The following is a 44,963-nucleotide window of genomic DNA, read 5'->3' as shown; positions in this document are numbered from 1 at the left end:
CCTGAACCCTGAACCCTGAACCCTGAACCCTGAACCCTGAACCCTGAACCCTGAACCCTGAACCCTGAACCCTGAACCCTGAACCCTGAACCCTAAATATGTGGTATCGCTTTATTTTCATCAGCTTCTTTTTTGTCGTATTTGTCACTGCTATCGGCTGCAATCAAACTGCGCCGTCACCAAAACTCCCACCTGTCTCAGCTCCGCCACCAGCCGGGAAAACTGAAACCTTCTCACATGCTGAATTTGACACGCTCCTCAAAAAATATGTCGTCGGTGGTCGTGTGAAATACAGTGAATGGGTCGCCAATGCGGCTGACAAAGCTGCCCTGGCCGCGTATGTCAAACGGCTGGCGACAGCCCATCCTGAATACCTCCCTGAAACTGACCAGAAAGCCTTTTGGATCAATGCCTATAATGCCATCACGCTCAATGCGGTGCTTGAGAAGTATCCACTGAAAAGCGTGAATTTTGACGCTTTGAAAGATCCCAAAGCCAAAAACTTCTGGCAAACCCCCTATCCGGTTGCCAACACTGAGCTTTCGCTCGATCAAATCGAAAATAAAGTTCTCAGACCGCGCTACAAAGATCCCCGCATCCACTTTGCGATCAATTGTGCTTCGGTTGGCTGTCCAAACCTGCAGCCACGTGCTTTTGAAGGCAAAGACCTCAATGAATTTCTTGATACCGTCACGCGTGAATTTCTGGCCGATGCGACCAAAGGCGCTGCCTGGGATGCTGCATCCGGGAGCCTTTCTGTCTCTTCAATTTTTGACTGGTATAAGGACGATTTTGGAAATGTCCCGTCTTTTGTCGCAAAATACCGGTCAGACGTAGCGGCTGCAAATGCTAAAGTTACTTTTCTAACCTACGATTGGAATCTCAATCATCCAAATTAACCTGGTGGGAAAAGTTAAGAGTTCCGCCTTTAGGCGGGGGTTTGATTGGACTGTATCTCAAGTTCTTTTCCAGAAATGGTCTAAATCTGTTTTTATCTAATGACTTACGTGAGAGGGTTACAGTATGAATTTGAAAAAAATGTCGCTTTCAGGATTATCCGCACTGCTTGGTTTGACACTGCTGGCTGGGCCCGCCCTGGCATCTGGCGGCGGCGGTGGCGCCATCAGTCCACCGCGCCCAGGTGCAACTGATGCCTTTGCTCCAACCAAAGCTGTGCGCGCCACCGTGCTGAGTGTTGATACTGCAAAAAACATGGTCACCATCAAAGACCAGAAAAATCGTGAACTCACCCTCACCCTGACCAAAAAGACAAAATTCAAGGCTGAAGACTCAGCCGCTTTCGGTGGTCGCAAAAATTTGACTGTCGAAGATCTGGTGGCCAATGCCAGCGTCAAGGTGATGTACCAGGAAGTTGATAAAATGGCCGTCGAAATCAAAGTGTTGAAACAGTAACAGGCATCGCTCCTGATGCCTGGTTTGGGAGGAGAGGGAGGCGAAATCCGGAATAGCTGTTTCTTTCCGCTCCTTCCTTCAAGTGTATTGACTCAATCGAAGGAAATGGTATGCCGCTTCTAAAATATTCTATTCGAAACAGATATCGTTCAATATTTCAACTTTTCGGTTTTTATCTTGTGATTTTTGGAATGTCAGTCGCTGCTGTTGCCCAATCTTCAGGGCCGGCAATTTCAAATGTTTCAATTTCTAAAAATGCCAATGGTCAGGTTCGGGCCAACGTCACCGGTTCCGGTTTTGTGAAAGGCGGGAGCACCGTTGAAATCAATGGGGTTGCCGCCCAAAAAACCAAAGCGCTAAAAAACGGAACGGCCAGTGATGGCAGCCCAACCCGACTGCGGGCCACTGATGACCGGCTGGCCGCAATCAATTCCAGCGGTGACCAGACGGTTTTTCAGGTGTTGAACACGGCTTCAAATCAGCGCTCCGAAGTCTTTGTTGCCAATGCCGCAGCCCGTCCCCAGTTGACACGCATTCAAGAAGCCGCTGGAAAAGCCGGCACCACCGTCACCACAGTCATTGAAGGCCGCAACCTGTATGGCGGTACTGTCACCGTCAGTGCTGAAGGGGTTACGGTTTCAACCACGAGTTCAGTGAATCCGACGCAACTCCCGGTGACTTTTGTGATTGCTCAGGATGCAGTGGTTGGAAAACACAGCATTACGGTGACGACTGCCGCCGGAACAGCTCAAACTGAAACCGTGAGTTTTACCGTCACGGCGCCGGATGAAACCAAACCTGTGGTGAGCGGGATTGACCCGGCCAGCGGAATCCAGGGAGAAACCGTCAATGCGGTGATTAGTGGTTTTCGACTCGGTGGCGCCAGTGCTGTTTCACTGAGTGGAAGCGGTGCCACGGTTGCCGTTTTGCCCGGTGGTACGGAAACCAGTTTTCCAGTGGCGATTACGATTCAAGATGCGGCGGCGCCTGGGGCTCGAACACTGAGCGTGACCACACCCAATGGTGTTTCCTCGGAAAATGTGACCTTCACCGTCGAAGAAAAACCGGCACCGGGCCGCACGGTCGAACTGATCCAGTTTGGGAAAAGTCCGGATACGGGTCCCGACATTTATCACATGACCGAAGTTCCTGATGGCTCGTATGTCGTGACCCAGTATTCAACCCGGTCACTGGTGTTGCTCAATTCCACGGGTGGAGTTCGTCAGGTGCAGCGCAATTCCTTCCTGCTGGTTTCCTCGATTGCCTTTTATAGCACTGAAGTCGCCTACACGACCTGTGTGCCCACAATTCTGGCATCGCGTTCCTTCCGATCTTCCGATTTCGGTGCCGAAGGCATTGCCCCAGGGAATCTCGGTGGCGTTTCAAATCCACGGTATATGCTCGGTGTGGATGGGTTGGTCTCGCGTACATTCTTTTTGTCGAATGGCGGCACGGGGGAAATCCGATTTATTGATCCTGACACCCGCTCCACTGGTCGGGTTATTGCGCGAGGATTTGGTCTCTCGACCACCGATGCCAACACCCGAGGACTGGAACAACTGGCCTATAACAAAGCGTCCCGGACGATTTTCGCCCTTGATTCCTCTCGCGGCGTGCTGGTGGCCGTTGACGAGACGAACGGCAATCAGCGGGTGTTGCGCAATGGATTTCAATATCCATTTGGACTGGTTCTGATGCCAAACGGCAACTTGCTGGTTTCAGATCGTGGAAATGGAATGTTGACCGAAGTCACCCAAACCGGCCAACTGGTTGCGACTTATGACACCAAACAGGGCGCCGATGCGCTGAGAGGGCTGTTTGTCAATTCACGTGGTGAAATTTTCCTTCTCGTTGATAAAACACAGACCATCTTTCGGGTTCGATTCAACTAATTGACCACCGCACCCAGGGAATTCGAATTTCCTGGGTGCGGTTTTCTTTTTCAGGAAAGGCACTATGTCACTTCATCAGCTCGCAAAGGCACTTTTTACACTTCTGACCGTGGTGATAGTAAGCGGCATCATCGGAACTGATTCGGTGTGGGCCCAGGCTGAAACCTTGCCAAAGGGAAGGGGGATTTTCTCAGTTTTCTACACCAGATCCGATACGGAGAAGCGCTTTGATTTTCTTGGGGACCGGGTGCGGGTGATTCCTCCCGCCGGACCCGATTTTCGCGGTACCACCAAAACCAATTTGCTTTCATTTGACGTGGCCTATGGCATCACTGACCGTCTCGAAGCCCACGTCACGATTCCTTATGCCAACAGCGAACTGGCCAGCATTGGCCGTGATGGACGCGTGATCAAAGATCCACCAGAGTTTTCACCCTCGGCCAGCGCGCTGAGCAACGTGCGGTTTGGCGTGCGCTATAACCTGGTCAACGAACCGTTTTATTTGACGGCCAAATTTGATGTGAAACTTCCAGCCAACTCAACTGACTTGCAGCGTGGTTTTGCCGGAACCACCTTGCCGATTGATGAAGGCCAGACCGACTTTGACATCACAGGTCAGATCAGCAAGAGCTTTATCGTCAAAGATCGCACGCTCCGGATTGGCGGCGAAGCGGGGATTCGATTAAGAAAAGCCCAAAAAGACGGGGCGATTGACGCCTTTACCAACGAAGTGCTCCCGATTGATCCAGCCAATGAATTTATCTACAACTTTCAGGTCAATTATTCATTGTTCAGTCGGTTGTCGCTCACACTGGCCGGAAATGGTATCGAGCAAGGCAACTTTGACGTTCCGTTCCGCACGATTCGAGTTGGCAACGACGGGATTGTGAAAACGGTTGGCACGCAGGGAGCACTCCCACCAGGGTTCAAACCTGATTTTGACAAGCAAACTGGACGCCGAATTTTTGCACTTGGTCCACTGGCGAATTTTTCAATTACTCCACGCACGATTGTGACTGGTGGCGTGCTATTTGCGGTTGATGGTCGGAATTATCCGGCTGGTCAGTTCTGGATTTTAGGAGTGAGTCGAGTGTTTTGAACATTTTACCTTTGACATTCGTACCCGCGATTTCCACCACAACATGTCAAAGGTATCTCCTCACCCTCCCGGGGCTCGATACCTGATTCCTCCAGGCACAAAAGGACCACATTCATGATCGCCGCTTCTGTTCGGGTACGAGCCCTGCTGGCTCTTTGCATCGTTTTTTGTCTGTCTACTGGATTTCACGCCCTGGCCCAGACGCCACCGCCAGTTCCCGCCACGCTTTCACCAGCCAAAATTGAGCAAATTGACGCCTTGTTTGCCCAGTGGAACAAGCCTGATTCGCCAGGGTGTGCGCTGGCGGTGATCAAGGATGGTCAAATTGTCTACAAGCGCGGCTATGGCATTGCTGACCTGGAACACAATGTTCCAATTTCACCACAGACGGTGTTTGATGTCGGCTCGATGTCAAAACAGTTTACTGCCGCCTGTATTTTGATTTTGGAACAGCAGGGAAAGCTTTCAGTCAACGATGACATTCGAAAGTACCTCCCCGAACTCCCCAAATACGACCCACCTGTTACGATCCGGCATCTCCTGCATCACACCAGCGGAATTCAAGATTACCTCCAACTTATGATTCAGGCTGGAGTTCGACTTGAAAATATTGCCACTGAAGAAGACGTGATCAAGTTCATTCAATCGGTGCCAAAAACCGAATTCACTCCGGGCGACCAGCACAAATACAGCAATTCAGGGTATTTCTTACTGTCGGAAATCGTCGAACGTGTCAGTGGAACCCGGCTGAGTGAATTTGCCGAACAGCAAATTTTCAAACCCTTGGGAATGACACAAACCCACATTCATGACGACTTTACCCGGATTGTCAAAAACCGGGCGATTGGGTATGCTCCGATTCGGTCTGGAGGATTTCGACTTGAAATGTCATTACTGGATACCGTTGGTGATGGTGGCGTGATGACAACGGTGGAAGATTTATTTCTCTGGGATCAGAGTTTTTATCAGAATAAACTGGTGAGTGGTCAGGATCTGATTACGCGTCTGACTACACCAGGTGTTTTGAACTCAGGCCGAAAGTTAGAGTATGCTTGTGGGCTGATGGTTGGTAACTGGAATGGCCACCAGATCATTCATCACAACGGCGCCTGGGCCGGGTATCGAGCGGAAATGATTCGATTTCCCGCTGATCGGCTCTCGGTGATCTGTCTGGCAAATCTTGGGTCAATCAATCCATCCCGGCTGACACGTCAGGTGGCAGACCTTTTGCTTCCAAACCAGGGACAAAAGTAAGTTTCGAGGCGCATGAGGATAGTGAACTTGAACAAAGAAGCACTTGGTTGGAATGAATCTTTTGAAAACAGCTTTCAGCCCTATGCCCAGCAAGGGATGATCGTTGGTCGAGTCTATTCCCAGGACCGACTTGGCTCGCTCATTTATACTGACACTGGTGAAGTTCACGCCGAAGTCAGTGGCCGTTTGCGATATCTGGCCGAAAGCCGGGCCGATTACCCGGCGGTTGGTGATTGGGTGGCCCTGACGCCGCCAACTCCAACCTCACAGGCCCTCATCGAAGCCGTCCTCCCGCGCAAAAGCAAATTTTCCCGCAAGGTCGCCGGTGCCAAAACCGAAGAACAGATCGTCGTCGCCAATGTTGACTGGATTTTTCTCGTTTCAGGATTGGACCAGGATTTCAACGTGCGCCGAATTGAACGATTTCTGACACTGGTTCGGGAAAGCGGCGCTCAGCCAGTGATTGTTCTCAACAAAGCTGATAAGTGTGCCGACCGTGACCAGCGATTGCGTGAAGTTGGTGCCGTGGCCATCTGTGTTCCGATTGTATGTATTTCCGCCAAACATGGCGCTGGACTCGGTGCGCTTGAGCCCTTTCTGAAGAAAGGCGAAACGATTTCGGTGTTAGGGTCCTCTGGCGTCGGCAAATCTACCCTGGTCAACCGCCTGCTTGGACAAAATACTCAAAAGACCCAGGAGGTCCGCGACGGGGACGACCGTGGCAAGCATACCACCCGCCGCCGTGAATTGATGATGCTTCCGTCGGGGGCGATTATGATTGACACGCCTGGCATGCGCGAACTGCAGTTGTGGGCCACGGGTGAAGGGATCCGCGAGACCTTCGAAGATATCCAGACGATTGCCGAAGACTGCTATTTCCGAGATTGTCGCCACGAAAGCGAACCTTCCTGTGCCGTGCTGAACGCCCTCCAAAATGGAACCCTTGATCCAAGCCGTTACTCAAGCTATCGCCAGCTCCAAAGTGAAATTCAGCTCCTCGAAGTTCGCCAAACCCACCGGGCGCAGGCGGTCGAACGCCAGCGCGTCAAACGGCTGACCCAAATTCCAAAACAAAAGCGCAAAGGCTGGTAAGACCTTCAGGGTTCAGGGGTTAGGGTTCAGGGTTCAGGGAAATACAAAAGCATTCCACTGGTTCGCACATCACTCTATCTTCAATTCCATTTTTTCGGAGAATTTTATGTCAACACAGGCCCCAGCCGGTGCCCCGTCGCCGGCCTTATTTTTTGAAACCGTAAACAGCTACCAAAAAACAGCGGCGATCAAAACCGCGATTGAACTTGATGTTTTCACTGCGATTGCCGATGGCAATTCCACCGCCCAGGCCATTGCTGCCTTTTGCGAGGCTTCAGAACGTGGCACTCGGATTTTGTGCGATTACCTCTGTGTGATTGGATTTCTGACCAAAACGGGAAGTGAATATCACCTGACCCAGGATTCGGCAGTGTTTCTAAGCCGAAAATCACCGGCTTATCTGGGAAGTATCCTGGAATTTATGCTGTCACCCATGTTGATAGATGGTTTCCAGGAACTGACGAAAACCGTACAAACCGGCACTACGTCCTTGCCAGAGGGTGGGTCGGTGGCACCGGATCATCCAGTCTGGGTCCGATTTGCACGTGGTATGGCACCGATGATGGCGATGCCAGCCCAAATTCTGGCGAAGTTGATCGAATTGCCGTCTGATCGGCCTTCCAAAGTGCTCGACATTGCCGCCGGGCATGGTTTGTATGGAATTGCCTTTGCCCAAACGTACCCACAAGCCCAGGTTACCGCCGTTGACTGGGCCAGCGTGCTTGAAGTTGCCAAAGAAAATGCCGGAAAAGCTGGTGTTTCGGATCGCCATCACACGTTGCCAGGGAGCGCCTTTGAGGTTGATTTTGGAACTGGGTACGACATCGTGCTGCTGACCAATTTTCTGCATCATTTTGATATTCCGACCTGTGAAAAGCTGCTGGAAAAAATCCATGCTTCGCTGGCTGACGGAGGCCGCGTCGTGACGCTTGAATTTGTCCCGAACGAAGACCGCGTGACACCTCCGATGGCGGCCATGTTCAGTTTGACCATGCTCAATGGAACGCCCGCCGGAGATGCCTACACCTTTGCCCAGTATGACGAAATGTTTACCAAAACCGGCTATAGCCGAAGCGAACTCCACGAACTCCCGCCGACGATTCAGCGAGTGGTAGTGTCCTTTAAATAAAACCGTTGAGGGTTCGGGGTTCAGGGTTCGGGATTCAGGGAAAGACAATTCCTTCAATGATTTAACTTTCTCCTATTTTCAGGACCTGATTCCGAAAAGGCATAAACTCAAAAGCTGATAAACAAAAACCGGTTGAACTTCTTCTGTGAGTTCAACCGGTTTGCTTTTTATGGGTTGGAATTGAGTGGGGTTAAGGAACGATCTCTTGTCTTCTCATTTCATAAGCGATGAATGGCGAATATCTTTCTAATGCTTGAAGGTTATTCTTGAACTCGGTATACCATTCAGCTCTCATTTCAACATAGTCTTGATGGTTCAAATCCAAACGCTGGATAGTTTCTCTTATTTGGCCCATTTGAACTTCAGTCAAATTGTTGTTTGGGTGAACCATAAAGGTTGAAAAATCCAGCACAAACCAGTCATCGCCAATTGTGAATGGATCCAGGACTGTAAATTCACCTTTTTTGGAGTTGATGCGATGTCGGGCAAGACGAAAATTACTCCACTCATACGCCAGGTGTGGATGTGTCTTCCTTGGAACAAAATGATCCACCGTTGCTACTTCTATTGGAAGAATTCTCAAAGACGAATAAGCACAAATTCCTCTGTAAGCTATTCTTAAATCAGGTATTGCTCTTCTCCAGTGTTCTTTCCCGTCCCAATCATCTTGTTTGGGAGACGGGTTTGTCATCAGAAAATCTTGACCTGGAACTCTGACGCGTTGATGAAATTCTGGTGGTTCGGGCTGTGGTTGGACTGGTATCAAAGCTCAACTCCATGTTTTTCGGCAAATTTCACCCATCGCGGCCAAAAGGTATCCAAATCAGACAGGTACCGCTCCAATTTGCCGCTCACCTCTTTGATCCTTTCCTGATCGGGGTTTTCGCTTTGTTGCAATGACCTGGCTTCCTCAATGGCCCGCTCGGCTTCGACAGGGCCGTAATCCTGCTGTAAATCGAAGATTTCTGACGTTAACCACGAACCGATTCTGCCGTAGCGGACGAAATCCACTTCTCGAATGGCCGCTTCTTTGCCAAACAGGTTGGTCTCCACCAGATCAAGATGAAACAGCTTGTCTCGTTCAGAGTTGAAATGCGGTTCGGTAGAGGCAACCACAATCGGTGAGTGGGTGGCGATAAACAACTGAGTCGTCAATTTCGATGAAAGGGCATTCGTAACTGTCAACAGGGCTGGAAGGATGCTCCGTTGCCATTGTGGGTGGAGATGAGATTCCAGTTCATCAATCAAAACAACGAGTTTGCGTTCTGGGGTTTTCCGAATGGCTTTTGAATTGACCTGATGTTCCTGCCAGATCCAGACCAGCAAATAGGCAAGTGTGATGATTCGTTGGACACCCGCCGAAGTGTAAATTACTGGAACAGTGCCATACGGGTGTTCCACCGTAGGAATATCGCGGCTGTCACCTGCGATTCGGATTGGTCTTCCTGGTTTGAGCGTGCCGAGGTCTCCGACATCAGGCGGAGAGAGGTGGCGAAGGACTTCAGTGAGCATTTGAAAGGCATGCTGGTCAGGACTGTATTGCCAGGTTACCCAATCTCGAATCAGTCCATTGATTTCTGTTCCTCGCCCATCGCGCACATCTTCTTTTGAGAAAACAGAGGTTTGCGATTGTTTTCGGCGCGCCGGATCAAACACGGCGAAAGATCCATCAACTCGCACATACAGCGACAGACCTGGGATAACTGGAAGTTTTGGAGTTGCCCATTTATTTTCACCGGTCGCATTCCAATCATAGGCGACTTCAATTTCTTCACTCAGGTTATTTACAGGTGTTGCAATCTTGAAAATGATTTTGGGACTTTTGGCGTCAGTTCTTGGATAGGCAGGTTGCCCAGCCCATTCTCCGGTGAGTACCCACCACGCACAGTCGAGCAAAAACGATTTCCCAAGACCATTGTCACCGGTCAGAAGGTTCAGTCGGTCAGCCAGCTCAACCGTCAGGTTTCGGGCCGGGCCGATTTCAACCAGTTTAAGATAGCCTAATGCTCCACCTTGTTTAGAAGGATCTTCATCAGGAGGTGAACCAATGAGTTGTCTCAATTCTCCCCAGGCAACTGGATTTTCTTGCAAGCAAGGAACATTCACGTTTTCTGGAATAGACACATCACACAGGTTTTCAAGTTCTTCAGATGTCAGGTGAAATTCCTCGACAAAACGATTGATGATGGTTTGCGGTGTGGCATCAGCCGGAAAGTCCCGCTCACGATACAACCAGACAGCAAGGAAAAGGATAGGTATCCTCTGATTTTGCAGATGGTTACTTAAATTTTGTACATAATTTAGCGACCAACCCCAATGGCTGTACTGCCGCTCAGGACGGAGAGCTTCTGAGATATGAGGGGTTTCGGCACGGATGCTGATGAGCCTGGATTTAAATGAAAGAGCGTCTATCCATCTATCCTCTTCTGGTTTCAGGTTTAGGAAGAGCTGATAAAAATATTCTGAGTCTATGGCTGGGTGAAAATACTCTTTGAGAAATGCTTCTTCTCGTGTGGTCTTTAAAAATGGTTTCACTTGTCCAACTGGTAGCTTGTTCAATTTGCAGACCAGAAAGGTAATCCCATAAAAGGGATGCAGGGATTTGAGCTGGTCGAGCGCCAGTTGAATGTATTCAAGGCTGATATACATGGCAGTGCTTATTCAGAAGCTTTTCTTGAATTGAATGAGTATCTGATTCTCTGAGAAGGGCTTGTGAGCGATAGACTTTTGCCAATTTAGCATCACGGAAACTGGAAAAACAAGCAATTCGTCAATCTCAGGGATATTCTGGTTCTCTTCGTCAGGTGGTCTCGTTTTTTTCTTTGCTCCATCTGAAATCCAGCCTCATCCTCTGCCATTGAACATTCCAGCAAAGCAGTCCATGCTTTGGCACACCTGATCTCAAAATATCCAAAACAACAAAAAATGCTCTGGACTTGATTCAGAGCCGCCTGTCACGCGGGCAGCATTGTGGTGAAACCCGATTCTTGTTGGAGAGACTTCCTGGTTCCCGAGAAGTTGTGCGCAAGCATTGTCTGAATCAAGGCACTTAATGAACCGAAGGAGAAAAACTTATGGGCCGGAGTTTGACACTTTTAGACCGGGTGCAGGTGAAATCACCCTGCACCGAAGATTGGACCGAAATGGTCGGCAACGACGAAGTGCGCTTTTGTAGCCACTGCAGCAAACACGTTCACAACCTGTCGGCGATGACCCGCCGCGAAGCCGAAGCGCTGGTTTTGAAGTCGAACGGGAATCTTTGCATCCGGTATCGTCGCAACCCTGAACCCCAAATGGTGGTGACACTTCCGGTTCGGTTGGGGAATGCATTTGCCCAGCGATTGTCGCTCCCGATTGCCGCCGGAGTGATGGTCGTGGCGTTAAACACTGCACCAGCTTTGGGTCAGGATCTTCAACCCACGGGACAGCAAACGATTACGGTTGAAAGTACAGATAGGAAGTCTCCTGAATTTGTAATCGATCATGATGGTGGGTCGAAGGTGTCTGGCGTCGTGAAGGACCAAACCGATGCTGTGATTGCAGATGCATCCGTGAAGTTGACCAATCTGACAACAGGTGAAGAGAGAACCTGTACTACAACTGAAAAAGGACAATTTGAGTTGCCAACGGGGATTGATGGACGGTATTCGCTGGAAATTGAATCTCCAGGGTTTGCCAAATTCCAACAGGAAGTTGATATCAAAGCAGGGGATAGCCTCGAATTTAGAGCCATCACTTTGGATATTGATGAAACCGATGTTGTCAGAATGGGGATAATTGTTGAATTCTCGCAAGTTGAAAAATGGGTATACCACAAGGACGAACAGGCAGAACTTGAATGGCCTGACCTGGAGCCAGATGTTCAAGAATTTTGGGATAAATTCAATAACTGCTCTGATTCTGAAGAATTAGAGGAACTCTTAGTGGGAGAAGGGTATGTTCCAGATATTCGCGGACAATTTGATGGAACACCGCTTATGGGAGCCGCAAAAAGTGATAAAAACCTCACCAAAGTTTTGTTGAAACACGGTGCGAATTCCAATGCCCGTGATCACTTTGGCGTGACGCCGTTGATGTACGCGATGTTGTCAGAGAGCACGGCTATTCCAAAAATGCTGATCCAGGCTGGAGCCGACGTCAACATGGCGGATAAAGATGGGCGAACGGCCCTGATGTTGGCGGCTTTTGATGGGAAAACGAAAGTCGTCAAGTTGCTGATCAAAGCAGGAGCTGATGTCAACGCAAAGGACAAGCTGGGAAAAACCGTGCTGGATTATGCGATTGATGCCAATCAATCAGCGGTTATCAAAGTTCTCAAAGCTGCCGGAGCGAAACCGTCCGCTTCGTCACAATCTACCCCAAAAAAAGAAACCTGCACCACTCGCTAACCCTGCACTGAGGAGAAAGTTATGAAACGAAACCTGAGAATTATTGACCACGTGCAGGTGAAATCGCCCTGCACCGAAGACTGGAATGAAATGGTCGGCAACGATGAAGTGCGTTTCTGCAGCCACTGCAGCAAGCACGTTCACAACCTGTCGGCGATGACCCGCCGCGAAGCCGAAGCATTGGTTTTGAAATCAAATGGGAATTTGTGTATCCGGTATCGCCGCAACCCGGTGGATCAAACTGTGGTGACACTTCCGGTTCGGTTGGGAAATGCGCTCACCCGCCGATTGTCGCTCCCGATTGCCGCCGGAGTGATGGCGGTGGCGTTAAATACCGCGCCAGCTTTGGGTCAGGATCTTCAACCCACGGGGCAGCAAACGATTACGGTTGAAAGTACAGATGGAAAATCTCCTGAAGTTATCACCAATCACGGTGGTGGGTCGAAGGTATCTGGCGTCGTGAAGGACCAAACCGATGCTGTGATTGCAGATGCATCTGTGAAGTTGACCAATCTGACAACAGGTGAAGAGAGAACCTGTACTACAACTGAAAAAGGACAATTTGAGTTGCCAACAGGGATTGATGGACGGTATTCGCTGGAAATTGAATCTCCAGGGTTTGCCAAATTCCAACAGGAAGTTGATATCAAGGCAGGGGATAGCCTCGAATTTCAGGCGATCACCTTGGAAATTGCGCTGGATGTTGAAACCTTTACAGTTGGGATAATTGTTGAATTCTCGCAAGTTGAAAAATGGGTTTACCACAAGGACGAACAGGCAGAACTCGAATGGCCGGAGCTGGAACCAAAAGCTCAAGAATTTTGGGATGACTTCTATCCATGCACTGAACCTGAGGAAGTGGAGGCGTTGTTCCTGGAAAAAGGGTATGCGCCCGATATTCGCGGTCAATTTGATAGGACCGCTCTGATGGAAATTGCTAAAGATTACAAAAAACTCGCCCAGGCCTTGTTGAAGTATGGAGCAAACCCCAATGCCCAGAATTACTTCGGCGTGACGCCGTTGATGTACGGGATGTTGTCAGAGGGCACGGCTATTCCAAAAATGCTGATCCAGGCAGGTGCAGATGTAAATGCAGCGGATAAAGATGGGCGAACGGCCCTGATGTTGGCGGCTTTTGATGGCAAAACCAAAGTCGTCAAGTTGCTGATCAAAGCAGGAGCTGATGTCAACGCAAAGGACAAGCTGGGAAAAACGGTGCTGGATTATGCGATTGATGCCAATCAATCAGCGGTTATCAAAGTTCTCAAAGCTGCCGGCGCGAAACCGTCTGTTTCGTCCAAATCTACCCTCAAAAAAGAAACCTGCACCACTCGCTAAACCTGCACCGGAGAGAAAGTTATGAAACGAAACCTGAGAATTATTGACCACGTGCAGGTGAAATCCCCCTGCACCGAAGACTGGAATGAAATGGTCGGCAACGACGAAGTGCGCTTCTGTAGCCACTGCAGCAAGCACGTTCATAACCTGTCGGCCATGACCCGCCACGAAGCTGAAAAACTGGTACTGGAATCAAATGGGAATCTGTGTATCCGTTACCTTCGGCGACCGGAAGACCAGCAGATTGTGACACTTCCAGACTGGATGGATCGTCCGGCGCTCCGACGGCTGGTGTTACCGGTGGCGGCTGGGGTAATGGCGGTGGCGCTTAATACGGCGCCTTCAATGGCACAAAAGGCTGGTTCTTCAAAACCAGTGATCAAGGTACAGGATCCACCTTCGCCAGGTAAGAAGACAATGGGTCCAATGCATTCCAATCGTGCGAGTTCAGGACAGGTGACCCAAACAACTCAAACTCCAGGTTCAGCCTCATCCGGTGGTGATACTCAAAGTCCTTCTGTTTTGATTGAGCCGGTGCCAGCTCTTGATCAAACCCTGTGTCCTCGGCCCATCACGGAACTTCCTATTCACGGGGGTGACGTCTTGGTGGGATTGACTATAGGCATGCCAAGTAATTTGATGAGCACGAATCCTGGGATTTCCTCCCGCCGTCCTGCTGGAAGTGAACTGTTACGCGCGGTTGAAAATAGAAATGCCCCTACCGTACTTAGTTTTCTGAAACAGGGAATACAACCAAATGGACGTAATGAGCACGGCGAAACCGCGTTGATGTTAGTCGGGAACTCCAAGACGATTGCGAAATATCTGGTACGGTATGGTGCTGACGTCAACGCCCGAAATCAGGTGGGCACCACGCCGCTGATGTATGCGATGCTCCAGGACAAAACCTTCATTCCAAAGCTCTTGATCGCTGGTGGAGCGGATGTCAACGCCGCCGACCAGTGGGGACGAACAGCATTGATGATTGCAGCCTTTGAGGGCAAACCCAAATTTATCAAGCTGCTGATCAAGACTGGTGCCAAAGTTGAGTTCAAAGACCAGTTTGGAAAAACAGCGCTGGACTATGCCAGTGATGCTGAGTCCAAGAGTGTCATACTGCTCCTCAAGGCGGCTGGAGCCAAAGTTTCAACCAGGTACTAACCCTTTCCCGGAGAAAGAAAATCATGAACCGAAGTCTACGCATTCTTGACCGGGTGCAGGTGAAATCCCCCTGCACCGAAGACTGGAATGAAATGGTCGGCAACGACGAAGTGCGCTTTTGCAGCCACTGCAGCAAGCACGTTCACAACCTGTCCGCCATGACCCGCCGTGAAGCCGAAGAACTCGTCTTGAAATCAAATGGGAATCTGTGCATCCGCTATCTTCGACGACCGGAAGATCAGCAGATTGTGACGCTTCCAGACTGGATGGACCGACCTTCACTCCGGCGGTTGGTGTTGCCGGTGGCGGCTGGAGTGATGGCCGTGGCGCTCAATACGGCACCTTCGCTGGCTCAACGACCACAACTACCAAAACAAGAGCATTCCAGGCCAGCAAAACAACCTGATCAAAAGCCAGCAAAGCTGGGAGATGGTTCTGGTAACACAACATTGAAAGGTACGGTTCAATATGAACAAAAAGAAGCTATCCAGGATGCAGAAATAACATTGATTAACCTGAAAACTGAAACCACGCAGATCGCAATTTCTGACGAGGATGGACACTATCAATTCACGAACCTTGCCGAAGGGACCTACAAAATTGAAGTTTCTGCCGAGGGTTTCCAACGGTTCATCGTGGATGAATTAAGGATTCGAAGTGGGCAACAGCTCCAGTTTAACCCGCAGTTAGAAGTTGGTGCGTTCATGGGGATACTCACTTTTTCATTTTCTCTTGAAGAGATGGTCAAACATCGTGACGACCGCATTGAGTGCGCTTTCGACAACCCGGATTCACAGGCATTTTTTGAAGATCTTGAAGAAGGGAATCAAACTGGAGTGCTTCGAAGGTTAAAACAGGGAATTTCCCCAAACCTCCGAAATGGTTGTGGCGAAACAGCGCTCATGGTTGCCTGTGAGGATAAGGGTTTGATTTTGTTGCTTTTACAATATGGGGCCGATGTAAAGGCACAAAGTATGTTTGGGGCGACTCCGCTGATGTTCTCTATGGTGCAGAATGACCCAGCGATTCCAAAGGTATTGATTCAGCGTGGAGCCGAGGTAAATGCTGCTGACCAGGATGGACGAACGGCTTTGATGATTGCCGCTGCCGCTGGAAAAATCAAATACCTCAAGCTTTTGCTTACGGCTGGAGCAGATCTCAATGCAAAAGACAAGATTGGTCAGACAGCGCTTAATTACGCCATTGCTCATGATGAGGAAAAGGCAATTGCTTTTCTCAAGTTGATTGGAGCCAAAGCCTCACCACCCATTGTTGAAGCAGAGGAAGATGAATAGCCCTATACCAGAAAAAATGAAGGGAAGTATATGAGGCAATCTCTCAATATTTTAAGTCAGATACAGGTGAAATCGCCCTGTACCGAAGACTGGAATGAAATGGTCGGCAACGATGAAGTGCGTTTCTGCAGCCACTGCAGTAAGCACGTTCACAACCTGTCGGCGATGACCCGCCGCGAAGCCGAAGAACTCGTCCTGAGATCAAGTGGGAATCTGTGCATCCGCTACATTCGGCGACCGGAAGACCAGCAAATCGTGACACTTCCAGACTGGATGGACCGTCCGGCACTCCGAGGGCTGGTGTTGCCGGTGGCGGCTGGAGTGATGGCCGTGGCGCTCAATACGGCGCCATCGCTGGCCCAAAACTCGCCTTCGGCAAAACCAGCCATTCAGGTTACTGATCCAGCCAGGGGAAAATCTTCCTTTCAAGCGGCTGAAGTGAAAGCCGAACTGTCTTTAGAAGGAATCGTCAAGGATACGACTGGTGCTGTTCTGGCTGGTGCAACAGTGAAATGTACAAACCCGATGACTGGAGAATCGTTGACAACCACCGCCAACGAACAAGGAGTATTTCGGCTCGGCATTGTGATTGAAGGAGATTTTATCCTTGATGTCGAAGCCGCCGGGTTCATTGCTGGTCAGTTGCCACGAATCAGGGTCGCCAGGGGAGAGAATCAAAGAGTGGAAGTTGTGCTTCAACCGGATGAAAATGCAAATACTGTAATAGGAGTAGTATCTGGTGAAGTCTTGATACAAAAAACTGACAATCTGGTGCTTCCAGAGGTTTGCGATAATGTGACACTTGATCCCACCATTGATCTCAAGCCACTCCGTCCCAAGACATCTACTCAACTCAATCTAACAAAATGTAGTCAACCAGGAACTCAACCCCGAGCACGTGCTCAACGTGGTTTTCCGATCCTGCAGTTTGGTTCAAGTTCAAGCATAGCCGTTTCAAAAACAGGTATTTATGGGACGGTTTGTGATGAGACCAAAGTTGTTGTTCCGAAAGCTGAATTAAGGTTAACCAACCTTGAAACCGGGCAGGCAATCTCGTTGGACTCTGATGAATACGGTCAGTTTCAGTTCGAGAAAATTCCTGCTGGGAAGTATCGGTTGAGCGCCGAGGCTGAGGGGCTAAGGCGAACCGAGATTGATAAAATAGAAATTGATTCAGGTGGGCGAAAAGAAATCAATCCAATTCTAGAATTTCCAGATATGACAGGTGATATGGTTTTGGTTACTAATTCACTTGTTGATACCCGAGCCCAGACGGAACTTCAAAGTGAGATGGCTTTGGATGAAACAAAGACTGAATCAATCCTTTTACAGCAAGTCGAAACTGGTGATAAATCAGCCGTGCTTGCTCTCTTGAAACAAGGTGTTAAGCCCGATACCCGAAACGAATTTGGCGAAACGGCGCTGATGCTAGTGGGGAACTCCAAGACGATTGCGAAATATCTGGTGCGGTACGGCGCTGATGTCAACGCCCGAAATCAGGTCGGCGCTACACCGTTGATGTATGCGATGCTCCAGGAGAAAACCTTCATTCCAAAGCTGTTGATTGCTGGTGGAGCGGATGTCAACGCCGCCGACCAGTGGGGACGCATAGCCTTGATGATTGCAGCCTTTGAGGGCAAAACCAGATTCATCAAGCTGCTGATCAAAGCTGGGGCCGATGTTGGGATGAAAGACCAGTTCGGGAAGACAGCGTTGGACTATGCTCTTGATGCCGACCAGTCAGGGGTCGTCAAATTGCTCAAAGCCGCCAATGCTGAGCTTTCTCCAACCTTCAATCGGTGAACTGGCAGAAAGGTTTGTTTCCAAAGCCAGTCGCATTCTGGACAATGGGTTGAAATGGACGTAGAAACAATCAACCCCTTATCCACACCTTGAACCGGGAGCAGCATACAATATGAGCCTTGTTATTCCAGATGAGATTCTGCAAACAGCCCACATGACCGAACACGAACTCCGCCAGGAAATAGCTGTCATGCTGTTCCAAAAGGAAAAGTTAACATTGGGACAAGCCAGCCGATTGGCGGATTTAAGTCAGATCCAGTTCCAACACGTGCTGGCAAGTCGTCACATTCCGGTGCATTACGACATCCGTGAATTTGAAGCTGATCTCAATACTTTAAAGCAGTTGGGGCGATGATGAAGGTTGTCAGCAACACGTCTCCAATCATCAATTTAGCCGCCATCAATCATCTGGATGTCTTGCGCCAGGTGTTCGGAACGATTCTGATTCCACAGGCGGTGTATCACGAAATCGTGGTTGTAGGGAGTGGGCAACCCGGTGCGGATGAAGTTCAGGGGGCAAATTGGATTCAAGTCCACGCGATAACCAATCAACCACTGATTACTGTGCTTACCCTGAGTTTGGACCAGGGAGAGGCGGAAGCCATTGCACTTGCCGTTGAGACTCAGGCTGATTTGGTACTTCTGGACGAACGGATGGGTCGTTCCGTCGCCAGCCATTTTGGACTCAAATGTATTGGGCTCCTGGGCATTTTGATCGAAGCCAAACGAACCGGAGTTCTGCCAGCCGTCAAACCAGTGTTGGATGACCTGAGATCAAAGGCAGGTTTTTGGGTAAGCCCAGCGCTTTATCATCAGGTACTTCAAACAGTTGATGAGTGAATCCAAAAGGAACAGATCATGAATCGAACCAAAGGTATTTTGGACTGCATACAGGTGAAATCACCCTGTACCGAAGACTGGACCGAAATGGTCGGTAACGATGAAGTGCGTTTCTGCAGCCACTGCCGCAAACACGTTCACAACCTGTCGGCGATGACCCGCCGCGAAGCCGAAGAACTCGTCCTGAGATCAAGTGGGAATCTGTGCATCCGCTATCTTCGACGACCGGAAGACCAGCAAATCGTGACACTTCCAGACTGGATGGACCGTCCGGCGCTCCGACGGATTGCCTTACCGATTGCCGCCGGAGTGATGGCAGTTGTTTTAAATACTTCACCTGTTTTTGCGCAGGAACCAGCCCAAACATCATTTCAGATCGTTCAGCCGCAGTCAGATTCATCGGCTCCCAGGAAGTTTTCAACCAAATTGGAAGGTGAACGGGTCGTTCGAGGAACAGTTCAGGATACGTCTGGGGCGACGATTACCGGTGCTGAAGTTCGGTTGATCAATATCAATTCAGGTGAAATCCAGCTTTCTCAATCTGATAAGCTTGGCCGATTTCAGTTTGATACTGTGACCGAAGGACACTATCTCTTGAAGGTAAGTGCTGTGGGTTTTATGGGACTTGAAGTTGAAGGTTTGGAAGTTACCTCAACTCAAGGAATTGAGGTAAATCCAGCCCTGGAAGTGGGAGAAATGGGTGGGTTCATCATCACAACTGATACCCTCGTTGACACCGAAACCCAGGCAGAACTCCAAACTGAGATGGCTTTGGATGAAACAAAGACTGAATCAATCCTTGTACAGCAAGTCGAAACGGGTGATAAATCTGCTGTGCTGGGGTTACTCAAGCAAGGGGTGAACCCAGATGCCCGGAATGAATTCGGCGAAACGGCGCTGATGCTGGTCGGGAACTCCAAGACGATTGCGAAATATCTGGTGCGATACGGTGCTGACGTCAACGCCCGAAATCAGGTGGGAGCAACGCCGCTGATGTATGCGATGCTCCAGGACAAAGCCTTCATTCCAAAGCTGTTGATTGCTGGTGGAGCGGATGTGAATGCCGCCGACCAGTCGGGACGCACAGCGTTGATGATTGCAGCCTTTGAGGGCAAAACCAGATTTATCGAGCTGCTGATCAAAGCTGGAGCAGATATTGAAGCAAAAGACCAGTTTGGAAAAACAGCGCTGGACTACGCCATGGATGCTGAGCAGAAAGAAGCTGCCAAAATACTGACATTTGCAAAATGGTTGAGCAGCGATGTTTCATTCATAATTCCCGCGAAAAATCCATAACACCCAAAACACAGGGGGAATACATCTATATTCTTCATATACAAAGGCTTACTCTTTAAACTGAGTTTTGCAATGTGTTTGATTGAATGCTATTGAATTTCCAGGATGACAAAGGCAAAGCCAAGCCTTACCAGGTCTGTCAGTTACTGAAAGCAATCGAGAGGTTAGACGATGAATAAATATAGTTTCAAGATTGTATGGAGCGATGAAGATGAAGCTTATATCGTGACATGCCATGAGTTTCCTGGTTTATCTGCATTTGGAGATACCCAGGAATCTGCCCTGGCCGAAGCCCAAACAGCATTAAACCTGATGATTGAAACCTATAAAGGCAGTGGTATCGAACTTCCTCAGCCGAAAGTTGAGGAAGAATTCAGCGGTCAATCCTCTAAAAAGGCAAACCTGTTGCCTGCTGCGGTCACAACATCGCATCTCGGGCCTGCATCTGGCGGAGTTCGAGTTCCTGATAGCGGCGAAACAGCGTCCGGTAATTCAAGCCAAAGACCAGTCCGCTGATCGTACCGCACAGCAGCAATGGATAATAGATTCCATAAGGCTGACCGGTTGCCAGGGCGGCCAGTCCTGCCACCAGCAGCACAATTCCCACCACAAATCCTCCCTGGCACAACCACAAGACAAGTTGACGTGCTTTGCCAAGGCTGGAAAGAATTCCCACCATCGCTCCGACACAACCCAAACTGACGCCCAGAATGGCGCCAAGCCAGGCGCCGCTGGGATCATTCCACCACCCCGCCGAGCCAAATCCTTCGTGCAGTTCAACTGGTCCGATGAAGACCACGCCTTTTCCGGGAAGGACCAGGTTGAGTTCCAGTCTCGTCAGTTTCAATTGGGCATTCCCAGTTGAAGCATCAAACGGCAACACAAAATCGCGCCATTCTGACGAACCACTGATTTTTCCCATTGGTCCTGAATCAGCCAGGGAACGGGTAAAGTATGAGCCCTGATTGAAATGATTCCACAGCTCAAGGTAGCCCGCACCTTCCACATTTTGATACCGAATGCGCCCTGTCAGCCGCCACTTTGACTGGCTCAACTTTGGAGCTTCCAGCGTGGCCAGTTTGATCGTCACTGGTTGGTTCGTGGTGTTTTCAATTCGGAGGGCCTCAAGTTTGTCTGGGGTTTCTCCTGATGCCAGTGTTCCAGGAAGTTGTGTTCCGGCAGCTTTCATTTTTGACCAGTCAATGCGATGAACGGATGTTTGCGCCGCACCCACAAGGAAAAACAAGCCAGTGATGAGTAACCCTTTGAGAATGAATGGTTTCATGATTGATTTCCTCCTTGGTTTTCCAGTTCCAGTTTATGAGCCGCCAGCAAGGTTCGCAGGGTTTCCATTTCGATTTTGCCTTCAGCATACAGAGCCCGCAGTGTGCGTTCAAAGTGACTGGTTGACTGGTGCGCCTCGGCAATTTTGATTTTTTCAATCAACCGATCCAGCCGAAGCCGCAACGTGGGGTAGGATACTCCATAGACCAGCGCCAGTTCTTTGAGCGACCCCGAAGCCAGGATAAAATTGCGGATAAATGCCAGATCTTCCTCCGAAAGAAAATTCAACCAGGCTTTAGAGGGATTAGGTGAAAGGTCAGACATCTGAATTTGCTCTTTCTTTAATAATATTAAAGTTAACTTGAATTATATTATTTAATTTTATTAAGTCAACTTTAATTTTATTAAGATTCTGATGTTCCTGGCGAAGATCTCACTCAAGGAATAGTCCTGCTTCTACCGGATTTTGTGTTGGAGACAAATCAGAACAACCAATCAGTCAGTACCCCCCGCGTCAGTGGGTGAGCCGGCTTGCTTCTAACCCCACCCGCTCACGCGGGTGGTACTGACAAGTTCTTTATTTCCAACGTTGACCTGGCATAACACAAAATCCGGTAGAAGTAGGAATAGCCACCTTTTTGCTATGAAATAGGAAACAATTTGAAAAAAGAAAAAGCCTCCTGCACTGCTGGTTCAGTAGTGCAGGAGGCTTTTGAACGGGAGAGAGCTGATCACTCGCTCAATAATTTGGGTTATTCAGGGCGTTGCGCACCTTCTGGCACCACATAGACGTTGATGCGGCGATCACCGGCTGCCGCGTCTGGACGCTGGTTGTCAAAGCTGCGGACTTCGATCCGGTTTGGATCAATGCCCTTCGACACCAGGTAATCCTTGGCTTTCTGAGCGCGTTGGAGCGCTGTTCCGGCTTTTTCACCCGCTTCGGAGTGTCCATCAATGATACAGACGGCGGTGGCGTCGCTCTGCAACCGGGTAGCCACTTCGTCCAGGATTCCCTTGCACTGGTTATCAATGCGGGAAATGTTCTTCTTGAACGGTGGGTTGGCGCAGCGGATGCCGTCGCACGCTGTTTCAAAGCGTTGCGGTGGCGGAGGCGGTTCGGTGATGCGGAACGAAGCACTGTCTGAACCATCGCAGATGCCATCGCTGACGCGAACCGATACCGTCACATTGCCTGGGCCCATGCCCTTGGTGTCAACGGTCACGGTGTCTCCAGTGCCCTGAACTGAACCGCTGGTGCTGGTCCAGGTGTAGGTCAGGTTCTGACCATCTGGATCATTGGCGCGGGCAGTAAAGGTCACCACGGCATCCGAACCGGCACGCAGTGATGATTCTGAAGCTGAAACCGTCACGGTTGGGCAGGTGTTGCCCTTCTTGACGTTGACTGAAGCTGAGGCGCTGGCTTCGTGGTTGCAGGTGTCACGGACAGTGACGCGGACTTCAACCGGGCCCGGCGCCGACGTGCCTGGATTCCAGGTGACGGTTGAGCCGTTGCCATCAATTGAACCGCTGCTGGCGGACCACATATAGGTCAAGGTGGTATCGGCTGGGTCAACGTCTTTGCCAACCGCCGTAAACGTCACGGTTTCAGCCGTCTTTTCGGTGACTTCAAGTTTGTCAGCCGAGACCGAGACAGTTGGCGCGACGTTCTTCAAGCACGGATCCGGCGGGGTGACCTTGCGGTAGCCGAGCGCCAGTTCCGCGATGTAGCCGTGGAAATCGCCTTTGAGATTTTCCGGGCGGCGTTCATTTGAATTGTTGAGCATGTAGCGATAGGCACCGCCCAGGCTCATAAAGAATTTGCGGTCTTTGCCAAGTGGCGTGAACCGGGCGCCGACCGTGACATCCACCGGGTTCACCGGGTTCACGTTTGGTGTGCCGCTGCCAACATAAATGTCCGAGGTCAATTCAGAAATGAACTGGACATACTGGTTGTAAGCATAGTCAAACCCAATAGCCGCCACGACTTTATCCCGACGATCAACCAGTTTGATGTCGTTGACTTTGGGGTCGCCGGTTTTGACATAGCCAACGTTCATATTGAAGCTGGCCAACCCAACACGTGGGGTGACGGCCAACATCACGCCATAATCGGTGGCGCCAGCGCCAGCGCCATCAATCAAGCCGCTGCCATTGCCCGGAAATTCGGTGCTGGGGCGGAATGATGAGATTTGAGCAAATCCGAGTAAGGCCACGCCAAGCCAGGAATCCTGGCTGGTGAACCGATACTTGGCACCCACCGTGGTATTGCCGACTTTGACAAAGCTCCGGCCAAAAAATGGGTGATCGTTGAGATAGCCACCTGGAAGTGTGGCAAAGTTAAACGCTGGGCCGGAACCGGCCAGGCGTGGGACGATGGTAATGCTACCAGGGCCGAGCGCGTTAAACCCTTTCAGTTCATCGGGTGAACCTGATACCAGTTGCTGCCGAAAAACTGAAGCGGCAAAAACTTCCAACCGATCCGTGACCCCGAATCCGACATTCAAGATGCCCTGGGTGATGTCAACATCACCCGGCTCACGGTCATAGTTGTTGACGAAAAACCCGAAATTGTATTCTCCCTTTTTCAAGGTTGATGCGTCATAGACCGTAAAGAGCCCCGTTCCACCCGTGACAGTCGGATTGGTATGGCGGTTCTTCTCGCGCTGTGTTTCTTGTGCCAGGCCAAGTACACTTGATAGCAAAAACACCGATAGAAGGATGATGCTTTTGATCGCTAGTTTTCTCATTGTTGATTCTCCTGCGTTAGATTCTCGGTTCTCTGTTTCCACCCTGTCCGGGCCGATGACGGTTGCCATTGGTGTCGCGTGACAGCGTGTCAGTCACAGTGAGTTGCTTACTTGGTCACGCCTTCTGACTCTTGGAGGGTGAGCTGAGCAGGAGGCAACACAATGGTTCCATCTCCCTCTTTGACGTTCATCCAGTCAATTTCAGTCCCATTGACCACGGTGCGTGCTGATTGCCGTGGAGCAACGATTCTTGGATTGCCCTGACCGTCAGAAAGAGTGATTTCAATGTTTTGTGTATTGGCGGAGAACGCAGTTGAGTCAAAGGTCTGGATCACGAGGAACGATTGTCCCTTCACCAGCCGTCGTTCAGCCACGCTGCGGTTGATTTCGCTCCGCAACCGCTGTGTTTCCGCTGTAATTTGGTGACCGATTTGATTTCCTGTGAAATCAAAGAACCGGTAGCAGAGGTCGTAGTTGGCCGTGTTGAGATCTGAGTCCCAAACCTGGTAAATGATGCGGATCAGCCGACCATCCGTCACCCAAAAGGCATTGGGGAACAGTCGAAGATCGGTTTCAACCCGCACGGTGATTGGGATTTCATTAACCCCGGATACTGGTTGTCCGTTGGGACCGAGCACAATCAAGCGCGTGCGAACCAGATTGGGCAGGCAGTCTCCGGCTGTCGGAGCATTGGTGATCCGATCTGGAATAAACGGGCTAAATCGGACGGCATACCCATTGGGGACGCGGTCAACCGTAAAGTAAGCAGCATCGTTGGTATCTGACAACCGCTTGGTGTATTTGCTGTCATCGCGTTCAAAGCGGAACGCCAGATTGCTGCACGGATCAATATTGGTAATTCCTGGAATTGGCGCCGTAACTGAATCAATCACGTTAAAGCCGACCCGAACCGTCCCACGGATATTGATCTTGCTGCCCGGTTGAATTGAAACGGTAAACGATGGGGTAACATTAATCGTGATTGAAGTTTGGGTGGTGTTGGTCAACAGACCATCAGTCACGGTGACTTCATACACATAGGTTCCGACGGTTGTGCTGCAGGTCGCTTCAAGCGTCGCTGAAACGGTCTTATCCGCATTCGGGGTTGGATTCCCGATTAACGACGCATTCTGCCCTCCTGGAGGGCCAGAGAGTAATCTGACGACGGTCACGCCCAAGGCTTGTGGTTGTTGTTCGGCATCATTGACGCTCCCGATGATCACCGCTTTCCGCTCACCTTGACGAACTGTCAGTGGTGGACCTGGTGTAAAGGTGGGAGGTGTATTGGTGCCTTGAAACGCCATCTCAAAAGGAGTTGGTGTCACCACACTTGAAGCCTGTGTTGTGCCTGAGGTCGCAGTAAATGGGAGTATGTTGACCAGCGAAAATCCGAGAAGGGCGACCGCAAACGTCAGGAACGGCCGCTTCTTTACCAAACTCCGATTGGTGCGAGAAAACATGAGTTTGTTCTCCTTTCTGGGGTTCTTGTAATAGGCCGATTCAAACACGGATCTATGTTCGAGAATCAGTGAAGTAAGTCGAATGTTGGATTTCTCGGATAAAAACTTGAGAAATTGGGACGAGATGTGCCGTCAAGGGAATTTTGTATCCCCCCGATGATGAACAACTCTGAGTGTTTGTCAACCCTAACCGGCCTCAATTTGATGGGAAAAAGTTCCCAGTAAAAGTGGTTAAATCAGGTGCTGCAAATACCGTGCACGAAAGCCAGCTCACGACCTTCGGGACAGTGTCACGAATGAGTTTCTTTCAGCTCTGAAATGAAAAGTGCCATTGAGTTGAATGGTGAGAGGGAACTATGTTCGGATTGAAGTAGTTGTCAATCGAGACACTTGCCCATTCGGTGGCACAGATGGATGCAAAAAACGAAGTTGATTGGCAGAGAGTCGTTAGGTATTAAACCACAAGACAATGGATTTTTCTTGTGAAAAAAACACCAATTGATCGAAAAAAAAGAAACCATTTCCAAACGGTTTCTGGAAAACATGGGAACCAATTACTCAGGTATCGGCACCAGGTTTTTCCATTTTCTGAAGGCACTATCAGCGACCTGAACTTTGAGTCCTGCTGATCTATCATAGGTAGGCCCAGGATGGGGTTCTGTTCCATTCTGAACCTTTTTGAAGGCGTGAGCCGGGTTTATCTGAAATTGCCTGGGGGTTAGTGTTTCAAAAGGCTGATAATTTTCCGGTGACCCATCTCTTCAGCCAGAGTGAGCGCGGTATCTCCATTTTCATTGGCGAGGCTAAGGGTACTTCCGGCTTTCACCAGGCATTCGACCAGCGCGGCGTGACCAAGGGCGGCAGCCTTCATCAACGCCGTTTCGCCTTCGCTTTCGCACAGATCAACGCTGGCACCCTGTGAGATCAAATAGTTAACCGTTGGCAGGTGGCCATTATCGGTGGCAAACAGGAGTGCTGTCCAGCCGGAAAAGGGTGAAAATTCATCCTGAACCTGATAATTGATATTCGCTCCGCCTTCAACCAGGGCCCGAACCGCATCCACCGACCCATCTTCAGCCGCAAACATCAGTGCCGTCATTCCCTGGCGGTCACCCTGGTCAGGTGCGGCACCGTGATGGAGCAATGCTGTCACCACCTCTGCCTGGCCGGAATGGGCCGCGGCCATCAGCGGGGTGTATCCGTCACTGAACCCTCCATTGACCGCCGCGCCCCTGGACAAAAGGTCAGTCACGGCTGGCACATTGCCTTTTCCAGCGGCTTCAATTAAGAGCCCAAGCAACTGGTCGCCGGAAAATTCAGTGGAAGGTTGAAGCAGGGATGGTTCGTTGGGTGTCATAAGGTTGCCAGTTCTTCCTCCAGGAGTTGTTTTTCATAGAGAGCCGCGTATGGACCATCTTGTTTTAAGAGCGATTCATGCGTTCCCTGTTCAGCAATCCGGCCATCGTGGAGCACAATGATGTGATCGGCTTCTTTCACGGTGGAAATTCGGTGTGAGACCAAAATCGTGGTGCGGCCCTTCATCATTTCCCGCAGGTGCTCCAGGATTTTTTCCTCAGTGTAGGTATCAACCGCTGATAGCGAATCATCCAAAATGAGAATTTTTGGATTCCGCAAGAGTGCCCGGGCAATTGCGGTTCGCTGTTTCTGCCCTCCCGACAGGGTAATGCCACGTTCACCCACAATCGTTTCAAACCCTTTGGGAAACGTCACAATATCATTGCGGAGGGCGGATTGTTCAGCAACGCGTTCAATTGCTTCGCGAGGGGCATCGGGAACGCCAAAGGCGATGTTGGCGGCCACGGTATCGCCAAACAGGAATGTTTCCTGGGGCACATACCCGATGTTTTGGCGCAGTACCTGGAGCGGGATTTCGCGAATCGGTCGCCCATCAATCAACACCTGACCGGGGGCGGCATCCAGCAACCGCGGGATCAGGTTGATCAGGGTTGATTTCCCGGAACCAGTGTGGCCGACAATCGCAAGTGTCTTTCCCTGTGGAATCGTGAGCGAAATATCTTTTAACACGACCTGCCCTGGCCCGCTGGAGGTGGTTGGATAGGCAAAGTTCAGGTTGTGGAATTCAATCGTGCCGTTGATTTCAGTCACGGCGGCTGGCTGGACCTCATCCCGGATCGTCGGTTCCTGATTGAGCACCGTTGTCAGGCGCTTCATCCCGGCCATTCCACGTTGAAACAGGCTGACCACATATCCAAGCGCAATCATGGGCCAGATCAGCATCATCAAATACAAATTGAATTCAACAAACTGACCAATCGTAATATGTTGATCCAGAACGAGATGGCCGCCATACCACAGGACCAGTGCCGGGCCGAAGCCAATCAGGGCGTGCAGCGTGGGGCTAAACAAGGCCGTCAGTTTGATCAGTCGCAGATTGCGTGACACAAACTCGCGATTGAGGTCTTTAAAGGATTCTTTTTCGGCGTCTTCCTGAGCATAGGCCCGAACCACCCGCACCCCGGCGAAGTTCTCCTGGGCCTTGGCGGTAATGATGCCGAAATATTCCTGAATTTCCTCGGAACGCTTGTGGATGCGACTTCCAAAAAAATTGGTTGCCACCGACGCCAGCGGCAAAGTGGCCAGTGCCAGAAAGGTGAGCTTCCAGCTAATGTGACCCATGGCCGGCAAGGCAAAACAGGTGACAAAAACCGTGTTCAAGCCATACATAATCGCCGGGCCCAGCAGCATTCGCACATTGCCGATGTCGTTGGTGGCGCGGGACATCAAATCGCCAGTTCGATTTTCGTGGTAAAAGGCCATCGGCAGACGCTGCAGATGGGCATAGAAATCATTTCGGAGGTCAAATTCGATATCGCGTGACAGCGCAACCAGAATCTGCCGCTGCCAGAACAAAAAGATGCCTTTTCCAAGCGAAACGCCCACAATCAGCAGGGCATAGAGCCCGATCTTTTCACGGGTGATGCTCTGTTGCAGATCATCAATCGCGTTTCGGATCACCCGTGGGCCATAAAGTCCGATGTAGGCCGACAGCAAAACGCACAAACAGCCAATGGCCAATTTATAAGGATACCGACGCAGGTACCCCACCATGCGTTCAAAGGGTTTGGCCGTTTGAAACGAGTGCGGACCGGTCTGATGGTTGTGAGCTACGCCTGGCATGCATACTCCTCAGTGGTTGGCGAGTCAGAGTCGGCGGCAGCTTCTTCCGGCGTTGAAACCAGATTACCGGCGGCTTCCCGTTCCGCCATTAATGTGAAGTAGTAGTCAATTTTGTCAATCAGTTCCTGCCGTGATTGAGAGTGAAAGACCTGTTGCCGGAACGCCGCGCCACCGGGCAGCCCTTTCGTAAACTGACCGCAGAGTTGTTTGACTTTTCCCATCGCCGCCAGTTCGGACGGCAATTCTTTCAACATCACATCAAAGTAGCCAAACAACAGATTTCGCTTATCAATCAAGGTGGGCTGAAATGGAGACTTGCCCTGCATCACGTCGTCAATTTGTCGGAAAATCCACGGGTTGGCCATTGCGCCGCGACCAATCATCACGCCGTCAACGCCGGTTTCGCGAAATCGGGTGAGTGCCTGGTCAATCGTGGTGACATCTCCAGAACCCATCACTGGAATATTGACTGCCTCTTTGACCTGGGCGATGACATTCCAATCAGCCTGGCCTGAATAGCCCTGAACTCGGGTTCGTCCATGAATGGCCAGGGCTTCAACGCCGCAATCCTGAGCCAGTTTTCCGACTTCGACGGCGACAATCGAGTTGTCATCCCAGCCAATGCGAATTTTGAGGGTCAGAGGAATTTTGATGGCCTTGCGCATGCCCTTCAGGATTTTTTCCAGGTGGGGCAGGTCTTTGAGCAAGGATGAACCCGCGCCACGATGCACCACTTTGCGAGCCGGGCAACCGCAATTGACATCCACAATGTCAGCACCGGCAGCTTCGCCCACTTCGGCGGCGACCGCCATTCGCTCCGGGTCATACCCGAAGAACTGAATCGAAATCGGGCGCTCAAATTCCTCAAAGTGCATCATGCGGTGGGTTTTGAGGTTTCCTCGGGTGAGACCTTCCACGCTGATGAATTCGGTCACAATCAACCCGACACCACCGAGGTTTTTAATCAGCCCACGAAACGCGGAGTCAGTAACGCCTGCCATCGGTGCCAGTGCCAGCCGTGGGCGAATTGGAAGATCGCGAATGAAAAACTCCTGCCGGTCCATAAATATCAAAGTCTGAAGTCTGAAGTCTGAAGTACTGCTGAGATGCTCCCTGGGACCCTGACGGATGGGGAATCTCAGAGCTTGGAAAGAGGTGTTTATACCACAACAGTCAGAAATGGCACTGTAATTTGCCGAGCGATTGATGGTCTGTCTGTCAGCAGCCAGGCTTTCGCTCAAAGGGAATGGCGCCTTCACTATTTTGCTCTTCAAGATAAATTCTCCAGACTTTTTTGAACCGATCTGGTTCTAACCGTGCAATTCAAGATCTCAATTACATTCGACCTTTTTTGAGGAGAACCTTTATGAAAAACTTATTGATGGTATTGGGTTTAGTGTGTGTAATCAGTGCTTTGACCAGTTTGGTGCAAGCCCAGAGTACCTATCTGATTGATGCAAAAATTGAGCGGGATAATGGAAAACTGATCGTCAAATGTGGCGATGGTGCGGACCGGGTGGCCTTGCGACAACTGCCCTCGGGCAGAATCGAACTGCTGGTGAATGGCAGCCGAATGACATTTTCACAGGCTGAAGCGTTCGGAATCGAGATTCGTGGGAATGACGGCAACGATGACCTGACTGTGGACAATTCAATTCCGTTTGGTGTCACGCTCAAAGGTGGTGATGGAAACGACACTTTGAAAGGCGGGCGTGGGAATGACACCCTCGAAGGCAATGACGACAATGATTTTATTTCAGGTGGTGGTGGCAACGATACGATCCGTGGTGGAGATGGAAATGATCGGATCCAAAGCGGAAGCGGCCTCGATGACGTCAATGGCAATAGCGGCAATGATACCTTTGTGAATAGCAATCACGCCGTCAGAGAACAGGAAGTGACCCGTGTGAGAAACACGCCTGTCGTGGTCAACCCTCGTTATCCTCATCGCCGTGCCACAGTGATTGTGCGTCGGCCATAGCCTCGAATCTGAACTGATTCCAACCGGAATCAATGAATCTTTCAATTTGACCGTGCTGTACGTGCAAGCTGAAGCTGCTTTTGTCTGGACCACAAAAGCAGCTCTTTTTTTGCCGGGGTCAGTAGATTACCCAGTTTGAGTTGTTTCATAAGCGAGCGTTAAAAAATAAGTTCCTGGGAGCGCGGGCGTCCCGCCCGCCATAAGTCGGAAGACGCGGGCAAGATGCCCGCGCTCCCAAATGAAAACAGGAAGTTAATTTTTTACAGTCCCTAAGTCATCATTCATCCTTGCTTTAGAGCTTTCCAGTCAATGCGCTGAAAGATGCGCCAGTGCTCAAAGAGCAGGATTTCCACGCTCAGCAGCGTCAGAAACGCCGATACCAGGAAGTGAACCGGACTCACCAGTCGGAGCAGGGAATTGGTCCAGCCAAAAAAGACCAGGTACCCGACTGCCAGAACCAGTGGCACAGCGAGAAAGGCCAGTCGCTCAGACTTTTGAATCGCAACCCAGAACCCGAACAAGATCAGCGGAATAGTCCAAAAATTGAGCCAGAAACCAAACTGTTTCGCAAATTGCCCAAGCCGAAGGTAGAAATTGCGCCCAAAGAGCCAGGGATTTTCCTTCAGGCACTGCACATACTGAGCGGTCAGAAAGCGGTCGGCTTCAAAACTGGTATATTCGATGCCACGCTGATTTAAGTATTTTTCCAGCCACTGGTCGTTGTACTCGATGCCCCAGGGGTTGGGAAACTGGCCAATCGGTTCAAAAAGATTTTGTCCGGAACGCATCCGCAATGGGACAAAGTGACCGAACTGCTGCTGGTTGAAGGCACCGTACCCGACAGGGAGCATCAGAAAACACAGTCCGGCCAGAACCAGTCCTTTCCAGGAAAATGCAGGTTGTTTCCACACCAGGAGTGCCAGCAGACCGAAGGTAAGTCCGCCCACGAACAAAAATTCGCCGCGAATCTGGGTGACAAAACTCAGAAACAGCCCGGCGCCGATCACGGCACCCCGCTGTTTCCAGGTTTCAAGCCGGCTATGGCTGAGCACCAGCCAGAATGCCGCAACGCTGAACATCGCCAGGGCATTGGCCAGGGCACTGTCAATCAAGCCATCAGTCAGGAACTTGCTTTTATTTGGGCGCAGCAACAGGACAAACAGGTATCCGATAAAAAATGTGCTGAACGTCAGCGGAGTGCGATAATTGGGATGAAGGCGAGAGAACACGACTGGCAGCAGGCAGATTCCCAGCACCAGAAGCCAGTGTTGAAGCCGAATCATCAGAGCGAAATCAAACACCAGATCAGTTGAAAACAGGCTGCGCAAGGCGGTGACCCAGCCAAGAAAGGCATCATAGCCAAGGCTGCGTTCAGGCAAGACAGGTTCCGGTGTCGTTTGAATCTGGGTTCGGGGAATGCGCACCAGCGGAATGATGCCGCCGGAGGGAGCCGTTTGGATGGCTTCAGGAAGGTGACGTTTCCACCACGGACGACCAGTGGCAAACGCGGTAATCGTGCTACTCGAAGGGGTGCCGGCACCCCAGGCCATAACCGAAAGGGCTTCGGTCACGGATTGGAACTGGGTGCCCACAAGAGTGAGCAGGCCAATCAGTCCCAGGCTGACCACGATGGTTGATCTGGGAAAAGCCAGAAGGTGTTGCCGGAAGTGCCGCATGACCAGCTTACCGTCCCGACAGGAAATCTGGCGGTCCACTCATTGAGCCGGTCCCAATTTTGCTGGGATCCAGCGCACTGGTGCCGCCGCGTGAACGAGCTTCAAATTTCCGGAAGGCACGATCAATGTGCGGTGAAATCGTTTCAAATCGAATCGTGTTGGCAAATTCAATCACCACCAGCACCGTTCCTTGATCAAAGACCATGACTTCTTTGGTGCCGTACCGGATGTCCATTTGCTTCACTTTTCCAAAGCGCCCTTGCCCAGTGGCCATTGCCTGATTCAGGTAAATCAGGAGTGAAGTCATCATTCCAACTTTATCTGAGAGATTGACGCCAATGCAGGCGTTGAGTGTCCCGTCGCGGGTTGCCGCCAGGGCACCATCAATCCCTTTAATTTTGGTCAGATCCGAAACCAGAATTTGAAACGGATTTTGGACTCGCGAGGCCCCAGTGGTTGTCGTATTGACCTGTTCCGCCGATAAGGGGGCACTGCCGGGAATCAGCCCGGCCCGAGCTTCGTCGAGCAGGCGCAACCCTTCCATTAAAATATTGCTCCAGTTGTCATTGATGGTTCGTGTCGGCGCCCGGATTCCGCTATCCACCCGGAAGGAGCCCTGATCATATTCCAGGGCCTTATAGACAGCCTCCACACCGGTCAGTTTTCCCAACTTGGCATCCACCACGTCGCCATCCGCAAAGTAGAAGACCCCATCGCCAATCGGGTAATGAACTGTGAGTCGAGCGGTATTTCGGCCAATACAATTGATTTGAATGATGTCGGCAAGACTGAGATATTGGAGATCTCCGACCAATCCCATAACACGACCTCTTTTTTAGGGTTCAGGGTTCAGGGTTCAGGGTTCAGGATTTGAAGCCATAAAAACCAGGGCTTGGGGCTGAAAAAACCAGGGCTTGGGGCTGAGGGCTTGGGGTTGAAGAAAATGGGTTCAATACCCCGAGCCCTCAGCCCCGAGCCCTCAGCCCGAAGTCTTCAGCCCGATAGTTTTCAAGCTGATTGGGCCTGACGAAACACCTGACCACGGTGTTTCAGCGCTTCGACCAGGAAATTCTCAAACAGCTTCCGGCCATCCCGGCTTTCGTTTGGATGTTCCCACCGACTCGGGGTTTTACGCCAGTCCTCAAAGGATTTTTCGATGTGAAACTGCACGGTATATATTAACTGACCGTCTCCGCGTTTGACCATCATTTGGTTCTGACAGACATAGCCTTTGGCCAAAAGTTCGAATCCATCCGGCATGCCATCAACCATCAATCCGTGGTTTTGCCAGACCCAAATTGTATTGCCCCGGCTGCGACGTTGTTCGTCATGATCGGTGAGCACATTGCGGAAAATGGGGTCCTCCGGCTCAATGACTTTGACAAAGCGATATTCATATTCGCGCAACCGGTTATGCCGTCGTTGATGTGGCAACTGGTGATCCAGGGTCACAATCGGTAACCCAAATGCCTGACCAACGAGTTGATGTCCGCCACAAATGCCCAGTACCGGTACCGTTGTCGTTGCGAGCACGGAACTGACGTTCTGTAAGATTGACGACTGGTACATGTCAAAATCCCGCAGGGTTCCGCTGAGGATAATCGCATCCGGGTCAAAATCTTTGATAATTTGTGGTGAAATCTTGGCGAGACTGACCACCTGAACTTCAGGTGTCTCAACCAGTTTTTTCACATTTTGGACAATATTTCCGATAGCGAACCCGGCGATGGTGCGTTCTTCCTTGACCCATTCTTCAGCGTTGAAATCGGGTTCTTGCGCTGCCACGTCAGACAGGTCGTTGGTGGAATAAATCAAACTATCAACCACAATGACTCTGGCCCGATCAATCGTGGCGCGAACTGGTTCATAGTGACAATAATTTCTTTTGAGCAAAAGCATACCCCAAACCTCATTTCAGCGTTCGTCAGTTTTTGAGGGATTTCCCAGGCGTTGATTTCGGCCAGTCAAGGGGCAAAACAGGATCTGGCGCGACAGTGAACCACGAGCGTGGAAACCCAGGTGAAGGGATGAATTTTCCCTCTGTTCCCAAACGCCCGCGGGAAGTTGTGGCCCAGCAAATTTCGAAAAAAGTTGTTTGGATTGGTCCAGCAGTGACGAACAAGGTATTCCAAAGATCATGTACCATACCTTGCTCACAAGGGCTTGTCAAAAGACGAATTCACGATTTGTGGTGAACGCGGGTTTTGATTGGCGAAATCAAAAAAAATGGGTATGATGCGCGGTTCAAATCCACACTCAATTCTTCACAGTTCAAAAGTAGTCATCATCTATGTCAGTTCAACATCATCCATTTGTGCAATTTTTACGTCAGCACGATGATACTGCCTGGGAACAGCTTCTCAATCGGTTGCTGCCTGATATTCATCCTGTTGATAAGAACGCCACCCAAATCTGGTTTTCATTTTTCCCGTATCTGTTGCTGCGTGAATATGAAAACGCACCAGACAAGGCTGTTTTCACCCGTGATTTGTTACTTCAGGGAAAATTTCTGCTGGCCGAGCAAGTTGATTCGTCGCATTCCTTTTTGTTTGGGTATCGCTACTGGGCCGAGACCAAACAAATTGTGGTCAAGCTCGTCAAAGAAACGCCCAAGCCGACGAATCTCGAAGCCTTGATTCGCAAAGTGGCTGCGTCAACCGCTGAGTATATGCACACTGAGCCAGCGCTGGTGTTGGGCATTGCGGCAGTGGCGTTCATGACGTTGCAGCAGGTGGGCTGGGAGTGTTTTAACCACCGGGCTGATACGTCCATCCCGCCGGTGCCGAAATCCCCGAAACAACTTCTGGCGGACCGTGAAGCTGAGCGGGCTGATTTGTTGAACTTCATGCGCACGATTGATAAGCGATATGAAGTCTGTTACGACGAAACCAATCCGCACGCGACCTTCCAGGTCATCAATGAGCAGCCAATGACGACCGCCTCAACCCAGATCAAGGAAAACTTCAAAAAACAGGATCCACGCCGGGTTGAAGGACCGATTCCGATTGAATGTCAAACCGGTTCTTGTGGCACCTGCTGGGTTGGGATTTTGGGTGGAAATAACCACGTCAATGAAATCTCAGCCTTTGAAGTCAAGCGACTGGCCAAGATTGGGTATCCATACAACGGTCAGAATCGCCCCATGATTCGACTGGCGTGCAAAGCGGTTTGCAGTGGCTCAGTTACGATTGTCATTCCGCCCTGGAATGGCCAGATTGCACCGCTCTACCGCAAAGCGGAGCAAGAGCAATCCACGCCGGAACCCGCAATTGCTAAGTGACTTTGTGACAAATGACAAGGTGACTTTGTGACAAGGAGACAGAATGACAAGGTGACAAATGATCAACTGGTCACCCAGTCACCTTGTCATTCTGTCAGATGTCACCCAGTCACCCAGTCACCTTGTCATTCTGTCACTTTGTCCCCCTGTCCCCTTCACAGCCTCTGCCACGGAATTGAAACCTCACACGTTCCCTCTCCGCGTTCAAACTCAACAACCGCATATTTCCAGCCATTGCTTGGTGATGGCGGGGTAATCATTCGGGCATGACCGCCGCGAACCGCCGGACGATTGACTGAAATCGGAATGCCGGGAAAGCCATAGACCGTGACTCGCTGGCTCCGCCCGGCGGCACCGGTCCACACGGCGATTCCGTTCCGTGGATAACTCATCACGTCTTGACGCGAGTCTGCGTCCCGCCTCCGATCACGCGGCCAGTCGCGGCTCGGGCGCGAACCTGGACTTGAATTGGATGAATATTCGTCATCAGGGTCGGCTGGACCTTCATCGCGGGAACGTCGGCGTTTCATCGTTGATGGAGGCTCAGTTTCTTCGTCTTGCCGTCGGTTCGTGGCAATAATAACCGAATTGGCATCTGATTCTGAGCGTTTGGAGCGTTTGGAAGGCGATGATGATTCATTGCCTGGCGTTGCGGTTGGTGTGGACCTCGAGCTGCTTCCCGCCGGTATGGTTGTGCCGCGAGAGGTTGATGTTTTCGGAGAAGCGGATTCAGGGTGTGACCCATTGATTCCACCAGGAATGGATGACTGCCCGCCTGAAGATGACGGTATGCTGGTTGACACTGTACCTGGGGCGGATTCGGATGAACTTTGCTGATCTGACCCGGAAGGTGAATTGCCACCCGTGCCAGGGGAACCCGGATCCGAACCGATCACCCCTTCGGAACTGGTCGCTGTGGCTGGTTGCTGGGTGCCCGAACCCGATTGAACTTCAGGTTGACCGGCTGAGTCGCTGGGTTTGACCGGTGACGTGGCACCTTTTTGAGTGGCTGCCAGTTCTTCAGGTGACGGAACGTGCTCAAACTCGCTGTTCATAATCGAGGGCTGAACCGAGGGAGATCCCGAATCTGGAGTGCTCCGCGAGAAAAAGATCCCAGTCAGCGTCAGGCCAACCACCAGACAGACACAGATCACCGCCACGACCTGCCGCAACCGACCTGGTTGATCTGAGATCATCAATTGGGGAATGGGGGCCGTTATCCGCTCGGAGGAAGGAGGCGTTGGGGGTGGAACTGGCTCGGTTTGGGCCAGACCGTTGGTTTGATACCCCGGCACAATAAACACTTCGGACGTCTGCGGCAACGGTTCACTTGGAAGTTTTCCAGAGGGTGACGCCAAAACCTCAGCCGCTGGCAATCCACCAGATCCTTGAGACACCTGGGGAAGCCGAAGATCACCAGTGGGAATTTGTTCCATCCGGGCACCACAGAAGGTGCAAAATCGTGACCATTCGCGGAGCTTACGACCACAGGTGGTACATTGCGGATAAGATCCGCCTGTTGATGGTGTTTGATCCAATGAACCTGACATAGCACACCCTGACCTTGTGTTGAACTCCAGGCTTGCCTGCCGCAACGAGCTTCCAACGTGACGAAGTGCCCACGCGGTCTTGCCGGGACTATGAAAATGTATGTGAGAAAAGGAAGAGAGATGAATGACTGGGCGTGAGAAGCTTTTTGGGATTGGAAAGGTTGCCCTGTGCAAAAGATCCCAAGAATGAAGAATGTGGTGAGTGGTTATTCTTGGTTCTTGGAAGATATTGATTTCTAATGCCAGTTAAGAGTTGAAAAAATGAGCGGATTTGAACCCGCGACGCGGGTGGCAGGGCGGGGAAAAGGTGGGGAATGACCCGAATTCCCAGGGCTCGAAGATTCGCCCTGGGCTACGAGCCGGCACCCAGTTCCTGGGCTGAGAACCAAAACGGCTTCAACTCTTAATTGGCATTTCTAACCACTAACCACTAACCACTAACCACGTTTTCCATTCTTCATTCTTCATCTGGTTTGGCCGTGCCTTCAATTGGCAGAATGATGTGGAAGGTGCTGCCGTGCCCTTTGCCTTCAGATTCAGCCCAGACGCGCCCACCGTGAGCTTCGACATAACTCTTGGCAATTGAAAGTCCCAGACCGGTGCCGCGCGCCGAAAATTCATACTTACCCGAGGTGTGGGTTGACGGGTCAGAACTGGTATAAAAGGTCTCAAAAATGCGCTTGATTTCAATTTGTTCAATGCCGATGCCTGAATCTCTGACCACAATATGCGCTTCGTTTTGTCCATTCTGTGTGGCTCGAATGACGATATCTCCGTCATCAAAGGTGAACTTGATGGCATTTTGGATGATGTTGATCAAGACCAGTTCTATTTTTTCAGGATCGGCGGTGACCAATAATTCAGGTGGCAGTTCAACCGTAACTTGCAGCCGACGTTGTTCAATAAAGGCTTCGAGTTCTTCCAGAACTTTTTTCACCAGGCTGCTCAAATCAAACGAAGCCGGTCGGAGGGCAATCCGACCCTCATTGATGCGGAGCATTTCCAAAATATCATTAAAACTGGCCATTAAGCGGTCCACCATGCGCAAACATGTCAGAAGTGATGTCTTCTGGGTTTTGGTCAGTGGTCCAAGGTAGCCGTCAACCAGGGCTTCGTTGTAGCCCTTGAGTACCGTTAGCGGCGTCCGCATTTCATGCGAGGTGACAATGATGAAGTTCGTCTTCATCTGGTTGAGGTCCTGGAGGGTCTGCCGGACTTCCTGTTCCTGCTGGTACAACTTTTCCAGTTCACCAAAGAGGGCGGCTTTTTCCATCGCCACTGCTGCTTGATGAGCCAGTGATTCAATCAATTGACAGTCAGCTTCGGTAAAGGGGTCACGATCCGGGCCACGTCGAACATCCAAAACCCCAACCACATTTCCCATCCGCGACAGAATCGGGACATTGATCAATCCAGAACACTGGTGGAGGTGGTGGTGCGGTACGTTGGCATCGTCTGGTGAGAGCGACAGATCATTGACCACCGCGGGTTGACCGGTGGCGGCCACCCGGCCTGGAATTCCTGAACCCAACGGATAGGCAAACAGGCAGTCTTCCCAATGGTTTCGATGCCACACTCGTTTGAAGACCACCTGCTCGTCTTCCACCAACCCAATTCCCCCAGGCCGGCCATCCACCAGATTGGCGCTTTCGGCGGCAATATTTTGGAGCACCACGGTCAAATCCAGCTCAGAATTGATGATGCGAATACTTTCCAGGAGCTGACGCAGTGTTTTGATTCGCTGTTCCTGTAATTGCTGCAAATGAGCCAGATGTTCTTCCTGACGTCGGCGCAGGGCTCGAATCCGGCGTGAATACCAGCTATACCCGGACCCCAGAATCAGAGCTGTATAGGCCATATAGGCCCACCAGGTTCGCCAGAGGGCGGGTCGGATTCGAAATGAAATCATCAACGGGCCGCTGGTATTGCCGGCATAATCTTTCCCCCAGACTTTGAATGTGTACTGGCCTTCCGGCAGCCGGGTGTATTCTTTTTGGGCTTCTTTTTTCCAATCGGAGGGGGACTCATCAAAATTGACCAGTTGCGTCTGGTATCGGGTCTCTGACTCCCGAAAGTAGCTGAGCAGGGAATACTCAAACAGGATGGTATTGTCGCTGTAATCGAGTGAGGCCCCTTCAATCGCGGATGGTTTCCCATTGGAAGTCGGCGGAATCCCCGGCAGCTTTGTCTGGTCAAGTTCGGTTCCATTAATCAGGATGCGTTCGATAAACAACTGACGTGTTGTGCTGGCCGACGATTCCAGTACCGGGTCAAAAACGGCGGCGCCACCGGTTGTCCCCGCCCAAATCCGCCCTTGATGATCAACCAGCGAGCCACCTTCAGTACAGCCGCTGGCTGGAAGTCCATCTTCAATCGTGTAGAAATTGACGTCAAAGGCTTCTGGATTGTCTGGAGTCGGAATACGAGGTGTTAGTCGAACAACTCCTTTGGTTGTGAAGAGATAGGTCCGATTTTGGGCGTCGCGGCGCATTTGATAGACCACCCCGTATGGCTTGAGTTCCTTTTGATGGTCGGACAATGCCTGCCATTTGGCATTGGGTGTGTCGAGGTCAAGCTGAAGAACCCCGCTGCCATAGGTTGCTGCCCAGAGCTGGCGCTTGCCGTCTGAATTCGTTACCTCCATCAGGTGGAAAACCCAGTTGTTGCCCAGACTGGTCCGCGCATCTTGAATCGTCCATTCGCCATTTTCCCAGCGTGCCAACCCACCGCTTCGAGTGCCGGCCCACAACGACTTCAACCCGTTTTTTGAGGTAGTTTCAAGCAAACACTCGATATGGCGTGCCAGCGGCGGAAGTCCTTCGGTGAGACTGGTATCCCACTGTCCATTTTGGAATTTGGCCAGGCCACCCCGCGTTCCAACCCACACGACCGGTGTGCCGTCTGAGGCTTTGGTGGCCATCAGGCATTGAATCGGGTCACCTGGCAGGCCATTTTTGGTGTTAAACACCGTCCACTGGTTTTTCTCCAGCCGTGCCAGCCCACGATTGGTGCCAACCCAAATGGTTGGATTCCCATCGGGATTTGGTGTACTCAGCAGGGCCGCCACAATATTGTCCGGCAAATTGAATGGAGCACTGTAAATCGTCCATTTTCCCTGATCAAACCGGGCCAATCCACCCCCAAACGTCCCGAACCACAGACTGTAAATTCCATCTGGATTTTGAGATTCGAGTAAACTCATCACGCCGTTGTCAGGCAATCCCGTTCGGGTATCACAGGCAAGCCATTTTCCCTGTTCCAGCCGGACCAGGCCGCCGAAAGTGCCGATCCAAAGGGTTGAGGAAGCCGCAGGGCCAGAAAATGAAAACAGGCTGCGAATGGTGTTGTTCGGAAGCCCATAGTTGATGTCATAGACCATCCATTTCCCAGGTTCACTCCGGACCAGTCCGCCCGGAGTACCGATCCACAACGTCCGCACTCCATTTTTGGAAATCGTTTCCGCCAGTGCATCAACCCGATTACTGGGCAGCCCCGAATGGCTATCCACCACTGTCCAGACGTCATTTTCAAGTTTTGCCAGACCGCCGGAATCAGTCGCGACCCAAAGAACTGGCTGGCCAGTGGGTGAGACGCTGGCTAATAAATCGCGGACCGAGTTGTCTGGCAGCCCTGAACTCTGGTCAAATGTTTGCCAGGAGTTGCCTATTAGCCGGGCCAGTCCCCCACCAAAGGTTCCAACCCACAGGGCCGATATGCCCCCCGGTTCAATTGTTTCCAGCAATGTCCATACCCGGTTACTGGGCAGACCATTTTGGGTGGTAATGACTGACCATTTTCCATTTTCGAATTTCGCGAGTCCGCCACCATCGGTCCCCGCCCAGAGAATTGGGTTTCCGGTTGGGGATCTGGTCTCAAGCAAACATCGCATCTGATTGCTCGGCAACCCTGACCGGGTATCAATGGTGGTCCATTGTCCATCCTTCAACCGGCACAACCCACCATCAAACTGGGCGAACCAGATACTTTGATCCGAAGCTGGCAAGATGTCGGTGATGTAGTTTGAAGTGCTCTGGTTGGGCATGTTGACCACTGTCCAGGAGCGTCCGTTGTACCACGCGGCCCCGTCCTGGGTGCCAGCCCAGAAATAGCCGTTGTGATCAACCGCCATGGCCATAATGGTGTTTTGGGGTAATCCATCCCGGTCGGTGTAGACTCGAAATCCTGGTCGAAGGCGATCAGTTGGATCAGCTTTAGAACTGGTTGACGAGGTCAAATCTGTCAGCGAAATACTTGAGGAAATTGGCGGGGTAGGAGCTTTAGAAGCCGAAGCTGGGGGAGTAACCTGGGCAGGTTGAGGATCCGGAACAATACTGCCAGATGGGGTAGGCAATATTCCGCCGCCAAAGCAATAAAAACCGACCACCAGGATGAAGGTGAGTGTTCCTGATCGCATAAGCTGAATTCAGTTTGGCTACCTGGGTTGTTGAGGTTGGCAGGATGACTCACACCTGAAGTCAAACCATACAGGAAAAAGGTCTGTGAATCTATGGGGAATGAAGAATGAAGCATTGACCAGATGACAAGGTGACCGAATGACAGGGTGACAGGGTGACAGGGTGACAAGGTGACAAGGTGACCGAATGACAGGGTGACAGGATGACAAGGTGACAAGGTGACAAGGTGACAAGGTGACAACTGGTCAAATTCTGTCATTCTGTCACTTTGTCACCTTGTCACCGTTTTCCGTTGAGGTTGGCCCATTCGCCGGACTGGATAAAGCTGGCCCAAAAATAGGGATGTTTACGCTTTGGATTTTTGATGAGGTCAAGTTGGGCGTTGCGCAGGGCTTTGCTGCGGCCCTCGCCGGCTTTGAGACGGCGATAATATTTGAACATCAACTCGCGTGTGCCAGCATCAGAAACCGGCCAGAGGCTGATCATTTGGGATTCGCTCCCGGCCAGGACCAGCGCCCGGCGCAGACCGAAGACGCCATCCCCGCGTTTGACTTCTCCGACCCCAGTGTCACAGGCTGAAAGGACCACCAGTTTTGTCCCCCAAAGGTTCAGGCTGGCAACTTCAAGGGCGGTCAGGATGCCGTCATCACCAGCTTCGGTTGGGGTTTGGGGACGATTGGCACCCGAAAAGAAGAGCATCGAACGCAGGAGCGGGCTTGATTGTCGAATAAACTCAGGAGAAACCGTCTGGTCAGACAGCCCAAGGCTGAGAGACCGGTTTTCAAGGGTTTGGGTAAGTGCCTGAGTTGTCTGATCCGGTTCCAGAAAGTAGCCGTGGGTGGCAATATGGAGAATTTCCGGTTGTTGGGTTTGTTTCAGAATGGTTTCAGTGGCATCGCCCCCTTGTTTCAACTGGGTTTTTGGAAAGAGGGATTTCAGGAGTTTGCCTTCCTGCTCGCCACCTGGAAGCTGAACCAGTGGGTCGAAATGCTGACCAAAAATGGTTGGACCAGGCCCGTCATCAAATTTGGGGTTGGCCAGGACCAACGCCGGCTGGCTGGTCGGAATTTTGTCTTTCAAGCGGAGCAGGTCGCGTCCACTAGAAAGGTAGGTGATTTCGTGCGACTCGACCAGATAGCGGTGGGATTCATCAACCAGCGCGGCAAAGGGAATCAGGTTGAGCGCGCCGTCAGGTGAGATCAGGAGATGGTCTTTGTTACCGATAAACTTCCGAACCGGCTGCAGGAGTTTGGCATCAAGTTGACGCGCCAGTTTCTGGACCTGGTTGAGTGACCTTCGGCGCTCAGTTGAAAGGTTGATTTTGGTCAGATTCCGCTGGTCGCCAGCCGCTGCCAGCGCCTGACGAAATTCCTTGATCAGGTTGTCAATTTCAGACCGTTCCCCCAAATCGGCAAACCCAATCTTTCCACTTCGATCCAGGGTATAGACCGCATAGCGGGGTGATCCCCAGGTTTGGGTAGAATATGGAACGTACACACAATACTCAACCAGCGTGCTCTGCTCTGGAATTGCGGCTTGAATATCTGGAAGATTGACCGGGGTGGCAAGTTGGCGATACTGAAAGCTCAGAGTACTGAGTTTGGTCTCAAGCCGACTGGTTTGTTTTTCGAGGTCGGCGAGTTTGGCCCGATATTGTTCAATCGGGGTTTTTCCTGGCCCGCGCAAACTCAAAGCCGAAAGGCGGCTCCGAAGAACAAATAGTTCATCCATGGCTGCCTGCCCCTCAGGTGAACTTTGGGATCGTAAAGTATTGATGTTGTTAGTCATTGCATCCAAGGCACGGCCTTTTTTCCTGAGAATTGCCTGAAGTGCAAGTTGAGACAGATTTGATTGCTCTGCAAAGTGGGCAAGGTGAAATGAGATAGCATGATCAAACCAACCCCATTGGCCTTTAATAAGTAGTTGCTTTTGATTTTCTGAGCCAGTGATGAGGTTAGTGACCAGTCTTTTCTCAATAAGATCTTGAAATTTTCCTAAGTATGTTTTTGCTCTCTGAAAATCACCTGTTTGGCTATAAAAAGAAAATAATGTAATAAAAACCCCTGAATTATTGGCGGAGCTTGTATCTGGAACGTTCTCTACTTCTGTTAAGGCTTTATTGAAATAGAACTCCGCCTGGTTGAGATCATTCAATTTCCAGTAAAGATTTCCAAGGTTAAAATAAATAAAAACAAGGTCCTCAATTGAAGGCACAGCTTGACCTAAGAGGTGAGCTTGAGCCTTTTCCAAGAATATCGTTGCTTGTGGATAGTCTTTTGCTGCCAGGTACGCTCTTCCTAAATTTCGATATCCCCAGTTAATACTTGGGTGAGAAGAAGGGAGAACTTTCTCGAAAATGGTTAATACTCGTTTCTTTAATTCAATGTCTCGATCCAAATTTCCTTGAGCAAAAAAAACTCTGCTTAGGTTTAAATAGGTATTTGCTATCTGTAGCTCATCTTTAACCGATTGATGTTCCTGTATGGTCAGTGCCCGTCGGTAGTAGCTCTCAGCCGTCTGAAAATCAAATCGGGCTTCCGCCTGAACACCCAAATTGATCAATGTTGGGCAGAGTTCAAGGCTTTGCTTGCCGTCTATTTTCTCGACAATGGACAGTGCTTGCTGAAGATAGGTTTCCGCCAAACCGTAATTTCCTGTCTCCCGATAGTAATCACCCAAATTATTAAGACACGTCGCAACGGGAAAACTCTCTGGGCCGTTGGCTTCCTGTTGGATCGCCAGCGCCTGTTTCATCAAGGGTTCCATCTCCGCAAAGCGTCCGATTTTACGATACCCTTCGGCTAAATTCAGTAGTCCCGTGGCATAGAGTGGATGTTTTTCACCCACGGTTGCTTTGCGTTTGACAACCACCTCTTTCAACAATTCAACCGCCTTGATGTAGTCACCTCGGGACAGGGCCGTTTGAAACGTCGTTTCCGCCTGGGCAAACTTGTTTTGGACCCGATAGATTTCACCCAGGGTGTTGTACCCCATTGCCACCTGCGGATGATTGAGTCCGACCACTTTTTCGATAATGGCAATGGATCGTTGGGCGGTGCCAACGGCTTTATCAAATTCCCGTTTGGCTTTATACAAGAGGGCCAGATTATTGAGCACAATGCTGACTTCTTCATGGTCAGGACCGAACAGTTTTTCCCGCAGGGCCAGTGCCTGCACATATGAGGATTCCGCCTTGGGAAGGTTGCGAACCCGATAGTTGATTTCCCCAACTTGCAGAATCGCTGAAGCATATTGCGCCGATTCCGCTCCATACGCCTCGGCTGCCGCCGTCACCAATTGCTCGGCAATCGGAAGCACCTCCTGAAACCGTTCAACACCAAGCAGGATCTTGACCCGGTTTGCAAGCTGGTCATAGTGGATAACGGCAGCGTCATCGGGCTGAGGCGGACG

At 50.8% G+C, this 44,963-nt stretch carries 33 protein-coding genes; 18 read left to right on the top strand and 15 right to left on the bottom strand.

Annotation, left to right across the window (positions count from 1 at the left end; translation table 11 throughout):
- Nucleotides 1–98 precede the first annotated feature (98 nt).
- The 7 genes from HY774_09045 to HY774_09015 all read left to right on the top strand — a co-directional run bounded on the left by HY774_09045 (nucleotide 99) and on the right by HY774_09015 (nucleotide 7,879).
- Nucleotides 99–899, top strand: coding sequence for a DUF547 domain-containing protein (locus HY774_09045; protein ID MBI4748625.1), 801 nt, complete (start codon nucleotides 99–101; stop codon nucleotides 897–899).
- A gap of 124 nt (nucleotides 900–1,023) precedes the next feature.
- Complete coding sequence (locus tag HY774_09040) at nucleotides 1,024–1,413, top strand: hypothetical protein (GenBank protein MBI4748624.1); 390 nt, start codon at nucleotides 1,024–1,026, stop codon at nucleotides 1,411–1,413.
- 191 nt (nucleotides 1,414–1,604) lie between these two features.
- The gene (locus HY774_09035) at nucleotides 1,605–3,305 is read left to right on the top strand and encodes a hypothetical protein (protein MBI4748623.1); all 1,701 of its coding nucleotides are present in this window, start codon (nucleotides 1,605–1,607) and stop codon (nucleotides 3,303–3,305) included.
- Nucleotides 3,306–3,369: 64 nt separating this feature from the next.
- On the top strand, nucleotides 3,370–4,404 hold the full coding sequence (locus HY774_09030; protein ID MBI4748622.1) for a hypothetical protein: 1,035 nt from the start codon (nucleotides 3,370–3,372) through the stop codon (nucleotides 4,402–4,404).
- 114 nt (nucleotides 4,405–4,518) lie between these two features.
- Complete coding sequence (locus tag HY774_09025) at nucleotides 4,519–5,658, top strand: serine hydrolase (GenBank protein ID MBI4748621.1); 1,140 nt, start codon at nucleotides 4,519–4,521, stop codon at nucleotides 5,656–5,658.
- Between the two features lie 27 nt (nucleotides 5,659–5,685).
- The gene (gene rsgA / locus HY774_09020) at nucleotides 5,686–6,750 is read left to right on the top strand and encodes a ribosome small subunit-dependent GTPase A (GenBank protein ID MBI4748620.1); all 1,065 of its coding nucleotides are present in this window, start codon (nucleotides 5,686–5,688) and stop codon (nucleotides 6,748–6,750) included.
- 106 nt (nucleotides 6,751–6,856) lie between these two features.
- The gene (locus tag HY774_09015) at nucleotides 6,857–7,879 is read left to right on the top strand and encodes a methyltransferase domain-containing protein (protein MBI4748619.1); all 1,023 of its coding nucleotides are present in this window, start codon (nucleotides 6,857–6,859) and stop codon (nucleotides 7,877–7,879) included.
- Nucleotides 7,880–8,069: 190 nt separating this feature from the next.
- Here the strand turns inward: HY774_09015 and HY774_09010 are convergent, their stop codons facing one another.
- Complete coding sequence (locus HY774_09010; GenBank protein ID MBI4748618.1) at nucleotides 8,070–8,645, bottom strand: hypothetical protein; 576 nt, start codon at nucleotides 8,643–8,645, stop codon at nucleotides 8,070–8,072.
- On the bottom strand, nucleotides 8,642–10,528 hold the full coding sequence (locus HY774_09005; protein ID MBI4748617.1) for an AAA family ATPase: 1,887 nt from the start codon (nucleotides 10,526–10,528) through the stop codon (nucleotides 8,642–8,644). Before HY774_09005 ends, HY774_09010 begins: the two co-directional genes overlap by 4 nt.
- A 425-nt stretch (nucleotides 10,529–10,953) precedes the next feature.
- On the opposite strand from HY774_09005, the gene HY774_09000 reads away from it, so the two are divergent.
- The 9 genes from HY774_09000 to HY774_08960 all read left to right on the top strand — a co-directional run bounded on the left by HY774_09000 (nucleotide 10,954) and on the right by HY774_08960 (nucleotide 20,516).
- Nucleotides 10,954–12,267 (top strand): ankyrin repeat domain-containing protein, encoded by a 1,314-nt coding sequence (locus HY774_09000; protein ID MBI4748616.1) that lies wholly within the window; start codon nucleotides 10,954–10,956, stop codon nucleotides 12,265–12,267.
- A 21-nt stretch (nucleotides 12,268–12,288) separates the two neighbouring features.
- A complete protein-coding gene (locus HY774_08995; GenBank protein MBI4748615.1) occupies nucleotides 12,289–13,605 on the top strand; it encodes an ankyrin repeat domain-containing protein in 1,317 nt (438 codons plus the stop codon).
- Between the two features lie 21 nt (nucleotides 13,606–13,626).
- Complete coding sequence (locus tag HY774_08990) at nucleotides 13,627–14,766, top strand: ankyrin repeat domain-containing protein (GenBank protein ID MBI4748614.1); 1,140 nt, start codon at nucleotides 13,627–13,629, stop codon at nucleotides 14,764–14,766.
- A 23-nt stretch (nucleotides 14,767–14,789) separates the two neighbouring features.
- Nucleotides 14,790–16,061 (top strand): ankyrin repeat domain-containing protein, encoded by a 1,272-nt coding sequence (locus HY774_08985; GenBank protein MBI4748613.1) that lies wholly within the window; start codon nucleotides 14,790–14,792, stop codon nucleotides 16,059–16,061.
- Between the two features lie 30 nt (nucleotides 16,062–16,091).
- Nucleotides 16,092–17,864 (top strand): carboxypeptidase regulatory-like domain-containing protein, encoded by a 1,773-nt coding sequence (locus tag HY774_08980; GenBank protein MBI4748612.1) that lies wholly within the window; start codon nucleotides 16,092–16,094, stop codon nucleotides 17,862–17,864.
- A gap of 112 nt (nucleotides 17,865–17,976) precedes the next feature.
- Entirely contained in the window at nucleotides 17,977–18,219 is a 243-nt protein-coding gene (locus HY774_08975) for a UPF0175 family protein (protein ID MBI4748611.1), read from the top strand.
- Nucleotides 18,219–18,704, top strand: a complete 486-nt coding sequence (locus HY774_08970) for a DUF3368 domain-containing protein (protein MBI4748610.1) — start codon at nucleotides 18,219–18,221, stop codon at nucleotides 18,702–18,704. The genes HY774_08975 and HY774_08970 overlap by 1 nt, the downstream gene beginning before the upstream one ends.
- An 18-nt stretch (nucleotides 18,705–18,722) precedes the next feature.
- Nucleotides 18,723–20,000: an ankyrin repeat domain-containing protein gene (locus tag HY774_08965; GenBank protein MBI4748609.1), complete on the top strand. Its 1,278-nt coding sequence runs from the start codon at nucleotides 18,723–18,725 to the stop codon at nucleotides 19,998–20,000.
- Nucleotides 20,001–20,171: 171 nt separating this feature from the next.
- Nucleotides 20,172–20,516, top strand: a complete 345-nt coding sequence (locus HY774_08960; GenBank protein ID MBI4748608.1) for a type II toxin-antitoxin system HicB family antitoxin — start codon at nucleotides 20,172–20,174, stop codon at nucleotides 20,514–20,516.
- On the opposite strand, the gene HY774_08955 is transcribed toward HY774_08960, so the two are convergent.
- The 7 genes from HY774_08955 to dusB form a co-directional block, all read right to left on the bottom strand.
- Entirely contained in the window at nucleotides 20,419–21,285 is an 867-nt protein-coding gene (locus HY774_08955; protein MBI4748607.1) for a hypothetical protein, read from the bottom strand. The genes HY774_08960 and HY774_08955 overlap by 98 nt on opposite strands.
- Nucleotides 21,282–21,608: a DUF2089 family protein gene (locus tag HY774_08950; GenBank protein ID MBI4748606.1), complete on the bottom strand. Its 327-nt coding sequence runs from the start codon at nucleotides 21,606–21,608 to the stop codon at nucleotides 21,282–21,284. Before HY774_08950 ends, HY774_08955 begins: the two co-directional genes overlap by 4 nt.
- Before the next feature lie 428 nt (nucleotides 21,609–22,036).
- A complete protein-coding gene (locus HY774_08945; GenBank protein ID MBI4748605.1) occupies nucleotides 22,037–24,031 on the bottom strand; it encodes an OmpA family protein in 1,995 nt (664 codons plus the stop codon).
- Nucleotides 24,032–24,138: 107 nt separating this feature from the next.
- A complete protein-coding gene (locus HY774_08940; protein ID MBI4748604.1) occupies nucleotides 24,139–25,491 on the bottom strand; it encodes a hypothetical protein in 1,353 nt (450 codons plus the stop codon).
- Between the two features lie 718 nt (nucleotides 25,492–26,209).
- Nucleotides 26,210–26,848 (bottom strand): ankyrin repeat domain-containing protein, encoded by a 639-nt coding sequence (locus tag HY774_08935; GenBank protein MBI4748603.1) that lies wholly within the window; start codon nucleotides 26,846–26,848, stop codon nucleotides 26,210–26,212.
- On the bottom strand, nucleotides 26,845–28,581 hold the full coding sequence (locus tag HY774_08930; protein MBI4748602.1) for an ABC transporter ATP-binding protein: 1,737 nt from the start codon (nucleotides 28,579–28,581) through the stop codon (nucleotides 26,845–26,847). Before HY774_08930 ends, HY774_08935 begins: the two co-directional genes overlap by 4 nt.
- A 56-nt stretch (nucleotides 28,582–28,637) precedes the next feature.
- Nucleotides 28,638–29,714, bottom strand: coding sequence for a tRNA dihydrouridine synthase DusB (gene dusB, locus HY774_08925; protein ID MBI4748601.1), 1,077 nt, complete (start codon nucleotides 29,712–29,714; stop codon nucleotides 28,638–28,640).
- A 302-nt stretch (nucleotides 29,715–30,016) separates the two neighbouring features.
- Between dusB and HY774_08920 the strand changes: the two genes are divergently transcribed.
- Nucleotides 30,017–30,631 (top strand): hypothetical protein, encoded by a 615-nt coding sequence (locus HY774_08920; protein ID MBI4748600.1) that lies wholly within the window; start codon nucleotides 30,017–30,019, stop codon nucleotides 30,629–30,631.
- Nucleotides 30,632–30,912: 281 nt separating this feature from the next.
- Here the strand turns inward: HY774_08920 and HY774_08915 are convergent, their stop codons facing one another.
- The 3 genes from HY774_08915 to HY774_08905 all read right to left on the bottom strand — a co-directional run bounded on the left by HY774_08915 (nucleotide 30,913) and on the right by HY774_08905 (nucleotide 34,206).
- Nucleotides 30,913–32,346 carry a hypothetical protein gene (locus HY774_08915; GenBank protein ID MBI4748599.1) on the bottom strand — a complete coding sequence of 478 codons (1,434 nt, stop codon included), beginning with the start codon at nucleotides 32,344–32,346 and terminating at the stop codon, nucleotides 30,913–30,915.
- Nucleotides 32,315–33,127: a DUF4388 domain-containing protein gene (locus tag HY774_08910; protein ID MBI4748598.1), complete on the bottom strand. Its 813-nt coding sequence runs from the start codon at nucleotides 33,125–33,127 to the stop codon at nucleotides 32,315–32,317. The genes HY774_08915 and HY774_08910 overlap by 32 nt, the downstream gene beginning before the upstream one ends.
- Before the next feature lie 188 nt (nucleotides 33,128–33,315).
- Entirely contained in the window at nucleotides 33,316–34,206 is an 891-nt protein-coding gene (locus tag HY774_08905; protein MBI4748597.1) for a gamma-glutamyl-gamma-aminobutyrate hydrolase family protein, read from the bottom strand.
- A 391-nt stretch (nucleotides 34,207–34,597) separates the two neighbouring features.
- Between HY774_08905 and HY774_08900 the strand changes: the two genes are divergently transcribed.
- A complete protein-coding gene (locus HY774_08900; GenBank protein MBI4748596.1) occupies nucleotides 34,598–35,587 on the top strand; it encodes a 2Fe-2S iron-sulfur cluster binding domain-containing protein in 990 nt (329 codons plus the stop codon).
- 155 nt (nucleotides 35,588–35,742) lie between these two features.
- On the opposite strand, the gene HY774_08895 is transcribed toward HY774_08900, so the two are convergent.
- The 3 genes from HY774_08895 to HY774_08885 form a co-directional block, all read right to left on the bottom strand.
- Nucleotides 35,743–37,137, bottom strand: coding sequence for a hypothetical protein (locus HY774_08895; protein MBI4748595.1), 1,395 nt, complete (start codon nucleotides 37,135–37,137; stop codon nucleotides 35,743–35,745).
- Between the two features lie 457 nt (nucleotides 37,138–37,594).
- Complete coding sequence (locus tag HY774_08890; protein ID MBI4748594.1) at nucleotides 37,595–41,551, bottom strand: GAF domain-containing protein; 3,957 nt, start codon at nucleotides 41,549–41,551, stop codon at nucleotides 37,595–37,597.
- Between the two features lie 280 nt (nucleotides 41,552–41,831).
- Nucleotides 41,832–44,963: CHAT domain-containing protein (locus HY774_08885; GenBank protein ID MBI4748593.1), on the bottom strand; the 3,132-nt coding region annotated here is incomplete at its 5' end.

The organism is Acidobacteriota bacterium, from assembly GCA_016208495.1.
In the GTDB taxonomy this organism is placed as follows: Bacteria; Acidobacteriota; Blastocatellia; order Chloracidobacteriales; family Chloracidobacteriaceae; genus JACQXX01.
Note: the sequence above shows the minus strand (reverse complement) of the source record. Positions and strands in the feature narration are given on the sequence as shown.

Excerpts from the sequence above, each read along its gene's own strand:
- HY774_09045 (MBI4748625.1), top strand. The coding sequence starts at position 99 with ATGTGGTATCGCTTTATTTTCATCAGCTTCTTTTTTGTCGTATTTGTC.
- HY774_09040 (MBI4748624.1), top strand. The coding sequence starts at position 1,024 with ATGAATTTGAAAAAAATGTCGCTTTCAGGATTATCCGCACTGCTTGGT.
- HY774_09035 (MBI4748623.1), top strand. The coding sequence starts at position 1,605 with ATGTCAGTCGCTGCTGTTGCCCAATCTTCAGGGCCGGCAATTTCAAAT.
- HY774_09030 (MBI4748622.1), top strand. The coding sequence starts at position 3,370 with ATGTCACTTCATCAGCTCGCAAAGGCACTTTTTACACTTCTGACCGTG.
- HY774_09025 (MBI4748621.1), top strand. The coding sequence starts at position 4,519 with ATGATCGCCGCTTCTGTTCGGGTACGAGCCCTGCTGGCTCTTTGCATC.
- HY774_09015 (MBI4748619.1), top strand. The coding sequence starts at position 6,857 with ATGTCAACACAGGCCCCAGCCGGTGCCCCGTCGCCGGCCTTATTTTTT.
- HY774_09005 (MBI4748617.1), bottom strand. The coding sequence starts at position 10,528 with ATGTATATCAGCCTTGAATACATTCAACTGGCGCTCGACCAGCTCAAA.
- HY774_09000 (MBI4748616.1), top strand. The coding sequence starts at position 10,954 with ATGGGCCGGAGTTTGACACTTTTAGACCGGGTGCAGGTGAAATCACCC.
- HY774_08995 (MBI4748615.1), top strand. The coding sequence starts at position 12,289 with ATGAAACGAAACCTGAGAATTATTGACCACGTGCAGGTGAAATCGCCC.
- HY774_08990 (MBI4748614.1), top strand. The coding sequence starts at position 13,627 with ATGAAACGAAACCTGAGAATTATTGACCACGTGCAGGTGAAATCCCCC.
- HY774_08985 (MBI4748613.1), top strand. The coding sequence starts at position 14,790 with ATGAACCGAAGTCTACGCATTCTTGACCGGGTGCAGGTGAAATCCCCC.
- HY774_08980 (MBI4748612.1), top strand. The coding sequence starts at position 16,092 with ATGAGGCAATCTCTCAATATTTTAAGTCAGATACAGGTGAAATCGCCC.
- HY774_08975 (MBI4748611.1), top strand. The coding sequence starts at position 17,977 with ATGAGCCTTGTTATTCCAGATGAGATTCTGCAAACAGCCCACATGACC.
- HY774_08970 (MBI4748610.1), top strand. The coding sequence starts at position 18,219 with ATGAAGGTTGTCAGCAACACGTCTCCAATCATCAATTTAGCCGCCATC.
- HY774_08965 (MBI4748609.1), top strand. The coding sequence starts at position 18,723 with ATGAATCGAACCAAAGGTATTTTGGACTGCATACAGGTGAAATCACCC.
- HY774_08960 (MBI4748608.1), top strand. The coding sequence starts at position 20,172 with ATGAATAAATATAGTTTCAAGATTGTATGGAGCGATGAAGATGAAGCT.
- HY774_08955 (MBI4748607.1), bottom strand. The coding sequence starts at position 21,285 with ATGAAACCATTCATTCTCAAAGGGTTACTCATCACTGGCTTGTTTTTC.
- HY774_08950 (MBI4748606.1), bottom strand. The coding sequence starts at position 21,608 with ATGTCTGACCTTTCACCTAATCCCTCTAAAGCCTGGTTGAATTTTCTT.
- HY774_08945 (MBI4748605.1), bottom strand. The coding sequence starts at position 24,031 with ATGAGAAAACTAGCGATCAAAAGCATCATCCTTCTATCGGTGTTTTTG.
- HY774_08940 (MBI4748604.1), bottom strand. The coding sequence starts at position 25,491 with ATGTTTTCTCGCACCAATCGGAGTTTGGTAAAGAAGCGGCCGTTCCTG.
- HY774_08935 (MBI4748603.1), bottom strand. The coding sequence starts at position 26,848 with ATGACACCCAACGAACCATCCCTGCTTCAACCTTCCACTGAATTTTCC.
- HY774_08930 (MBI4748602.1), bottom strand. The coding sequence starts at position 28,581 with ATGGTGGGGTACCTGCGTCGGTATCCTTATAAATTGGCCATTGGCTGT.
- dusB (MBI4748601.1), bottom strand. The coding sequence starts at position 29,714 with ATGGACCGGCAGGAGTTTTTCATTCGCGATCTTCCAATTCGCCCACGG.
- HY774_08920 (MBI4748600.1), top strand. The coding sequence starts at position 30,017 with ATGAAAAACTTATTGATGGTATTGGGTTTAGTGTGTGTAATCAGTGCT.
- HY774_08910 (MBI4748598.1), bottom strand. The coding sequence starts at position 33,127 with ATGGGATTGGTCGGAGATCTCCAATATCTCAGTCTTGCCGACATCATT.
- HY774_08905 (MBI4748597.1), bottom strand. The coding sequence starts at position 34,206 with ATGCTTTTGCTCAAAAGAAATTATTGTCACTATGAACCAGTTCGCGCC.
- HY774_08900 (MBI4748596.1), top strand. The coding sequence starts at position 34,598 with ATGTCAGTTCAACATCATCCATTTGTGCAATTTTTACGTCAGCACGAT.
- HY774_08895 (MBI4748595.1), bottom strand. The coding sequence starts at position 37,137 with ATGTCAGGTTCATTGGATCAAACACCATCAACAGGCGGATCTTATCCG.
- HY774_08890 (MBI4748594.1), bottom strand. The coding sequence starts at position 41,551 with ATGCGATCAGGAACACTCACCTTCATCCTGGTGGTCGGTTTTTATTGC.